Source organism: Micromonospora lacuserhaii, from assembly GCF_036902735.1.
In the GTDB taxonomy this organism is placed as follows: domain Bacteria; phylum Actinomycetota; class Actinomycetes; order Mycobacteriales; family Micromonosporaceae; genus Micromonospora.
Genome location: NZ_JBAKHO010000024.1, coordinates 1 through 57,007, shown reverse-complemented (window position 1 = coordinate 57,007; position 57,007 = coordinate 1). Strand labels below are relative to the sequence as shown.

46 protein-coding genes (1 of these 46 cut by a window edge) are annotated in these 57,007 nt (G+C 75.0%); 20 read left to right on the top strand and 26 right to left on the bottom strand.

The window, feature by feature from the left end; all coding sequences use genetic code 11:
• The 7 genes from V6U81_RS16805 to V6U81_RS16775 form a co-directional block, all read right to left on the bottom strand.
• Positions 1–232, bottom strand: partial view of a TauD/TfdA family dioxygenase gene (locus V6U81_RS16805; RefSeq protein WP_334490428.1) — the beginning only. It extends 722 nt beyond the left edge of the window; only the first 232 of its 954 coding nucleotides appear in the window; it begins with the start codon at positions 230–232; its stop codon lies beyond the left edge, outside the window.
• Between the two features lie 27 nt (positions 233–259).
• The gene (locus V6U81_RS16800; RefSeq protein WP_334490426.1) at positions 260–5,740 is read right to left on the bottom strand and encodes a type I polyketide synthase; all 5,481 of its coding nucleotides are present in this window, start codon (positions 5,738–5,740) and stop codon (positions 260–262) included.
• An 11-nt stretch (positions 5,741–5,751) separates the two neighbouring features.
• The gene (locus V6U81_RS16795) at positions 5,752–9,273 is read right to left on the bottom strand and encodes an amino acid adenylation domain-containing protein (protein WP_334490424.1); all 3,522 of its coding nucleotides are present in this window, start codon (positions 9,271–9,273) and stop codon (positions 5,752–5,754) included.
• Positions 9,270–11,576 (bottom strand): lantibiotic dehydratase, encoded by a 2,307-nt coding sequence (locus tag V6U81_RS16790; protein WP_334490421.1) that lies wholly within the window; start codon positions 11,574–11,576, stop codon positions 9,270–9,272. Before V6U81_RS16790 ends, V6U81_RS16795 begins: the two co-directional genes overlap by 4 nt.
• On the bottom strand, positions 11,573–14,719 hold the full coding sequence (locus V6U81_RS16785; protein WP_334490419.1) for a thioesterase domain-containing protein: 3,147 nt from the start codon (positions 14,717–14,719) through the stop codon (positions 11,573–11,575). The genes V6U81_RS16790 and V6U81_RS16785 overlap by 4 nt, the downstream gene beginning before the upstream one ends.
• Positions 14,716–18,189: an AMP-binding protein gene (locus V6U81_RS16780; RefSeq protein ID WP_334490416.1), complete on the bottom strand. Its 3,474-nt coding sequence runs from the start codon at positions 18,187–18,189 to the stop codon at positions 14,716–14,718. Before V6U81_RS16780 ends, V6U81_RS16785 begins: the two co-directional genes overlap by 4 nt.
• A 329-nt stretch (positions 18,190–18,518) precedes the next feature.
• Entirely contained in the window at positions 18,519–18,968 is a 450-nt protein-coding gene (locus V6U81_RS16775; protein ID WP_334490414.1) for a DUF2267 domain-containing protein, read from the bottom strand.
• A 161-nt stretch (positions 18,969–19,129) separates the two neighbouring features.
• Here V6U81_RS16775 and V6U81_RS16770 point away from each other — a divergent pair, with 161 nt between their 5' ends.
• Positions 19,130–19,510: a hypothetical protein gene (locus tag V6U81_RS16770; protein ID WP_334490412.1), complete on the top strand. Its 381-nt coding sequence runs from the start codon at positions 19,130–19,132 to the stop codon at positions 19,508–19,510.
• Between the two features lie 30 nt (positions 19,511–19,540).
• On the opposite strand, the gene V6U81_RS16765 is transcribed toward V6U81_RS16770, so the two are convergent.
• The 3 genes from V6U81_RS16765 to V6U81_RS16755 form a co-directional block, all read right to left on the bottom strand.
• The gene (locus tag V6U81_RS16765; RefSeq protein ID WP_334490410.1) at positions 19,541–20,947 is read right to left on the bottom strand and encodes an FAD-dependent oxidoreductase; all 1,407 of its coding nucleotides are present in this window, start codon (positions 20,945–20,947) and stop codon (positions 19,541–19,543) included.
• Positions 20,948–21,021: 74 nt separating this feature from the next.
• A complete protein-coding gene (locus V6U81_RS16760) occupies positions 21,022–21,519 on the bottom strand; it encodes a GNAT family N-acetyltransferase (RefSeq protein ID WP_334490408.1) in 498 nt (165 codons plus the stop codon).
• Complete coding sequence (locus tag V6U81_RS16755; RefSeq protein WP_334490405.1) at positions 21,519–21,845, bottom strand: ArsR/SmtB family transcription factor; 327 nt, start codon at positions 21,843–21,845, stop codon at positions 21,519–21,521. The genes V6U81_RS16760 and V6U81_RS16755 overlap by 1 nt, the downstream gene beginning before the upstream one ends.
• A 121-nt stretch (positions 21,846–21,966) precedes the next feature.
• Here V6U81_RS16755 and V6U81_RS16750 point away from each other — a divergent pair, with 121 nt between their 5' ends.
• From V6U81_RS16750 to V6U81_RS16730, 5 genes are all read left to right on the top strand, one after another.
• Complete coding sequence (locus V6U81_RS16750; protein WP_334490402.1) at positions 21,967–22,338, top strand: ArsR/SmtB family transcription factor; 372 nt, start codon at positions 21,967–21,969, stop codon at positions 22,336–22,338.
• 79 nt (positions 22,339–22,417) lie between these two features.
• Positions 22,418–23,152 carry an arsenate reductase/protein-tyrosine-phosphatase family protein gene (locus V6U81_RS16745; protein WP_334490400.1) on the top strand — a complete coding sequence of 245 codons (735 nt, stop codon included), beginning with the start codon at positions 22,418–22,420 and terminating at the stop codon, positions 23,150–23,152.
• The gene (locus V6U81_RS16740) at positions 23,149–23,892 is read left to right on the top strand and encodes an aquaporin (protein ID WP_334490398.1); all 744 of its coding nucleotides are present in this window, start codon (positions 23,149–23,151) and stop codon (positions 23,890–23,892) included. The genes V6U81_RS16745 and V6U81_RS16740 overlap by 4 nt, the downstream gene beginning before the upstream one ends.
• A 34-nt stretch (positions 23,893–23,926) precedes the next feature.
• A complete protein-coding gene (locus tag V6U81_RS16735; protein WP_334490396.1) occupies positions 23,927–24,331 on the top strand; it encodes an arsenate reductase ArsC in 405 nt (134 codons plus the stop codon).
• Positions 24,332–24,425: 94 nt separating this feature from the next.
• Positions 24,426–25,130, top strand: coding sequence for a CBS domain-containing protein (locus tag V6U81_RS16730; RefSeq protein WP_334490395.1), 705 nt, complete (start codon positions 24,426–24,428; stop codon positions 25,128–25,130).
• Between the two features lie 31 nt (positions 25,131–25,161).
• On the opposite strand, the gene V6U81_RS16725 is transcribed toward V6U81_RS16730, so the two are convergent.
• The 4 genes from V6U81_RS16725 to V6U81_RS16710 all read right to left on the bottom strand — a co-directional run bounded on the left by V6U81_RS16725 (position 25,162) and on the right by V6U81_RS16710 (position 28,908).
• Positions 25,162–25,608: a DUF3592 domain-containing protein gene (locus V6U81_RS16725; RefSeq protein WP_334490393.1), complete on the bottom strand. Its 447-nt coding sequence runs from the start codon at positions 25,606–25,608 to the stop codon at positions 25,162–25,164.
• 44 nt (positions 25,609–25,652) lie between these two features.
• Positions 25,653–26,942, bottom strand: a complete 1,290-nt coding sequence (locus V6U81_RS16720) for an MGH1-like glycoside hydrolase domain-containing protein (protein WP_334490461.1) — start codon at positions 26,940–26,942, stop codon at positions 25,653–25,655.
• 107 nt (positions 26,943–27,049) lie between these two features.
• Complete coding sequence (locus tag V6U81_RS16715; RefSeq protein WP_334490392.1) at positions 27,050–27,868, bottom strand: sugar phosphate isomerase/epimerase family protein; 819 nt, start codon at positions 27,866–27,868, stop codon at positions 27,050–27,052.
• 2 nt (positions 27,869–27,870) lie between these two features.
• The gene (locus tag V6U81_RS16710) at positions 27,871–28,908 is read right to left on the bottom strand and encodes a zinc-dependent alcohol dehydrogenase (RefSeq protein ID WP_334490391.1); all 1,038 of its coding nucleotides are present in this window, start codon (positions 28,906–28,908) and stop codon (positions 27,871–27,873) included.
• Positions 28,909–29,024: 116 nt separating this feature from the next.
• Between V6U81_RS16710 and V6U81_RS16705 the strand changes: the two genes are divergently transcribed.
• From V6U81_RS16705 to V6U81_RS16685, 5 genes are all read left to right on the top strand, one after another.
• Complete coding sequence (locus tag V6U81_RS16705) at positions 29,025–30,419, top strand: ABC transporter substrate-binding protein (protein ID WP_334490390.1); 1,395 nt, start codon at positions 29,025–29,027, stop codon at positions 30,417–30,419.
• Entirely contained in the window at positions 30,416–31,375 is a 960-nt protein-coding gene (locus V6U81_RS16700) for a carbohydrate ABC transporter permease (protein ID WP_334490389.1), read from the top strand. The genes V6U81_RS16705 and V6U81_RS16700 overlap by 4 nt, the downstream gene beginning before the upstream one ends.
• The gene (locus tag V6U81_RS16695; RefSeq protein ID WP_334490388.1) at positions 31,375–32,241 is read left to right on the top strand and encodes a carbohydrate ABC transporter permease; all 867 of its coding nucleotides are present in this window, start codon (positions 31,375–31,377) and stop codon (positions 32,239–32,241) included. The genes V6U81_RS16700 and V6U81_RS16695 overlap by 1 nt, the downstream gene beginning before the upstream one ends.
• 207 nt (positions 32,242–32,448) lie before the next feature.
• Entirely contained in the window at positions 32,449–33,063 is a 615-nt protein-coding gene (locus V6U81_RS16690) for a methyltransferase domain-containing protein (protein WP_334490387.1), read from the top strand.
• A 40-nt stretch (positions 33,064–33,103) separates the two neighbouring features.
• Positions 33,104–33,709, top strand: a complete 606-nt coding sequence (locus V6U81_RS16685; RefSeq protein WP_334490386.1) for a class I SAM-dependent methyltransferase — start codon at positions 33,104–33,106, stop codon at positions 33,707–33,709.
• An 81-nt stretch (positions 33,710–33,790) separates the two neighbouring features.
• Here V6U81_RS16685 and eccB read toward each other — a convergent pair whose 3' ends face one another.
• Positions 33,791–35,176, bottom strand: coding sequence for a type VII secretion protein EccB (gene eccB / locus V6U81_RS16680; protein ID WP_334490385.1), 1,386 nt, complete (start codon positions 35,174–35,176; stop codon positions 33,791–33,793).
• A gap of 133 nt (positions 35,177–35,309) precedes the next feature.
• On the opposite strand from eccB, the gene V6U81_RS16675 reads away from it, so the two are divergent.
• Positions 35,310–35,912, top strand: coding sequence for a class I SAM-dependent methyltransferase (locus V6U81_RS16675; protein ID WP_334490384.1), 603 nt, complete (start codon positions 35,310–35,312; stop codon positions 35,910–35,912).
• Between the two features lie 27 nt (positions 35,913–35,939).
• Here the strand turns inward: V6U81_RS16675 and V6U81_RS16670 are convergent, their stop codons facing one another.
• Entirely contained in the window at positions 35,940–36,968 is a 1,029-nt protein-coding gene (locus V6U81_RS16670) for a zinc-binding dehydrogenase (protein WP_334490383.1), read from the bottom strand.
• Between the two features lie 132 nt (positions 36,969–37,100).
• Here V6U81_RS16670 and V6U81_RS16665 point away from each other — a divergent pair, with 132 nt between their 5' ends.
• Together V6U81_RS16665 and V6U81_RS16660 are read left to right on the top strand one after the other, a co-directional pair.
• Entirely contained in the window at positions 37,101–37,814 is a 714-nt protein-coding gene (locus tag V6U81_RS16665) for a polyamine aminopropyltransferase (protein WP_334490382.1), read from the top strand.
• A gap of 122 nt (positions 37,815–37,936) precedes the next feature.
• Positions 37,937–38,119 carry a hypothetical protein gene (locus V6U81_RS16660; RefSeq protein WP_334490381.1) on the top strand — a complete coding sequence of 61 codons (183 nt, stop codon included), beginning with the start codon at positions 37,937–37,939 and terminating at the stop codon, positions 38,117–38,119.
• 25 nt (positions 38,120–38,144) lie between these two features.
• Here V6U81_RS16660 and V6U81_RS16655 read toward each other — a convergent pair whose 3' ends face one another.
• On the bottom strand, positions 38,145–39,032 hold the full coding sequence (locus V6U81_RS16655) for an LPXTG cell wall anchor domain-containing protein (protein WP_334490380.1): 888 nt from the start codon (positions 39,030–39,032) through the stop codon (positions 38,145–38,147).
• Between the two features lie 202 nt (positions 39,033–39,234).
• Between V6U81_RS16655 and V6U81_RS16650 the strand changes: the two genes are divergently transcribed.
• On the top strand, positions 39,235–40,917 hold the full coding sequence (locus V6U81_RS16650) for a long-chain-fatty-acid--CoA ligase (protein WP_334490379.1): 1,683 nt from the start codon (positions 39,235–39,237) through the stop codon (positions 40,915–40,917).
• 30 nt (positions 40,918–40,947) lie between these two features.
• Here the strand turns inward: V6U81_RS16650 and V6U81_RS16645 are convergent, their stop codons facing one another.
• Positions 40,948–42,792: an acyl-CoA dehydrogenase gene (locus V6U81_RS16645; protein WP_334490378.1), complete on the bottom strand. Its 1,845-nt coding sequence runs from the start codon at positions 42,790–42,792 to the stop codon at positions 40,948–40,950.
• 22 nt (positions 42,793–42,814) lie between these two features.
• Entirely contained in the window at positions 42,815–44,320 is a 1,506-nt protein-coding gene (locus V6U81_RS16640; protein ID WP_334490377.1) for an ATP-binding protein, read from the bottom strand.
• 211 nt (positions 44,321–44,531) lie between these two features.
• Between V6U81_RS16640 and V6U81_RS16635 the strand changes: the two genes are divergently transcribed.
• Complete coding sequence (locus V6U81_RS16635; RefSeq protein ID WP_334490376.1) at positions 44,532–45,530, top strand: Acg family FMN-binding oxidoreductase; 999 nt, start codon at positions 44,532–44,534, stop codon at positions 45,528–45,530.
• On the opposite strand, the gene V6U81_RS16630 is transcribed toward V6U81_RS16635, so the two are convergent.
• From V6U81_RS16630 to V6U81_RS16615, 4 genes are all read right to left on the bottom strand, one after another.
• Positions 45,531–46,295, bottom strand: a complete 765-nt coding sequence (locus tag V6U81_RS16630) for a hypothetical protein (RefSeq protein ID WP_334490375.1) — start codon at positions 46,293–46,295, stop codon at positions 45,531–45,533. It abuts the gene before it with no gap.
• 78 nt (positions 46,296–46,373) lie between these two features.
• On the bottom strand, positions 46,374–47,564 hold the full coding sequence (locus V6U81_RS16625; protein ID WP_334490374.1) for an alanine--tRNA ligase-related protein: 1,191 nt from the start codon (positions 47,562–47,564) through the stop codon (positions 46,374–46,376).
• Positions 47,565–47,804: 240 nt separating this feature from the next.
• Positions 47,805–48,953 carry a fatty acid desaturase family protein gene (locus V6U81_RS16620; RefSeq protein WP_334490373.1) on the bottom strand — a complete coding sequence of 383 codons (1,149 nt, stop codon included), beginning with the start codon at positions 48,951–48,953 and terminating at the stop codon, positions 47,805–47,807.
• A gap of 14 nt (positions 48,954–48,967) precedes the next feature.
• Positions 48,968–50,059 (bottom strand): ferredoxin reductase, encoded by a 1,092-nt coding sequence (locus V6U81_RS16615; protein WP_334490372.1) that lies wholly within the window; start codon positions 50,057–50,059, stop codon positions 48,968–48,970.
• Positions 50,060–50,142: 83 nt separating this feature from the next.
• On the opposite strand from V6U81_RS16615, the gene V6U81_RS16610 reads away from it, so the two are divergent.
• The 3 genes from V6U81_RS16610 to V6U81_RS16600 all read left to right on the top strand — a co-directional run bounded on the left by V6U81_RS16610 (position 50,143) and on the right by V6U81_RS16600 (position 53,046).
• Complete coding sequence (locus V6U81_RS16610; RefSeq protein ID WP_334490371.1) at positions 50,143–51,360, top strand: PucR family transcriptional regulator; 1,218 nt, start codon at positions 50,143–50,145, stop codon at positions 51,358–51,360.
• Positions 51,361–51,426: 66 nt separating this feature from the next.
• Complete coding sequence (locus V6U81_RS16605; RefSeq protein WP_334490370.1) at positions 51,427–52,218, top strand: hypothetical protein; 792 nt, start codon at positions 51,427–51,429, stop codon at positions 52,216–52,218.
• Between the two features lie 168 nt (positions 52,219–52,386).
• A complete protein-coding gene (locus tag V6U81_RS16600) occupies positions 52,387–53,046 on the top strand; it encodes an HNH endonuclease family protein (RefSeq protein ID WP_334490369.1) in 660 nt (219 codons plus the stop codon).
• A 111-nt stretch (positions 53,047–53,157) separates the two neighbouring features.
• Here the strand turns inward: V6U81_RS16600 and V6U81_RS16595 are convergent, their stop codons facing one another.
• The 3 genes from V6U81_RS16595 to V6U81_RS16585 form a co-directional block, all read right to left on the bottom strand.
• Entirely contained in the window at positions 53,158–53,910 is a 753-nt protein-coding gene (locus V6U81_RS16595; protein ID WP_334490368.1) for a dienelactone hydrolase family protein, read from the bottom strand.
• Between the two features lie 119 nt (positions 53,911–54,029).
• The gene (locus V6U81_RS16590; protein ID WP_334490367.1) at positions 54,030–55,070 is read right to left on the bottom strand and encodes a TRM11 family SAM-dependent methyltransferase; all 1,041 of its coding nucleotides are present in this window, start codon (positions 55,068–55,070) and stop codon (positions 54,030–54,032) included.
• Between the two features lie 52 nt (positions 55,071–55,122).
• Entirely contained in the window at positions 55,123–55,890 is a 768-nt protein-coding gene (locus tag V6U81_RS16585; RefSeq protein ID WP_334490366.1) for a Stf0 family sulfotransferase, read from the bottom strand.
• A 273-nt stretch (positions 55,891–56,163) separates the two neighbouring features.
• Here V6U81_RS16585 and V6U81_RS16580 point away from each other — a divergent pair.
• A partial coding sequence (locus tag V6U81_RS16580; protein WP_334490365.1) for a serine/threonine-protein kinase occupies positions 56,164–57,007 on the top strand: 844 nt, incomplete at its 3' end.

Sequence of the window (57,007 nt, the reverse complement as noted above, 5' to 3'; positions counted from 1 at the left end):
TGATGGCGTGCCGGGGCGAGGACCGTTCCGTGTAGGTCAGCGGCTCGCCGGAGAGCGCCCGGACCACCGCGTCGAAGCCGTCCACCCCGCCCACGTCGAAGCCGCGGAAGAGCAGCCCGCCGTGCTCGGCCAGGGTGGCGCGCAGGTCGGCCCGCCGCCGGTCGATCAGCTCGGTCAGCGGTGTGCCGTCGTTCTCGACGACCACCGGCAGGGTGGCGATCGTGTCGCTCATTGCTCTGTCACTCCTGTTTCTCGGCCGTCAGCCGCGGGGTAGCCGCGGGATGGCGGGGATGGTGGCCGGTGTCGCCGGTTCGTCGGCGGGGGCGGCGGCGCGTAGTTCCTCGATGCGGGCGGCGAGGCCGGCCACGGTGGGGGTCTCGAAGAGGCTGCGCATCGGCAGCCGCACCCCGGTCGCCTTGCGCATCGCGGCGATCAGCTGAACGGCGACCAGCGAGTTGCCGCCGAGGGCGAAGAAGTCGTCGTCCACCCCGACCTCGCCGACCCCGAGCCCGTCCCGCCAGACCCCGGCGATGGTGGCCTCCAGCTCGGTGCGCGGGGCGGCCGAGCCGCCGCCGGTCGCCGCCGGGGCGGTGGCCGTCGGCTCCTGGTCGCCGGCCAGGCTGTCGGTGGTCACCCGGGCGGCGCGGCGGCGGATGTCCGCCACGGTCCGGGTGGCGATCACGACCTGGGCGCCGAGGCCGGCGGTGAGGCTGCGCCGGAACGCCTCCGCGCCGTCCACCGGGCGGATGTCCTCGGTGGGCGCGCCGGACGCGGCCGCCTCCCCCGCCGGGGCGGCGGCGGTGGCCAGCCCGCCGGTCACCGCGCCCTGGTCGACCCGGCGCAGCACGAAGTCGCCGATCGCGACGAGTTCCCGGCCGTCGGCGTCCACCAGGGACAGGTCCGCGGCGACCACCTCGTCGGTGGTGCCGGGGCGGTGCCGCAGGTGGCTGAGGAACACCGCCGGCAGCGGCCCGCGCACCACGATCCGGCCGTATGACAGCGGCAGGTAGGTGCCGGAGCCCTGGCCCCGACCGAAGGCGGTGGCCACGTCCAGCAGCGCCGGGTGCAGCCCCCACCCGGGCAGTTCGCCGACCGCCTCGGCGGGGGCCTCGACCCGGGCCAGCTCCTCCCCCTCGCCGAGCCGGTGCTCGGCCAGCGACGCCCAGCGCGGCCCGAAGGTGAGCATGCTGGTGCGGCCCCGGCCGAAGGAGGCGTCGTCGTCGACCCGCCGGCCGGCGACCGTGGGGATCCCGGCCGGCGGCGCGGCCTCGGTGGTCCAGCCGGCCGCGCCCCGCACGTGGGTGCGCAGCTGGCCGGCGGCGAGGCTGCGGACGGCGAAGTCGACGCCGTCGTCGGTTCCGGTCAGCTCGACCCGGTACTGGGCGACCGTGCCGTCCGGCACCGAGAACGGCTCCAGGAAGACCACGTCGCGCAGCTCCACCGCGGCGTCGTCGGTCGGGGCGGGCAGCGCGGCGACCACCGCGGCGCGGACCGCCTCGAGGTGGGCGGTGCCCGGCACCACCGGCACCCCGCCGATGCGGTGCTCGTCGAGCAGCCAGTGGGTGCTGGCGGAGACCAGACCGTGCAGCACGGTCCCGTCCGGCCCGACCACCTTCGTGGTGAGCACCGGGTGCGCCACCGGGCTGGTGACGGTGTCCCGCCCCGCGGCCCGGAACCCGGCCGGGGAGTCGGTCTCCACCGCCATGCCCACCTCGGCCCAGCCGCCCCAGTTCTGCGACACGACGGGCGCCCGGAAGCCGGCTCCGGAGCGGGCGTACGCGTCGAGGAAGTTGTTGGCCGCGCAGTAGTCGACCTGCCCGAAGCCGCCGATCACTGCGGTGATCGAGGAGCAGAGCACCACGAAGTCCAGCGGCAGGTCGCCGAAGACCTGGGCCAGCGCCAGGGTGCCGGCGAGCTTCGGCGCGAGCACCCGCTCGGCTTCGGCGCGCTCCTTGACCTCCGCCATGCCACCGCCGGGCAGGCCGGCCGCGTGCACGATGCCGTCGATCCCCCCGTACGCGGCCTCGGCGGCGGCCCGCACCCGGCGCAGGTCGGCCGGGTCGGTGACGTCGGCGGCGAGCACCAGCACCTCGGCCCCGGCGGCCTCCATCCGGCGGATCGCGGCGATGGCCCGGCCGGCCCGGTCCGCGCCGCCGTGCACCGCGAGGTGCTCGTCCCACTCCTCGCGGGCGGGCAGCCCGGAGCGGGACAGCAGCACCAGCTTCGCCCGGTGTCGTCGGGCGAAGTCCTCGGCCAGGGTGATGCCGATGCCGCCGACGCCACCGGTGACCAGGTACCGGCCGCCGTCGCGCAGCGCGCCCGGTTCGCCCTCGGCGTCCACGGTGACCTGCTCGTACCCGATCAGCCAGCGGCGCGTGCCGCGCAGCGCCACCTCGGCGCGCTCCGGGTCGACCGGGCGGCGCAGCTCGGCGACGACGGGGGCCGCGCCGGTGGCGGCGGGATCGGCGTCGACCAGCCGGACGGTCAGGCCGGGCAGCTCGACCGGGAGCACCCGGGCCAGACCGGCGAGGGTGGCGTGCTCGGGGCGAACCAGGTCGGCGCCGGTGACGTCACCGATGCCGGAGGCGACCAGGTCCAGGGTGAGGGGCCGCTCGTCGGCGGTCAGCCCGGCCCCGGCGAGCGCCTGCACCAGGTGCAGGGCGTCGAGGAAGCCGCGCTCCTGGGCGGCCCAGCCGGCGGCGATGTCGGTGCCGGCCGGCGCGGAGTCGAGGGCGAAGGCGTGCACCAGCCGCTCCGGCAGACCGTCGGCGGTCACCGCCGCGACCAGCGCGTCGTGGTCCTCCCGGACGCCGGGGCGCAGCCGGTAGCCGCCGTCGACAGCCGCGAAGCCGTCGCCGGCGCGGACCACCACCGGCTCGTCGCCGGCCGCCCGCAGCGCCGCGACCAGCGCGTCGCCGCGCGGACCGTCGGCGAGGACCAGGCAGCGGCCCAGCGGCGCGGTCCGCGGCTCGGCGGCGGACTGCCGCCACACGGGCACGGCGAACCACTCCGGCAGCGGGCGCGGGCCGGTCTCCACCGGCGCGGTCGCCGCCTCCTCCACCGGGTCCGGGTCGACCCAGTAGCGGCGGCGCTCGAAGGGGTACGTGGGCAGCGGCACCCGCCGGGCCGCCGGGTCGGCGTCGAACCGGACGCCGACGCCGGCGCACCAGAGCGCGGCGGCGCTGGCGAGCAGGGTGGCCAGGTCGCCGGTGGGGTCGCCCGGGCCGGGCAGACTGCCCAGCGGGGTCAGCGCCCGCTGCGCCGGCGCGGCCTTGGCGACCTGCATCCGGGCCAGGTTCGCCAACTGCTTCCCCGGGCCGCACTCCAGCAGCGCCCAGGTGCCCTCGGCCAGCAGGGTGGCCACGCAGGCGCCGAAGCGCACCGGCTGGCGCAGGTGCGCCGCCCAGTACGCCGGGTCGGTGGCCTGCGCGTCGGTGATCCAGGTGCCGGTCACGTTGGACAGGAAGGGGATCGCCGGCGGGCGCAGCGGCACGGTGGCCATCAGCGCGGTGAACTCAGCGAGGATCGGCTCCATCATCGGCGAGTGGAAGGCGTGCGAGGTGCGCAGCGCCTTGCTCTTGTTCTTACCGCCGAGGCTCTCGGCGAACGCGGCGACCGCGGCGCTCTCGCCGGCCACCACGCAGGTGCCGGGGCCGTTGACGGTGGCGATGGAGAGCCCCTCGGGCAGCTTAGGGGCGACCACCGACTCGTCCAGGGCGACGGCCAGCATGGACCCGGCGGGCAGGGACTGCATCAGCCGGCCCCGGGCGGCGACCACCCGCAACGCGTCCGGCAGGTCCAGCACGCCGGCGACGGTGGCCGCCACGTACTCGCCGATCGAGTGGCCGATCATCGCGGCGGGGCGTACCCCGGACCGCTGCCAGAGCGTCGCGAGGGCGTACTCGACCACGAAGAGGGCCGGCTGGGTCCACCGGGTCTCGGTGAGCTTCTCCCCCGCCGCCGGGTCACGGCCCAGGATCAGGTCGCGGATGTCCAGGCCCAGGTCGGCGCGGAGCAGCTCGGCGCACTCGTCCACGGCGGCGGCGAAGACCGGCTCCTCGGCGTACAGCTCGGCGCCCATGCCCGCGTACTGGGAGCCCTGGCCGGAGAAGAGGAACCCGACCCGCGGGGCGGGGCCCTCGACGGCGCCGCCCTGCCGGCGGCGCGGGGTACGCAGCGCGGTCACCGCGTCGGTCAGCTCGGTGGCGACCACCGCGGCCCGGTGCGGGTACTCCTGGCGGCCCGACCGCAGGGTGTACGCCACGTCGGCGAGCAGCTCCGGGCCGCCGTCGGTGACGCCGGCCAGGTGGTCGGCGAGCCGCTGCACGGCGGTGTCCAGCGCGGTGGCGGTCTTCGCCGAGAGCTGGAGCAGGTGGGCCGGGCGGACCCGCCGCTCGGCCCGGTGCGCCACCGGCGCCTCCTCCAGCACCACGTGCGCGTTGGTGCCGCCGATGCCGAACGAGCTCACCCCGGCCCGGCGCGGCCCGCCGTCGGTGTCCCACTTGGTGAGGGTGTTCGCCACGTAGAACGGGGTGTCGGCGAAGTCGATCGCCGGGTTCGGCGTCTCGTAGTTGATGGTGGGCGGGATCAGGCCGTGCTCCATGGCCAGCACCGTCTTGATCACGCTGACGATGCCGGAGGGCTGGCTGAGGTGGCCGATGTTGGACTTCACCGAGCCGATCCCGCACCAGCCCCGGTCGTCGGTCTCCTCGGCGTAGACGGCGGAGAGGGCGGCCACCTCGATCGGGTCGCCCATCGCGGTGCCGGTGCCGTGCGCCTCGACGTAGCTGATGGTGCGCGGGTCGATGCCGGCCATCCCGACCGCCTGCGCGACCGCCTCCATCTGCCCGTCGACGCTGGGGGCGGTGAAGCCCACCTTGCCGGCGCCGTCGTTGTTGATGGCGTTGCCGAGCACCACCGCGCGGACGGTGTCGCCGTCGGCGATCGCGTCGGAGAGGCGCTTGAGCAGGGTGACGCCGACGCCGCTGCCCCAGACGGTGCCGTTCGCGTTGGCGTCGAACGGGCGGCACCGACCGTCGGGCGAGGTGAAGCCGTCCATGCCGAGGTAGCCGGCGTGCGGCAGCTCCACGTTGACCCCGCCGGCCAGGGCCATGTCGCACTCGCCGTTGCGCAGCGCCTCGCAGGCCAGGTGGAACGCGACCAGCGAGGTGGAGCAGGCGGTGTGCACGGTGAGGCTGGGCCCACGCAGGTCCAACCGGTACGACACGTTGGTCGCCACGTAGTTGGGCGAGTTGCTGGTGGCGATGGAGACCGCGCTGTGCGGGTTGCCGCCGACGCGCTTGTTGCGCAGCACGTTGCGGTTGAGGTACGAGGCGGCGCCGGTGCCGGCGTACACGCCGACCGCCCCCTCGTAGCGGGACGGGTCGTAGCCGGCGTCCTGCAGGGCGGTGTAGCAGGTCTCCAGGAACAGCCGGTGCTGCGGGTCGGTGACCTCGGCCTCGCGGGCGGTCATCCCGAACAGCCCGGCGTCGAACTCGTCGTAGCCGTCGATCAGCGGGGAGCGACTGACCCAGCCCGGGTCGTCCACCTCCTCCACCGGGACGCCGCGGGCGATCTGCTCCTCGCGGGTCAGCTCGGTGACCGACTCGACGCCGTCGACCAGGTTGCGCCAGAACTCATGGACGTCGGCCGCGCCGGGCAGCCGCGCGGCCAGCCCGACGATGGCGATCGGTTCGATGCCGTCGTCGGCGGGGAGGTCCGGAGCGAACGCGTTGTCCATCTGCGTGTCCTTCATTGCGCGGTGCCGCCGGGGCGGCGGGGTGGGTTGCGGCGGGTACGGCTGCGGCGGGCGGCCGCGCGCAGGGCGGCGCGGGCCAGCTCGGGTCGGTCGACGGCGCCGTCGAGGCTGGCGGCGAGCGACCGGATGGTGGGGTGGCGGAACAGGTCGAGCATGGTGATCGAGCGGCCGGTGGCGGCGGTGAGCCGGGCGTGCACGGCGGCCAGCGCCAGCGAGTGCCCGCCGATGTCGAAGAAGTTGTCGGCGACCCCGACCCGGTCGCGTTCCAGGACCTCCCGCCAGATGCCGGCGACGAGCTCCTCGGTCTCGGTGAGCGCGTGCGGGCCGGCCGGCACCGCGGTCGTCCGGGGCGCCTCGGCGGCGGCCACCGTCATCGCGCCGAGCGCCGCCACCCGGACGGTGGGGCGGGGCAGCTCGGCGGCGACGGTGTCGGCGGGGTTGTCCGGGTCGGCGGCGAGCGCGCCGACCAGCGCGGCCAGGTCGGTGAGGAGCGCGTCGACCCGGTCGGCGTCGAACAGGTCGGGGTTGTAGACCACGTCGACGCCGAACCGGCCGTCGCGCTCCACCACGTAGACGGTGATGTCGAAGGGCGAGCCGGGCTTGGGCACCGGCACCGGCCCACCGGTCAGCCCGGTCAGCGCCAGCCGGGGCGGAGCGAAGTTGAGCACGTTGAACAGCACCTGCACCAGCGGCGCCCGGGAGGTGTCCCGGCCGACGCCGAGCGCCTCGACGATCCGTTCCAGCGGGGCGCCGGGGTGGGCGGTGGCCTCGTGCAGCTCGGCGGCGCACCGGTCGACCAGCTCGGCGAAGCTGGCCCCGCCGGTGCGTACCCGCACCGGGACGGTGTCGATGAAGAAGCCCACCACGTCGTCGAAGGCGGCCAGCCGGCGATCGGCGACGATCGCGCCGACCACGTGGTCGGCGGCGCCGGTGAGCCGGCGCAGCACCTCGCCGAAGCCGGCCAGCAGCACCGCCGCGACGGTGCCGCCGCGCCGCGCGGCCAGGGCGCGGACCGCACGGTCGGCGGGCTCCGGGAGGAGTACCGCGGCCTCCGCGCCGGCGTAGGTCTGCACCGCCGGGCGCGGCCGGTCGCGGGGCAGTTCCAGCACGGTGGGCACGTCGCGCAGGTGCGCGGCCCACCAGGCGAGGTCGGCTGGGCCGCGCCGGCGGTCCCGCTCGGCCCGCCAGACCGCGTAGTCGGCGTACGTGGCGGCCAGCGGCGGCAGGGCCGGGTCCGCGCCGGCGACCGCCCGGGCGTACGCGGCGGCGAGGTCGTCGTAGAGGACCGCCTCGGACCAGCCGTCGAAGACCGCGTGGTGCACGGTGATGGCCAGCACGTGCGTGTCGGCGCCGAGCCGGTAGACGGTCACCTGCCAGGGCGGCCCGGTGGCCAGGTCGAAGGCGTGCGCGGCGCCGGCGGCGAGCATGGCGGCCAGGTCGGCCTCCGGGTCGGCGACGGCGGTCAGGTCCACCACCGGCACCGCCACGTCGGTGGGTTCCTCGCAGACCGCGTACGGCACGCCGGCGGTCTGCGGGATCCGCCAGCGCAGCACGTCGTGGCGTTCCGCGACGGCCCGCAGCGCCGCACCGAGCGCCGCGGTGTCCAGCGGGCCGCGCAGCCGGTGCGCGACGGCGATGTTGTACGGCGCGCTGGACGGGGCGAGCTGGTCGACGAACCAGAGCCGGCGCTGCGGCGGGGAGAGGGTGGGCGGGTTGCCGGTGGTCGGCCCGTCGGCGTCGGCCGGGGCGGCGGCGCGCAGCCGGGCGACCAGGCCGGCACGGGTCCGGCCCGCCAGCACGTCCCGGGTGTCGACGTGCCGGCCCAGCTCGGCGCGGAGCGCAGCGACCAGCCGCATGGCGACGATGGAGTTGCCGCCCGCGGCGAGGAAGTCGGTGTCCGGGCCGGGGGCGACACCGAGCAGCCGGGTCCAGATCCGTACCACCGCCCGCTCGACCGGGTCGGCGATGTCGGCCGCCCCGTCCGCCGGGTCGTCGGTGGCCAGCGCGGCGACCGCGAGGGCGCGCAGCGCCGGCCGGTCCAGCTTGCCGGTGACGGCGCTGACCGGCAGCCCGTCGCGGCGCAGCACTCGGGCCGGCAGCATCGCGGCGGTCAGCCGCGACCCGGCGTACGCCCGCAGCGCCGCGTCGTCCGGCGCGTCGGCCGGGGTGAGGAACGCGACCAGGGTGGTGCCGGCCGGCCCGGGCACCGCCTCGACCGCGGCACCGTCGACGCCGGGCGCGGCGGCCAGCACGGCCTCCACCTCGCCCAGCTCGATCCGCTGCCCGCGGACCTTGACCTGCCGGTCGGCCCGGCCCAGGTAGACGATCCGCCCGTCGGCGCGCTGCCGGACCAGGTCGCCGGTGCGGTAGAGCCGCTCGCCGGGCAGGCCGGAGAACGGGTCGGGGACGAACCGGTCGGCGGTGAGGCCGGGCCGGTTGAGGTACCCGTCGGCCAGGCCGGGCCCGCCGATCAGCAGCTCGCCGGTCTCCCCCGGCGGCACCGGGCGCAGGTCGGCGTCGACCACGTACGCCCGGTGGTTGGGCAGCGGGGAGCCGATCGGCACCGGGTCGGTCTCGTCCGCGGCCAGCGGCCCGCTGACGGCGAGCACGGTGGTCTCGGTCGGGCCGTACCCGTTGAGGAACCGCCGCCCGCGCGCCCACCGGACGGCCAGCTCGGCGGGGACGGCCTCGCCGCCGCAGAGGATCGTGCGCCAGTCCGGCACCTCGGCCGGATCCAGCATGGACAGCACGGTCGGGGTGATGAAGCCCCAGTTCACCTCGTGCGCGGCGATGAACCGGGCCAGCCGGGCCGGGTCGGACCGGTCGTCCGCGCCGAGCAGCTGCACGCTGCCGCCCAGCAGCAGCGGCACGAACAGGTCCATGGTGGCCGCGTCGAAGCCGAGGGAGGCGATGCCGAGGCTGCGCACCTCGGCGTCGGCGCCGCTGAGCGCCGCGCAGCCGGTGACGAACTCGACCACGTTGCGGTGGGTGGTCAGCACGCCCTTGGGCCGGCCGGTGGAGCCGGAGGTGTACAGCACGTACGCCGGGTCGCCGGGGCGGGCCGGGCAGGGCGCCAGCGGGGCCGGACCGGGCGCGGTCACCGCCTGGACGCCGGGCACGTCGGCGAAGCTCTCCGCCGCCGCGTCGCCGACCACCAGCGACACCCCGGCGTCGGCGGCGATCTCCCGCAGCCGCTCGCGCGGGCCGCCCGGCTCCAGCGGGACGTAGCAGCCGCCGGCGAGCAGCACGCCGAGGACGTCGACCACCAGGTCGGGGCGGCGCTGCCCGCAGACGCCCACCCGGGTCTGCCGGCCGACGCCACGGGCCCGCAGCGCGGCCGCCAGCCCGGCCGCCCGGCCGACCAGCTCCCGGTAGGTGAGCCGGTCGTCCCACTGGCGGACCGCCACCGCGTCCGGGCAACGTGCGGCCCGGTCGGTGATCAGATCGGCCAGTGTCGCGTCCGGCCAGGGCAGGTGCTCCCCGGCGACGGCGCTGATGGACAGGATGTCGGTCACCCGTTCACTCCCCGGTAGGTGGCTGGGTCGGTGATCTGGAAGCGCAGCTCGCCGACGTAGCCGCGGCCCGCGGCGTCGGTGATCCACGCGTCGGCCGGGCCGGGCAGCAGTTCGCTGACCACCAGGGCGACGTCCGGGCCGGTCTTCGCGGCGGCGTCGACCATGGCGCAGAGCGACTGGGCGTACAGCGGGCCGGTCAGGTCGACGTAGCAGGGCTTGACCTCGGTGCCGACCTTCACGAAGACCTGCTCGGGCAGGCCGAGCCGGTCCCGCCAGCGGCGGACCGCCAGGAACCGCTCCGCCTCGCCGACCACGCCCGCCAGCCCGGACGCGTCGACCGTGGTACGCCAGGTGCGCCGGGCCACGACCAGCCGGTCGATGGTGATCCGGGGCGTGTGCGGCGCCGGGTCGAGCAGCTTGAAGCTGTCCAGCAGCAGCACGCCGAGGATGCTGCCGAAGATCTCCACCAGCGGGCAGCGGAAGCCGTCCGGGAAGACCGCCACGAGTTCGCCGCCGTCGAGCTCGACCCGGACCGCGGTGGCCGGGACGAGCCGGTCGGCGTCGGCGCCGCGGGCGGTGTCGATGCCGAGCTGCCGGTCGTCGGGGCTGGTCAGCGCGTACGTGGTGCGGGTGGTGAGCCGGGGGAAGCTCGCCGGGTAGAGCACCCGGGTGCGGGTCGGCCCCAGGTCGGCGTCGAACCCGGCGCGCAGCGCCGCCGGGTCGGGGTGGAACGGGGTGAACACGACGCTGTCGAAGGGCGTGATGGCCGGGTGCAGCTCGCCGAGCACGAGCTGGAACTCGCCCCGGTCCACCGCGTCGAGGTCGGTCGCGCTGATCTGCACGTCCGGGCTGTGGATCCGGGCCGACGGCCAGCCGGGGGCCTCGGCGGGGAAGACCCGGGCCACCTGGGCGGCCAGCTCGGCGCTGTCCAGCCGCAGCTCCGGCTGCTCCGGCGGCAGGTCGGCGAGGCCGAACAGCTCGGCCCAGCGGGCGGCGAACCCGGCGCTGGCCGTGCTGACCGGCCCGTCCGGCGCGAGCAGCAGCCCCTGGGCCAGCGACCAGAGGTCGGCCAGCCGAACCGGCCCGTCGGCGCCCAGCTCGCGGTGCAGCTCGACGAGGAGCCGGTGGCAGTCGGCGCCGATCTCCGCGGTGAGCCAGCGGGCCGCCCGCAGCAGCACCGCCAGCGGGGCGGCCAGCGCCTCCAGCACCGCGCCCCCGACGGTGACTTCGAGGTCCCGGGCGGTCTCCTCGTAGGCGACCGTGCGGCCGGCGTACATCTCGCCGCCGCGCCGGGTCGCCGCCTGCCCGGTCAGTCCGGCGAAGGTCGCGTTCAGCGCGGCCAGGGCGGCGCCGAGCCGGTCCGGGTCGCCGGCCGCGGCGGCCACCGCGTCCCGGGCGCCCCGCAGCCGGTCGAAGCCGGCCGTCACCTCGGCCCGGACGGCCGGGTCGCCGATCGCCGCGATCCGCTGGGCCAGCACCTGCTCGGCCCGGGGGCTGTACGGCAATCCGGCGTCCCAGGCCAGCTGCCCCCGGGCGACGAGCCGGTCGAGCAGCAGGTAGCCGTCGTCGACGGTGCGCAGGGCCGCCCCGTCGTCGGTGAGCGCCTCCCGCACCACCGCCTCGGCCGGGGTCCGCCCGTCGCAGGCGGCCAGCAGCCGCGCCTCCAGGGCGGTGAGCTCGACCGGCGGGTGCAGCGGCCGGCAGAGCCGACGCCCCTCGACGCTCAGGTGCGGCGGCACGGCGGGCGCCCACCAGCGGCGCACCGCCAGGTCCTCGGCGAGCCGGTCGGCGTACGCCAGCAGCGCCCACGCCTCGAAGTAGACCTCGCGGCGGTGGACCAGCCCCGGCCCGGGGATCAGCCGGGTCGACCCGGCCGGGTCGACCGAGCCCCAGCAGACCGGCCCGAAGAAGCCGATCGTCTCGGCCTTGCCGCAGTACCGCTGCCAGTACCGCAGCAGCGTCGTCTCCCGGCTGCGCCGGCGCCAGTTGCGGGCCGCCGGGTGGCCGGTCACCAGGCCGTCGAGGGCGACCAGCATGCCGGGGTTCTGCCAGGTGACCGCCTCGCGCAGCAGGGGGTCGGCGGCGATCCGGGCCAGCCGGACGGAGGCGTCCAGCACGGCGTCCCGGAACGCCTTGTCGAACGGCTCGGCGCCACCCTCGCCGGCCAGCAGCGCGTCGGCGGCGGTGGCGGCCTCGGGGGCGGCGAAGGCGGCGAGCCCCTCGGCGGGGAAGCCCGCGGTCCGCAGCAGGACGTCCCGCCACACCGACCAGCCGGTGTCGCCCAACGGCAGCAGGTGGCTCATCGGTCGACCTCCGGCGCCGGGGCGTCCACGATGTGCAGTCGCAGCTCGCTGAAGTAGCGGCGGCCGGCGGCGTCCGGCACCCAGGCCTGGTCGGGTGTCGGTAGCATCTCGCTGACCACCAGGGAGGTGTCGTCGCCGCCGTCGGCGCGGGCGGCCCGGACCATCGCGCAGAACATGTTCGCGAAGGCGGGGCTGCCCAGGTCGACGAAGCAGGGCTTGGTCTCGGTGCCGAGCTTGACGTACACCTGCTCCGGCAGGCCGAGCCGGCGGCGCCACTGGCGTACCGCGCGGAACCGTTCCCGCTCACCGGTCACCGTGCCCAGGCCGCTCGCCCCCACCGTGGTCCGCCAGGTCTGCCGGGCCACCACCAGCCGGTCCAGGGTGATCCGGGGCGTGTACGGGGCCGCGGCGATCAGCTTGAACCCGTCGACCGCGTGCGCGCTGAGCAGCTCGGCGAAGATCTCGGTGAGGGTCCAGCGTTGGCCGTCGCGGCCGGCGGCGACCAGCCGGCCGTCCTCGTCGGTGACGGTGAGGTCGACGGTGGGCAGCACCCGGCCCGGCTCACCGCCGGGCGCCGGCTGGAACGCCAGGTGCCGGTCGGTCGGCCCGGTCAGCGTCTCGGAGGTACGGCTGGTCCGGCGCGGCCACTCGGCGGGGAAGAGCAGCCGGACGCGGTGCGCGCCGAGGTCCTCGGCGAGCGCGGCGCGCAGCCGCTCGACGTCGGGGTGCGAGGGGGTGAACACCGCGCAGTCGAAGGAGGACCAGGCGGCGTGCAGTTCGCCGAGGACCACGGTGTAGTCGCCGCGGCGCAGCGCGTCCGCGTCGGTGGCGCAGATCTGCAGGTCCGGGCTGTGCATGACCGCGTTGGACCAGTCGGGTCGGGTGGCCGGGAAGGCCCGGTCGACCCGGTCGGCGAGGTCGGCCACCGGCAGTCGCACCTCGGTGCTGCCGGCGGGCAGGTCGGCCAGCCCGAACAGCTCGGCCCAGCGGGCGGCGAACTCGGCGGCCACCTCGTCCACCGGCCGCTGCCCGCTGCCCCAGAACAGCCCCTGGACGAGGAACCACAGGTCGGACAGGGCCACCGGCCCGTCGCCCGCCTCGGCGCGCAGCTCGTCGTAGAGGTCCCGGAAGACCGCCGCGTACGCCTGCTCCAGGGCGGTGACCATCCACCGGGCGGCCCGCAGCAGCACGTCGAGCGGGGCGGCGAGCTCGGCGAGCAGCGGCGCGCCGAAGACGACGTCGAGGTCGCGGCTGGTGTCCTCGTAGCAGATGGTCCGGCCGGCGTACATCTGTCCCGCGCGGCGGCGGGCCGGCTGACCGGTCAGCTCGGTGAAGGCGGCGTCGAGGGCGTCGAGCCGGTCCCGCAGCCGGTCCGGGTCACCGGCGGCCGCGGCGACCTCGTCCCGGGCGGCGCGCAGCCGGTCGAACCCGGCCCGCGCGGCCTGTCGTACCGGCTCGTCGCCGATGCCGTCGAGCCGGGCGAGGAGCACGTCCTCGGCCTCCGGGCTGACCGGCAGGGCCGCGTCCCAGGTGATCAGCTCGCGCTCCACGAGCCGGTCCAGCAGCGCGTACCCGTCCTCGGGGCGGCGCAGCCCGACGGCCGGGTCGGCGACCAGCTCGTGGGCGGGGCGGCGGCCGTCGGCGGCGGCGAGCAGCGCGGCCTCCACCGGGGAGAGCGGCACCGGGGGGCGGCCCGGGCGCAGCACCGCCCGGTCGTGCACGCTGAGGTGGACGCCGAGCATCGGTGGCCACCAGCGGCGCACCGCGAGGTCGGCGCCGATCCGGTCGGCGTACGCCGACAGCGCCCAGGACTCGAACCACACCCAGCGGCGGCGGGTCAGCTGCGGCCCGGGGGCGATCCGGGCGACCTCGGCCTGCGCGGGGTCGAGGGTGACCCAGCAGCTCGGCCCGAAGAAGCCGACCGTCTCGTTCTTGCCGCCGTACCGCTGCCAGTACTTGAGCAGGGCGCGTTCCCGGTCCCGGCGGCGGACGTTGCGCGGCGCGTCCCCACCGCCGCGGGCCAGCCCGTCCAGCGCGACCAGGGCGCTGCGGTTCTGCCAGGTGATCGCCTCCCGCAGCAGCGGGTCGGCGGCGAGCTCGCTGAGCCGTTGGGCACCGGACCGGACGGCCTCGTCGAACTCCTTGTCGAACTGGCCGTCGTCGGCGCCGGTGGTGAGCAGGTCGTCGGCCGCGGCGGCGGCCCGCGGGGCGGCGAACAGGGTCAGCCCGTCGGCCGGGAACCCGGTGGTCCGCAGGATGGCGTCCCGCCACACCGACCAGCCGGTGTCGCCGAGCGGCACCCGGTGCGCGCCCGGGCCGCTCCCCTGCTCACCGACCGGCCGCCCGGCGGCCGGCGCCCCGCCGGTGGCGGACCCGATGGTGGCCGGCCCCCCCGCGGTGGCGGGCCCGGCGGCGGCGGCGTTGGTCAGGTCGGCGCGGATCGCGGCGAGCAGGTCGGGCAGCTGGTCGTGCAGGAAGAAGTGCCCGCCGTCGATCTCGCGCAGGGTGAACCCGGCGGCGGTGTGCTCCGCCCAGGCGGCGCTCTGCTCGCGGCTCACCGCCCGGTCCCGCCGGCCGCTGAACGCGACGATCGGCACCGGCAGCGGCTCCCCCGGGAGGTAGCGGTAGCCGTCCACCCGGCCGAAGTCGGCGCGTAGCAGGGGCAGCAGCAGCTCCACCAGCTCGGGGTGGGCCAGCAGCTCGGCGGGGAGGCCCCCGCCGTCGCCGAGCCGGCGCAGCAGCTCGTCGTCGTCCACGGTGGAGAGGCCGTCGAAGAGGCTCGCCGCGGTGACGTGCGGCGCCCGGGCCCCGCCGACGTACAGTCGCCGGGGCAGCTCACGGCCGGCGCGGCGCAGCTCGCGGGCCACCTCGAAGCCGAGCCGCCCGCCCATCGAGTGCCCGTAGACGGCGTACGGGCGGTCGGCCCGGTCGGCGATCGCGGTGGCGACGTCGGCGACGGTGAACGCCGGGTCCTCACTGATCCGGTTCTCCCGGCCGGGCAGCTGCACGGCCAGCACCTCGACGTCCGCGCCGATCCCCTCCTGCCAGCGCCGGAACGCGCTCGCGCCGGCGCCGGCGTAGGGCAGGCAGAACAGCTGCACCGGCGCCTGGGGTCGGCTTCCGGGCGAGACGAACCAGTTCACCGCGTGCCTTTCTGAGGAGGGTCGATCCAGTGCCGACGGCGCTGGAACGGGTAGCCGGGCAGTCCGGTGCGGCGGAAGCTGTTCTCCGGATACCGCGCGGCCCAGTCGACGTCCTGGCCGGAGACCCACGCGGTGGCCAGGTCGCGCAGCTCGCCGGGCAGGCCGGCGACCGGGGCGCCGGTGGCGAGCAGCTCGTCGAGGCCGGCGACCGCGGCGGCCGGGTCGGTGGCGACCACCGCGGCCCGGCAGTCGAAGGCCCGCCGGCCGAGGGCGAGGGTGGCGGCGACGTCGGGCAGCGCCGGGGCGGCGGCGGCCAGGTGTGCCCGCAGCCGGGTCACCGCCTCCCGCAGCGCCTGCGGGGTACGCGCCGAGACCGGCAGCAGCTGCGCGGCGGCCGGCGGGACGTCCGGCGGCTCGTCGGGCGGTGGCTGCTCGACCACCACGTGCGCGTTGGTGCCGCCGAGGCCGAAGGAGCTGACCCCGGCGACCCGGCGCGGGCCGGGTGGCCAGTCCCGGGCCTTGGTCGGGACGTAGAACGGGCCGCCGGCCAGGTCGATCTCGGGGTGCGGGCGGGTGAAGTGCAGGTTCGGCGGGATCAGCCCGTGCCGCACGGCGAGCACCGTCTTGATCAGACCGGCGATGCCGGCGCCCGCGTCGAGGTGGCCGATGTTGGTCTTGACCGAGCCGAGCGCGCAGGACTCGGCCGGCGCGGCCCCGCCGTACACCTCGTGCAGCGCGGCCACCTCGATGGCGTCGCCGAGCGGCGTACCGCTGCCGTGGGCCTCGATGAGGCGGACCTCGCCGGGCGCGACCTCGGCTGCGGCGAGCGCGTTGGCCACGGCGGCGGCCTGGCCGGCGGGCCCGGGCACGGCGAAGCCGGCCCGGTCCGGGCCGTCGTTGGTGACCGCCCAGCCGGGCAGAACCGCGTAGATCCGGTCGCCGTCGGCCCGGGCGTCGGCGAGCCGGCGCAGCGCGACCACGCCGACGCCGGAGCCGAAGCCGGAACCGGCGGCGGCCTCGTCGAAGGCGCGGCAGCGGCCGTCCGGTGAGGCCAGCCCGCCGGGGGTGTGCCGGTAGCGCGGCCAGGTCACGTTGACCCCGCCGGCGAGGGCGATGTCGCACTGGTAGTCGGCGAGGCTCTGCGCGGCGAGGCAGACCGCGACCAGCGAGCTGGAGCAGGCGCTCTGCACGGCCACCGCCGGCCCGGTCAACCCCAGCCGGTACGCGACCTGGCCGGGCAGGTGGTCGGTGAACTGCCGGCCGATCAGCCGGGTCTCCCAGTCGTCCGGGTCGACCTCGCCCACCACCGCCGGGTTGTCCATCAGGTGGAACAGAAAGTACCGGTTGGCGGAGGTGGCCGAGTAGACGCCGACCAGGCCGGGGAAGCGGGTCGGATCGTGCCCGGCGTCCTCCAGCGCCTCCCACGCCGCCTCCAGGAAGAGCCGGTGCTGCGGGTCCGTGCGGGCCGCCTCCGTGGCGGGCATGCCGAAGAGTTCGGCGTCGAACCGGTCCACCCCGTCGAGCCGGCCGGCGGCCCGCACGTGCCGGGGGTCGGCGCGCAGGGCGGGGCCGATGCCGAGGGCGGCCAGCTCCTCGTCGGTGTGGTCGTGGATGGAGTCCACCCCGGCGCAGAGGTTCCACCAGAAGGTCGCCACGTCCGGTGCGCCGGGGAAGCGGCCGGCCAGCCCGACCACCACGATCTCGTCGCCGGTGTACTCCCGACCGGCGACCGGCGGCGCGGCCGGGGCGGGCAGCGGCGGGGCGGGTTCCATGGTGGCCGGCGCGTCGAGCAGCCGGGCCTGCGCGGCCACGGTGGGGTGGGCGAAGAGCCGGGCCATCGGCAGGGTCACCCCGAACCGTTCGGCGAGGCGCTGCTGGACCTGGCCGAGCAGCAGGGACTGGCCACCGGCGTCGAAGAAGCTCTCCTGCCGACCGACGGCGCCGCGGCCGAGCACCGCGCACCAGATGTCGTGCACCGCCCGCTCGGTGTCGGTGGCCGGCTCCTGCCCGGGCGGCACCTGCCGGGTCGGGTCGGGCAGCGACCGCTCGTCGACCTTGCCGGTCACGGTGAGCGGGAAGGCGTCGAGCACGACCACCGCGCGGGGCAGGGCGTAGTCCGGCAGCCGCCGGGCGAGGGCGGCGCGCAGGGCCGCCGGGTCCGGGGTCCCGCCGGCGGGTGTGGCGTACGCCAGCAGTTCGCCGTCCCGGGCGATCGCGCGGACGGCGGCGACGCCGGGCTGCTCGGCGAGGACCGCCTCGATCTCGGTCAGCTCGACCCGGAACCCGCGCACCTTGACCTGGCGGTCGAGCCGGCCGAGGCAGACCAGGCTGCCGTCGGGCAGCCGCTCGCCCAGGTCGCCGGTGGCGTAGGTGGGGACCCCGTCGGGGTCGACGGCGAACCGGTCGCTGGGTTGGCCGAGGTAGCCGGGGGCCAGGTGCCGGCTGCGCACCACGATCTCCCCGGCGTCGGTCAGCCGCAGCGCGTACCCGGGCAGCGCGGCGCCGATGGGCAGCGGCCCGGTGGCCGTCGGGTCGGCCCCGGCCAGCGGCAGCACGTGCCGCGCCGCGAAGGTCATCTCGGTGGCGCCGTAGCCGTTGACCAGTACGCAGTCCGCCGCGAACCGGTCCCGACCGCGGGCCGCGTCGACCCCGGTGGCCTGCTCCCCGCCGAGCAGGACCACCCGGACCGCGTCGAGCCGGCGCTGGCCGAGGGTGTCGAGCAGGAACCGGTAGACGGTCGGGGTGGAGTGGTAGACGGTCACCCGGTGCCGGTCCAGCCGCGCCACCGCGTGGGCCAGCCCGTGCCGGCGCAGGTCGACCGGGACGACGGCCGCGCCGGTGAGCAGCGCCGGGTAGAGGTCGGGGATGGCCGCGTCGAAGCTGAACGAGGCGAGCAGGCTGAGTCGGTCGTCGGGGCCGATCGACAGGGTGCGGATCTGGTTGTCGACGACGTGGGCGAGGTTGCGGTGGGTCTGCGCGACGGCCTTGGGCGTCCCGGTGGAGCCGGAGGTGAACAGCACGTACGCCGGGGCGTCGGGGTCGACCGGCGCGGGGCGCAGCGGCGCGGCGGCGTCGTCGTCGAGGACGAGCACGCGCAGGTCCGCCGCGTCGGCGCGGAGTTGCTCGGCCAGCTCCCGGTGGGCCGGGGTGCAGGCCAGCAGGCGGACGCCGGCGGCGGCGAGCATGTGCCGCAGCCGTCCGGTCGGGAACTCCGGGTCCAGCGGCACGTACGCGCAGCCGGCCGCGAGCGTGCCGAGGATCGCGGCGATGGTGGACGCGCCGTGCCCGGTGAGCAGGGCGACCCGGTCGCCGATGCGGGCGCCGGCGGCGGTGAGGGCGGCGGCGTGCCCGCCGGCGGTCAGGGCCAGTGCGGCGTAGCGGACCTCGTGGGTCTCGCCGATGATCGCCGGTTGCTCGGGTCGAGCGGCGGCGACGTCCGCGAAGCGATGAACGATCGATGGTTGCGCCATGTCAGGAGGCAGGCTTCGCTCCTGAGTGGACACAGGCGCAGCCATCTGCAGTTGTGATCATGATCCCCCCCAGGACTTCACAATGGAGCCAGCATAGGGCTCGATGTCCCGGGTAACAGATCATTGATCGGAGTCGACCCGAAGGGGCGACGACCGGACGGAGATCGGGTGCCGAAATTCGGCCGATCATCCCTCTAGCGCGGCCAGGAGTTTCCGCCTAAGCAGGTACCGACGAGTAATTTTTCGGTGAAAGAGCTTGCAGGCCGGGGATTTTCCGCCTGATTGACTCCTCAACAGCAGGTCAGCGCGGTGCCGGAGGTTGTCATACGTCAACGATCGTACGGCGGGACCGGCCCGGAATCGACGCCCCGGATGAAACTTTTCGGCAACTGTGACACCAGATCCTGAAACTCCCCGACCGTGACCGCCTCGCGCAGCGTCGCGAACACCGCCCGCACGCCCACCTCCGCGGTCGCCGGCTCCACCCCGGCCCGCTCGGCCACCCGGTGCAGGAACTCCACCGGCCCGTACCCGGCCGCCCCGTCGGCCGCCGGCCCGCCGGGAACCTCCGCGCCGAGGCCCGCACCGGCCTCGGCCGGGGTCGGCCCGGCGAGGTAGCCGCCGAGGTCGTCCGGCAGCTGGGCGGCCAGGTGGTCGGCCTCCCCGGCGCTGACCCGCTCCGCCAGCGTCACCAGGGCGGCGCGGGAGATCGCGGCCGCCCGCTCCGGCGGCAGTTGGGCGCGACGGGCCACCGCGTTGACGAAGATCGGGAAGCGCATCCGGGTCCACCTCCCCGCCGGGCCCGGCGGGTCCGGGCCGGACGCGAATACCCGGAGCCGTCCCGGACAAACGACGGCGTCGGCGGCGGGCGGCGGGTTTCCCGGGGACGGCCGGCGGGGCATTCCGCCGTGGGCGGCATTCCATCCGAAAGGAGCGCGGGATGGGTTGGTGGCGCGGCGGGCGGGAGCCGAAGCGGGACGTGGCCGAACGACTGAGCAGGCCGGGGCTGTTCCGGGTCGTCGGCGAGACAGCGGCCCTCGCCGACCGGGAGACCGTCCGACGCTGGCTGCGCGAACTGGACCCGGACCTCGACCAGCAGGTGTTCGTCCACCGGCCGTGGGGCACCGTCGCGGCGGTCAGCGACCGTCGGCACGGGACCGGCGTCGTCATGGCGGACCGCGAGGACCGGTCCTGGGGCGCGTACGTCCCCGGCGCCGACCATCGCGAGCAGCTCACCCCGGAGCAGGTCGAGGCGGTGATGCTGGCGGCGCTCGAGTCGCCGGAGCGTCCAGCCGGCGTGGACTGGCGCCGGCTGGACTGACGGTGCGGCGACGGCGACCCCGCGCCGCGCTCAGCTGCCGCAGCAGCCGCCGGCCTGACCGCCGGCGGGAACGGCGTCGAGGCTCACCAGGTCCAGCGGCGTGGCCAGCAGGCCGCCGGAGATGCCGGTGGCGAGGCCGACGGCGGCGGGCGCCGAACCGCAGCAGCTCTCGCCGCCGACCGCGTCGTCCGGGTTGCTGCTGCACACCCCGGTCTCCGGGAGGTCGAGCCGGACGTCACGGGCGGCGGCCCAGTCCCCGGCGAGGGCGGCGACCACGGAGCGGACCTGCTCGTAACCGGTGGCCATCAGGAACGTCGGCGCGCGGCCGTAGCTCTTCATCCCGACGGCGTAGTACCCCACCTCGGGGTGGGACAGCTCGTCGACGCCGTGCGGGGGGACGGTGCCGCAGGAGTGCTCGTTGGGGTCGATCAGCGGGGCGAGGGCCCGGGTGGCGCCCATCACCGGGTCCAGGTCCAGGCGCAGCTCGGCGGCGATGGAGTGGTCCGGACGGAAGCCGGTGGCAGCGACGATCCGGTCCACCACGACCCGCTCCTCACCACCGTCGGCGTGCCGGACGACCACCGCGACGCGCCCGTCGGAGGGGCTGAGGGCGTGCACGGAGAAGCCGGTGAGCAGCCGGACGCGACCGGCGTCGACGTGCGTGCGCAGCCGGGCGCCGAGCGCACCGCGCGCCGGCAGGGCGTCGGCGTCGCCGCCGCCGTAGCTGCGCGCCGGCGAGGCGGACCGGATCGCCCAGGTCACCTCGGTACCGGGCTCCTCGGCGGCCAGCTCGGCCAGGGAGAGCAGGGTGTTGGCGGCGGAGTGGCCGGCACCCACCACCAGGGTGTGCCGGCCGGCGAACCGCTCCCGGTCCGTGCCGAGCACGTCGGGCAGCGCGTGCTCCAGGTACGCGGCGACGTCGGTCTCGCCCCGGGCGGGCAGACCCGAGGCGCCGAGCACGTTCGGGGCGCCCCAGGTGCCGGAGGCGTCGATCACCGCGCGGGCGAGCAGCTCGTCGCCGTCGGCGAGGCGGACCAGGAACGGGGTGTGCTCGCGGCCGGCGGTGCGCAGCCGGTCCAGGCCGAGGCGGCTGATCGCCGCCACCCGGGCGCCGTAGCGCAGGTGCGGCTTGAGCTGCGGCAGGTCGGCCAGGGGCTGGAGGTAGCCGGTGACCAGCTCGGCGCCGGTGGGCAGGGCTTCGAGGTCGGGGGCGACCCAGCCGGACTCGTCGAGCAGCCGCCGGGCGGCCGGGTCGATGTTGTAGCGCCACGGGGAGAACACCCGCACGTGTCCCCACTGCCGGACCGCCGCGCCGGCGCGGTCACCGGCCTCCAGGACGGTGAAGGCGAGGCCCCGCTCGTGCAGGTGCGCGGCGGCGGCCAGGCCGACCGGGCCGGCGCCGATCACCACGACGGGAAGGTTGTCCAGGGTGCTCATCACAAACTCCTCTGTGTTGATAAACATCTAATCAAGAGCGCGCACGGTGGCCAAGGGCACGGGACCGACGCCGGTCAGGTGATGGCGGGGCTGCGCCGTTCCAGCAGGACGACGTCGCGCCACCGGCCGTGGTGGCGACCGACCCGTTCGCGGACGCCGATCACCCGGAACCCGGCCCGCTGGTGCAGCGCCAGGCTGCCGGTGTTCTCCGGGAAGACACCGGACTGGATGGTCCAGATGCCGGCGGCCTCGGTCGAGGCGATCAGCGTGGCCAGCAGCAGCCGCGCCACGCCGCGCCCTCGGGCGGCGGGATCGACGTAGACGGAGTGCTCCACCACCCCGGCGTAGACCGCCCGGGCCGAGGTCGGGGAGACCGCGATCCAGCCGTGTACGGTGCCGTCGCGGTCGACGGCCACGAAGCGGTGCTCGGGCAACCGGCCCGCGTCGAAGTCGGCCCAGGTCGGCGCCGTGGTCTCGAAGCTGGCGTGGCCGCCGTCCAGGCCGGCCTGGTAGATCGCCAGGACCGGGCCGGCGTCGTCGGCCGTCATCAGGCGGACGGTGGTGTCGGCCATCAGCGGACCCCCTCCGGGCGCGGGGCGGGGCGGCCCATGACGACGTCGGCGGCGGACGGGAAGCACCCGACGCAGGCCTCGTTGATCCGGTAGTGGCGGGCGGTGCCGGCCGCCTCCGCCAGCACGAACCGCACCTCGCTGAGGATCTTGAGGTGCTGCGAGACGGTGGACTGGGCGAGCCCGATCGCACCGACGATCTCCCCCACGCTCATCGGTCGGGCCTGTCGGGCCAGGTACGCCACGATCTGCACCCGCGTCGGGTCCGCCAGCGCGCGGAACCACGACGCGTACGTCTGCGCCGTCTCCCGTGCGAGCAACTCGTCCACGCCCACCCCTCGATCGTTTATCGCCGATAGACGATGAAGTCTAACAGCCTTCGACGCCCTGTCTCGACATCCGTCGAAGCAGAGAGTTGCACGTTGATTAGATAGATGTCAACCTAGGGCCATGTCGAAGCAAGACGCGCCCCGCACCCTGGTGGACCTCACCGCCGACGCACCCTGCTGCGCCCCGCTGACCCAGCATCAGGTCCCGGCGGAGACCGCAGCGGTGCTCGCCCCGGCCTTCAAGGCGCTCGGCGACCCGGTGCGGCTGCGGCTGATGTCGATGATCGCCTCCGCCGAGGGCGGCGAGGTGTGCGTCTGCGACCTGACCCCGGCCTTCGACCTCACCGGGCCGACCATCTCGCACCACCTGAAGGCCCTGCGGGAGGCCGGCCTGGTGGACGCCGAGCGGCGCGGCACCTGGGTCTGGTACCGCGCCCGGCCCGCCATCCTGCGTCAGCTCGCCGCGTTGCTCGCGGTCGAGCCCGCCGGCTGATCCACCCGCCGAGTTGACGGACCGGCTTTTCCACCCGCCGAGTTGACGGACCGGCTTTTACTCAGTGATAGTTGACTCAATGAACGCTGAGGTTGATTCCCTGACGAGCCGGGCCCGGGTGCACGCCGCCCTCGGCGACCCGGCGCGCCTCGCGATCGTCGACGCGCTCACCCTCGGCGACGCCTCCCCCGGGGAGATCGCCCGCAGCCTCGACATGCCGACCAACCTGGTCGCCCACCACGTCAAGGTGCTCGCCGACGCCGGCCTCGTCGTCCGCGGCCGCTCCGAGGGCGACCGCCGCCGCACCTACCTGCGGCTGCGACCGGCGACCCTGGCCGCGCTGGCCCCGCCGCCGCTCGCCGGAGTCGACCGGGTGGTCTTCGTCTGCACCCACAACTCCGCCCGCTCCCAGCTCGCCGCCGCCCTGTGGCGGTACCGCACCCGCGCCACCGCCGCCTCCGCCGGCACGAAGCCCGCGGCCCGCGTGCACCCTCGCGCCGTCGCGGTCGCCCACCGGCACGGGTTGGACCTCGATCCCAGCGGCACCGCGCACGTGGCCGACGTGGTCCGCGACCAGGACCTCGTGGTCGCCGTCTGCGACAACGCCCACGAGGAGCTGACCGGTCCGGTGCGGCCCCGGCTGCACTGGTCGGTGCCGGACCCGGTCCGGGTCGACACCGACGAGGCGTTCGAGGCGGCGTACGCCGACCTGGCCGACCGGATCGACCGGCTCGCCCCCGCCGTCACCCCGCTGAACAACAGCCCGGGCGCCCCGCCCCGGCACGTCACACCACAGGAGAGAACAGACCGATGACCATCGCCCTCCGGCGGCGCCTGCTGGCCGAGTTCACCGGCACCGCCCTGCTGGTCACCGCCGTCGTCGGCTCCGGCATCATGGCCACTACCCTCTCCCCCGGCGACGTCGGGCTCCAACTGCTGGAGAACTCGATCGCCACCGCGTTCGCCCTCGGCGCGCTGATCCTGATCTTCGGACCGGTCTCCGGCGCCCACTTCAACCCCGTGGTCTCCGCCGCCGACTGGTTCCTCGGTCGCCGCGCCGGCACCGGCCTCGCCGCCCGCGATCTCGCCGGCTACACCGCCGCCCAGATCCTCGGGGCGATCGCCGGGTCGATCCTGGCGAACCTGATGTTCGACCTCGGCGCGGTCACCCTCTCCGGCAAGGACCGCACCGGCGGCCACCTCTGGCTGGGCGAGGTGGTCGCCACGGCCGGGCTGATCCTGCTCATCTTCGCGCTCGCCCGCTCCGGGCGGGCCCCGGTCGCCCCCGCCGCGGTCGGCGCGTACATCGGGGCCGCGTACTGGTTCACCTCGTCCACCTCGTTCGCCAACCCGGCGGTGACCATCGGCCGGGCGTTCAGCGACACCTTCGCCGGCATCGCGCCCGCCTCCGTCCCCGGCTTCGTGGTCGCCCAGCTGGTCGGACTGGCCGTCGGCGTCGGCCTGCTGGCCGCGCACTACCCCGACGCCGGCGACGTCGCCGACCAGGTCGTCGTCCCGGCCGAGCCCGACCTGGCCCGCGACGACCGGTCCTGACCACCCTGCGATCCCGTACCCCGAGAGGCATCCCATGAGCGACAAGCCCAGCGTCCTGTTCGTCTGCGTGCACAACGCCGGCCGCTCCCAGATGGCCGCCGGCTGGCTGCGCCACCTCGCCGGCGACGCCGTCGAGGTCCGCTCCGCCGGCTCCGCCCCCGCCGACACCGTCAACCCCGCCGCCGTCGAGGCCATGCGCGAGGTCGGCATCGACATCACCGACCAGACCCCCAAGCTCCTCGAGTACGCCACGGCCGAGTCCTCCGACGTCATCGTCACCATGGGCTGCGGCGACGCCTGCCCGGTCTTCCCCGGCAAGCGCTACGAGGACTGGAAGCTCGACGACCCGGCCGGCAAGGGCGTCGAGGCCGTCCGCCCCATCCGCGACGAGATCCGCACCCGGGTCGAGCAGCTGCTCGCCGAGCTCCGCCCGGCCTGACCCGGGACTTCCGGCCCGGCCGGTACGGTCCCTGCGCCCCTGCTCCGCACCCGCCCCGCCGCCTAGCGTCGGAGGCGGGAACGAGGAGGTCGCCATGCGGACGTGGCAGGTGCAGGACGTGATGACGACGGACGTCGCGACGGTACGGGAGGGCACCGCGTACCGGGAGATCGTGGACGTGCTGACCGGCCGGCACGTCACCGCGGTGCCGGTGGTGGACGGGGCCCGGCGGGTGCTCGGGGTGGTCTCCGAGGCGGACCTGCTGCACAAGGTGGAGCTGCTGGGCCAGCCGCACGAGCGGCGGATCTTTCCCAGCCGCCGGCACCGGGAGGCCCGGATCAAGGCCGGCGCCACCCTGGCCGCCGACCTGATGACCGCCCCCGCGGTGACCGTCTCCCCCGACGTCTCCCTGGTGGAGGCCGCCCGGATCATGGATAAGCGGCAGGTCAAGCGGCTGCCGGTGACCGACGACCTGGGCCGGCTGGTGGGCATCGTGACGCGGGGCGACCTGCTGAAGGTGCACCTGCGCCCGGACGCCGACATCCGCCGGGACGTGGTCGGTGACGTGCTGCACCGGGTGCTGGGCGTCCCCGACGGCGTCGTCGACGTGACCGTGCACGGCGGCGTGGTGACCCTCACCGGCCAGCTCGACCGCTGGTCGACCGTGCACCTGGCCCTGCGGCTGACCATGCAGGTCAGCGGCGTGGTCGAGGTGGTCGACGCGCTCGGCTACGCGATCGACGATGCCCCGCTGGCCGCGCTGCGCGCCGGCGGCGCCACTCCGGCCGGGATCGGCTGACCCGCGGATCCGCCCCGCGACGCGCGGCCCGTCACCGGGCCGCGCGTTCCCGCCGGTCGGCGCGGACGATGCCCCAGGTGGCGAGCGGCACCCCGATCAGCCCGAAGATGGTGGTACCGAGCAACATGTACGCCGAGCGGCGGTTCTCCGGGGCACGCGCGTCCCGTACGTCGTCGGTGGGCCGGCGCGGGTCGTACACGATGGTCACCGCGTCGCCGACGACGGCGCGCGGCCCGGGCGCCGCATCGCCCTGACCGATCCTGGCACGCACCCGGCGCCCGTCGTCGGTGGTGAACTCGACCGTCGCAGCGCTGCGGTTCATCTCCACCACCCGCGCCGGGGCCTCGCGGCCCCGGTCGCGCAGCGCGTTGTCGTTGCTCCACACCCGCCAGGTGGCGATCGCGAAACCGACGACGACGACCACGCCCATCGCCGCGTAGAGGGGGGCGGGCGGACGCCGCCGGCGAAAGAAGCCCATGCACCTCTCTTCCCGGTCGGCGTGGCCCGGCAAACCCCGACGGTTCAGCCCTCGGCGAGCGCGTCGAGCAGCAGCGCCGCCGTCCAGCTGAACGCCGGAGACCCCAGCCCCGCGCCGGTGTCCGGGTGGAAGTACTCGTGGCAGCCCCCGGTGGCGACCAGCTCCAGCATGGACTCCCGCAGCCCGGCCGCCAGGTCGGGCCGGCCGTGGGTGCGCAGTCCCCGCCAGAGCAACCAGCTGGTGTTCAGCCAGCTCGGCCCGCGCCAGTAGCGCAGCGGCTCGAAGTCCGGCGCGGTCCGGTCGTGGCTGGGCAGCGGACGCGCCATCCGGGGGGCCACCCCGAACCGCGCCGAGGCGGCCTCGGCCACCACCGCCGCGGCCTGCCGGGCCGGCAGGTCGGGCAGGATCAGCGGCATCAGCCCGAGCACCGTCCGGGCCGGGATCAGCCGGTCGGTGCGCAGGTCGCGCGGGTGGAAGGTGCCGGTGACCGGGTCGTACAGCCGGTCGGTCACCGCCTGGGTGATCCGGGCGGCCCGGTCCCGGTGCGGTCCCGGGTCCGCGCCGACCACCGTGGCGATCCGGGCCAGGGCGTGCTCGGCCGCGCCCAGCGCCGCGTTGACCAGCGGGCACTCCACCAGGAAGGGGTGCCCTCCGGCGAGGTCGTCGTCGCGGTACGCCCGGCCCCGGTAGGCGGCGACCATCGCGACGTACCGCGCGTAGTCCAGGTCCGTGGGGCGGTGGGCGGCGTCGGCGTGCGCGGTGTCGTGCCGCCGGTACGCCCGCATCACCTCGGCGTCGGCGGGCACCGCGGCCATCGGGGCGTCCCAGGCCGGGCTGTTGTCCAGCCCGGACTCCCACGGGTGCACGATGGCGGCCAGCCCGCCGCCGCCGACGTCCCGCCGTCCGGTCAGGTAGCGCTGGGCGGCGACCAGTCGGGGATAGAGCGCACGCAGGTGGCGTACCGACGCCTCGGAGGGGGCGCGGCGGTGCACCAGCCAGGCGGCCAGGGCGTGCACCGGCGGCTGGACGATGCCGGAGGTCGCGGCGGCCGGGGCGCCGGCCGCGACCGCGGAGTCCCAGAACTCCGGCCCGGGGAAGTACGACCCGACCCGCAGCGCCGGGTTGAACACGATGTGCGGCACCCGACCGTCGGCCCACTGGGCGGCGAAGAGGGTCCGCAGCTCCCGCCAGGCGCGGTCGGGCCGGACGTGGGCCAGTCCGATCGCGATGAACGCCGAGTCCCAGCTCCACTGGTGCGGGTAGAGGGTGCGGGACGGGACGGTGTGGTCGTGCTCCCAGTTGCCGTCCAGAGTGGAGAGGGCGAGCCGGCGCAACGCGGTGGCCCGCTCTCCACGGGTCGGGCCGCTGGGGCCGGCGCCGGGCGCGCCGTCCGCCGTGGCGGGGTCGGTCGCGCTGCTCCGGCCGGCGGGTGTGCCGGCGCTCACGCGGCGGCCTGCCGCGGCTGGGCGTGCCGCAGCACGGTGGCCGCCTGTTGGAGGGCCCGGACCGGGTCGCCGCGCAGCCGGCACTCCAGGGCCAGCCAGCCGGGGTAGCGGATCTCGGCCAGGGTGCGCAGCAGCGCCGGCCAGTCCAGGTGCCCGGCCCCCGGCTGGTACCGGTTGGAGTCGCTGACCTGCACGTGCCCGAGGTACGGCGCGGCGTACCGCAGCGCCGCGTGCACGTCGTCCTCCTCGATGTTCATGTGGAAGGTGTCGGCGACCACCCGTACCGAGGGCAGGCCCACGGCAGCGCAGAGCGCCACCGCCTCGTCGAGCCGGTTGACCATGTGGTCCTCGTACCGGTTGAGCGGTTCGAGGTAGAGGGTGACCCCCTCGGTGCGGGCGTGCTCGCCGAGGACGCCGAGGGCGTCGACGAGCACCTGCCGGTCGCCGGCCGGCGACCGGGGCGGTTCGAAGGGCGGCAGCCGGCGGGAGAACATGCCCCAGGCGGCCGGGGTCATCGCGCCGATCCCGCCGAGCTCGGCGATCACCGACAGCTGGGAGCGCAGGTTGGCCACCGCGTCCCGGGAGCGGGCCGGGTCGAAGTCGCCGATGAAGTGGTCCATCTCGACGCAGACCGTCGGCATGACCACCCCCTCGGCGCGGGCCCGGCGCAGCTCGGGCAGGCGGCGGGCGAGGGCGAGTTCGCCCCGGCCGCGCAGCTCGATGCCGTCGTAGCCGAGGGCGGTGGCGAGGGCGAACTTCTGGGACAGGGTGGCGCCCGGGAGCAGCTGCTCCTGGCAGGCGAGCGGAACGGCCATGGTCAGAACCTCAGTACGACTTGGAGGACGTCATCGGCACCGCGGTCGAGCAGCGCCAGCGCGTCGGCCACCGCGCGGGCGTCCACGACGTGGCTCACCAGCGGCAGCGGGTCGACGCTGCCCTCGGCCACCAGGTCCATGAAGGTGTGGGCGATGCGGGCACCGGTCCACCGGCCGGCCAGGCCGGGTGCCGGGGCGGGGCCGGAGACCTGGGCCGCCACCAGTTGGATCCGGTTGTGGTGGAACTCCTCACCGAGGCCGAGGCCGTCGGCCTGGCCCTGGTAGAAGCCGGCGGCCACGACGCGGCCGGCGTGGGTGGTGGCCCGGATCGCCTCGTGCAGGGCCGGGTACGCCCCGGACAGCTCCAGGCAGATGTCCGCGCCGCGGCCCTCGGTGAGCCCGTGCAGCACGGCAGCGGCCGACTCGACGCCGGCGTCGACGGTGCGCCGGGCGCCGAACCGGGCGGCCATCGCCAGCCGGGCCGGCACCCGGTCCACCGCGACCACCCGGGCCCCGGAGAGCGCCGCGAGCCGGGTGGCGAGCAGCCCGATCACGCCCTGCCCGAAGACGCCGACCCAGTCGCCGAGGTGCAGGTCTCCGGAGAGGACGGCGGTGAGCGCGATGGCGCCGGGCCGGGCGAAGACGGCGGCGAGCGGGTCGAGCCCGGGGGCGAGGGGGCTGACCGCGGCGGCCGGTACGACGGCCTCCGCGCGGTGCCCCCAGATGCCCCAGACGAGCTGGCCGGGATGTCGGTCGGTGACGTCCGGGGCGGCCTCGACGACCTCGCCGACCTCCTCGTAGCCGAACCCGACCAGCGGGTACGGCACCGGGGCCTGGCGGGGGACGAACATCCGGCTGACGTCGTCCCAGTCCTTGCTCAGCCGGGGATTGCTGCCCCGGAACAGGGTCAGCTCGGTACCGGCGGAGATGCCGGAGAAGCAGGTGCGGACCCGCACCTGCCCCGGCCCGAGCGGATCGGAGGCGCAGGGCTCGAGGCTGACGCGCCGCGGGCCGGCCAGAGAGACAACCCAATTGCTCATGGCGTCACTCCCGGAAAGTACCGGGTTCAATCTTAACAAAAAATCGTCATATGTCTTGTTATTGATCAATCGCGGGCGTTGAATCCATTGTGTACCCTTCGAGAGGAGTGCCACCGATGCCATCACCCTCGATGCGGATCGTCGCCTCCACCCTGATCATGACATTTGCCGGGGTGGGAATGCTGGCCTGCAGCGACAACGAGTCGGAAAGTGACAGTTCGCAGATCACGGTCTGGAGCCTGGAGGACGTCGCCGACCGGGTGACCGCCACCAAGGCGATCATCGCGGACTACACCGCCAAGACCGGCGTCAAGGTCAATCTGGTCACCGTCAACGAGGACCAGTTCCCGTCCCTCATCGCCTCCAGCGCCGCCGCCGGCGAACTGCCCGACGTGGTCGGCTCGGTCTCCCTGGCCGGCATCCAGACCCTCGCCGGCAACGAACTGCTCCACCCCGACGCCAACTCCGAGATCGTCGACTCGCTGGGGCGGGACACCTTCTCCCCCCGCGCCCTGGAGCTGACCTCCGACGACGACAAGCAGCTCTCCGTACCCAGCGACGGCTGGGGGCAGCTGCTGGTCTACCGCAAGGACCTGTTCGACACCGCCGGGCTGCCCGCCCCCGACACGTACGAGAAGATCACCGCCGCGGCCACGAAGCTGAACACCCGCGGCGTCGCCGGCATCACCGCGGCCACCGCCCCCGGCGACGTCTTCACCCAGCAGACCTTCGAGCACCTGGCGCTGGCCAACAACTGCCAGCTCACCGACGACTCCGGGGCGGTCAAGCTCGACTCGCCGGAGTGCGTCGAGGCGTTCCGGTTCTACGGCGATCTGATGCGCAACCACTCGGTCCGGGGCGCCCAGGACGTCGACACCACCCGGGCCGCCTACTTCGCCGGCAAGGCCGCCATGGTGATCTGGTCCCCGTTCATCCTCGACGAGCTGGCCGGGCTGCGTAACGACGCCAAGCCGACCTGCCCGCAGTGCGCGAAGGACCCGACCTTCCTCGCCAAGAACAGCGGCTTCGTCACCGCGATCAAGGGACCCAACGGCGCCGAGCCGGCCCAGTACGGCGAGATCAGCTCGTGGGCGGTGCTCGACGGCGCCGCCACCGGCCCGGCGAAGTCCTTCGTGGAGTACATGCTCTCCGACGGCTACCCGCGCTGGTTCGGCATGTCCCCGGAGGGCCGCTTCCCGGTCCGCAAGGGCACCGCGGAGGACAAGGAGAAGTTCCTCACCGCCTGGAACACCAGCCAGGCCGGGGTGGACGCGAAGAAGCCGCTCTCCGAGGTCTACGGCGCCGACGTGCTGGCCACCCTGCGCCGCAGCCCGGACACCTTCCAGCGCTGGGGCCTGCCGCAGGGCCAGGGCAAGCTGGTCGGGGCGATCCTCGGTGAGCTGCCCGTGCCGAAGGCCCTCGCCGACGTGGTCGGCGGCAAGTCCGACGCCGGCGCGGCCGCCGCCCGGGCGAAGAAGGACGTGGAGGCGATCAAGGCAGGCGTCAATTGACCACCGCCCCGCCGGAGACCGGCCGCTCCCCCGCACGGGAGCGGCCGCGCCCCGGCCGCCGACGCCCGCTCACCCTGCGCCGACGCGAGTCCCGGGCCGGCCTCGCCCTGGTCGCCCCGACCCTGCTCGTGGTCATCGCGGTGATCGGCATCCCGATCGTCTGGACGGTGGTGCTGGCCTTCCAACGGGTACGCCTGGCCACCCTGCGCAAGACCGGCCTCTTCGGCGAGCTGACGCTGAGCAACTTCGACCGGGTGCTGCACACCCCCGGGTTCGCCGACACCCTCTGGACCACGCTGGTCTACAGCGTCGGCGGCACCTTCGGCTCGATCCTGCTCGGCCTGGTCGCGGCGCTGGTGGTCCGCCGCCCGTTCCGGGGTCGCACCCTGGTCCGCGCGTCGATGCTGCTGCCGTACGTGGCGCCGGTGGTCGCCGTCGCCTTCGTCTGGCAGGTGATGCTCGACCCGCAGCTCGGCATCGTCAACGACTGGGGGCGGCGGTTCCTCGGCTGGGACTCGCCGATCCCGTTCCTGTCCCAGGACTCGACGGCGCTCTGGACGGTGATCGCGTTCGAGGCGTGGCGCTACTTCCCGTTCGCGTTCCTGTTCCTGCTCGCCCGGCTCCAAGCCGTGCCGGGTGAGCTGGAGGAGGCCGCCCGGGTCGACGGCGCCACCCCGACCCAGCGGTTCCGGCACATCCTGCTGCCGCAGCTGCTGCCGGTGATCGCGCTGCTCTCCGTGCTGCGGTTCATCATGACCTTCAACAAGTTCGACGACGTCTACCTGCTCACCGGCGGCTCCGCCGGTACCGAGGTGGTCAGCGTCCGGGTCTACCAGTTCCTCACCGCCCGGACCGACATCGGCGCGGCGGCGGCGCAGGCGGTCGTGCTGGCCGTCGTGCTGATCGTGTTCGTCGCGATCTACCTACGCTTCTTCACCGCCCGGAAGGAGGCGTGATGGACCGCGACCAGTTCGAGACCGTCTCGCTGCGCTGGCTGCGCCGGCTGGTGATCGCCGCGTTCCTGCTGATCACCCTGCTGCCGTTCTGGTACATGCTGGTGCTCTCGGTGCGCCCGATCGAGCGGCTGCTGCTCGACCCCGGCGTGATCTGGGTGCCGTTCGGCGAGCTCACCGTGGCCACGTACACCGAGGTGCTCAAGGCCGCCGAGGACGGCGGCCAGGGTTTCCTCACCTTCATCCGCAACAGCGGCATCGTCGCGGTCGCCGCGACGCTGCTCACCCTGGTGGTCGCCATCCCCGGGGCGTACGCGGTGTCCCGGCTGCGCTTCTTCGGCCGCCGCCAGGTCAACTTCCTGTTCCTGGCGGTCTACCTGTTCCCGTCCATCGTCATCGCCATTCCGCTCTTCGTGGTCTTCACCCGGGCCGGGCTGCGCGGGTCGCTCTTCGGGCTGGTGCTGGTCTACATCTCGCAGACCCTGCCGGTCTCGGTCTACATGCTCAAGAACTACTTCGAGACCATCCCGATCAGCCTGGAGGAGTCCGCCGCCATCGACGGCGCCGGCCGGCTCGGCATCATCCGGCGGGTCAGCCTCCCCCTCGCCGCCCCGTCGATCATGGCGGTCGCCCTCTACGACTTCATGATCGCCTGGAACGAGTTCCTCTTCGCGCTGCTCTTCCTGGTGGACAAGCCGAACCGGTGGACGGTCTCGCTCGGCCTGTCCCTGCTCTCCGACGGGGTCGAGGTACCCAAGACGGTGCTGATGGCCGGCTCGGTGATCCTCACCCTGCCGATCGTGATCCTCTTCTTCGCCAGCGAGCGGCTGCTCACCGAGGGCCTCACCGCGGGCGCGGAGAAGGGCTGACAGCGGCGCCGGCGGAGGGTGGCGAACCGTCGTCACCCTCCGCCAGCGGCCGGACACATCCGATGAGAACCCCGTCCGGCTGCTGACGGACGCCCGTGTGATCCGTACCATCGGTGCCGGCCGTACGGGAGGGCCGGCGCCGCGTACGACGCCGGCGGCCGACCGGCGTCGGCCGTCCGCACAGTGGCAGGCAGGGGAGCCGGGCGAATGGATCGAGCAGGGCGGGAAGCCCCGACGGGCACCGAGGGCGAGGACTACACCGAGCGCCTCCAGCGTCTCGGTGGCGCGCGCTGGAAGCAGGCGCTCGACGTGCAGGCGCCGTACCGGTGGAACCTGCGCCGGCTCGAACTGGGCCGCACCCTCGACGTCGGCTGCGGGCTCGGCCGCAACCTGGGCAACCTCGGCGAGGGTGCGGTCGGCGTCGACCACAACCCCACCTCGATCGCGCACGCCCGGTCCCTCGGGTATGAGGCGTACACGGTCGAGGAGTTCTTCCAGACCCCGCACGCCCGGCCGGGCGCCTTCGACGCGCTGCTCGCCGCGCACCTGCTGGAGCACCTGCCCGGCCCGCAGGCGCTCGAGGTGATCTCCTCGTACCTGCCGTTCGTCCGCTCCGGCGGCACCGTCGTACTCATCACCCCGCAGGAGCGCGGGTACGCCAGCGACGCGAGCCACGTCCGGTTCGTCGGCTTCGACGAGGCGGCCCAGGCGGTGCGTGACCTCGGGCTGACCGTGGCGAAGCAGTACTCCTTCCCGTTCCCCCGGGCGGCCGGCAAGGTCTTCACGTACAACGAGTTCGTCACCGTCGCCCGGGTGCCCTGACCGCCGGGTCGCCCGCCGGGTCGCCGGTTACCGTGGCGACATGACCAACCCGACCCGCTGGGCGACCGAGACCGGTCCCGGGCATTCGCAGTGGTACATCGACCGCTTCCGCAAGCTCGCCGCCGAAGGCGTGGACCTCGCCGGCGAGGCCCGGCTGGTCGACGCGGTGGTGCCGCCCGGGTCCCGGATCCTCGACGCGGGCTGCGGCACCGGCCGGGTCGGCGCCGCGCTCGCCGCCCGGGGCCACCGGGTGGTCGGGGTGGACGCCGACCCCGCGCTGATCGAGGCGGCCCGCGCCGATCACCCCGGCCCGCGCTGGCTCGTCGGCGACCTCGCCGAGCTGGACCTGGCCGCGGCCGGCGAGCCGGAGCCCTTCGACGCCGCCGTGGTCGCCGGCAACGTGATGGCCTTCGTCGCCCCCGGCACCGAACGCGACGTGCTGGCCCGGATCGGGGCGCACGTGAAGCCCGACGGTGTGGTGCTGGTCGGCTTCGGCCTGGACCGGGGCTACCGGCTGGACCACTTCGACGCCGACGTCGCCGGGGCGGGGTTGCGCCGGGAGCAGCGCTTCGCCACCTGGGACCTGCGGCCCTGGCACGACGACGCGGACTTCGCGGTCAGCCTGCTCCGCCGGCCCGCCGACTGACCGCCGACCCTGGCACCCCGGCCGACGGACACGTCCCGCCGACCCGGCCGTGGCCGGTTCCGGACGGCCCGCCCCGACGGCTCAGGCCGGGGCGGCGACCGCCCGGGCCGCGGCCGGGTCCAGGGTGCTGCCGGCGGGCACCAGGGCGACCAGCCCGGCGGGCAGCCGGACCGGCTTCACCCCCCGGAAGCCGAGCATGCCGAGCACCTCGGGGTCGGCCAGCACGTACCGCCGGCCCAGGTCGGTGACGACGGAGACGGCGCCACCGGTCGCACCCGGCGCGGCCACCGACTCGACCACCGCGCCACCGCCGGGCTCGACCAGTACGTGGTCGGCGAGCACCCCACGGCCCTGCCCGCCGGTCCGGGCGGCCGCGGTCAGATCCGGCACCGCGACCCCGAGCCGGACGTCGCGGACCTCCCCGTCGCCGCCGACCCGGCCGCAGAGCGCGCTCCCGTCGACCCCGGTCAGCCGGGGCGGCGAGGAGGGCGGCGCGGTCGGACCGGTGGGCACGAGATCGGGCAGTTTCGGCAGCTCGGCGAAGCGGCCGAGGGTGACCGGCTCCGGCTCCCCCTGGCCGGTGCGGGCCATCAGCAACGCCGCCTGGAGCTCGGTGATCCCGGCCAGCCCGTTCCGCGCCGCGACGGCGTACTGCCGGCCGCCGCCGGAGTTGCGGACCAGGTAGACGTCGCCGACCGCGGCGCCGGAGACGCGGTCGGACCGCTCGCCAAGGTCCGTCAGGGCGGGCGGCGCCAGGTCCGCGCCCGCCGGCAGGGCGTTGAGCAGCGCCGGCGCCACCGGTACGGCCCGTTCCCGGGTGGCGGCCAGCGCCGCCAGCACCCGGTTGGTGTCCCGCAGCAGGTAGCGCCGCTGGTGCCAGACCAGGTGCAGGCTGCCGTCCGGAGGCCGGACCAGCAGGCCCTCCTCGCCGAGGGCCCGCCCGCCGGTGGCCCCCCGGCCGATCAGCAGCGCCGACCGGGGGGCGGCCCGGTCGACCCCGGCCGGAGTGAGGGAGCAGACCGTCCACGGGGCCGTCGAGAGCCGCCCCGGCGCGGGCAGCGAATCCGGCGCGTCGGCGATGCCGAGCGGGCGGCCGCGCGGCACGCCCTCGATGGACCGGCGGGACACCAGCACCGTGCTGGCCCGCTCCGCCCCGATGATCAGCAGCGCGGAGGCGTAGTTGAGCACCGGGTGCAGCCGGCCGTCGCGGTAGACGAAGCGGGCGCCGGACTCCTTCTCGACGATCACCGCGCCGGTGTCCCGCCACTTGGTACCGCCGCCGGCGAAGAGGCCGTACAGGGCGAACCCGCCGAGCCCGATCACCGCCACCAGGACGCTGGCCAGGCCCGCGCCGGCCAGCCGGCGGAACGGCGACTGCGCCGGGTCCGTCTCCCGCATCACCAGCGCGGCGACCGCCCGCTGCACGGTGAACTGGTACGAGTGGAGCTGATCCTGCCGCGACGGCATGGCGTCCCTTCCGGCGATTCGTCGGCCACAGGATATGCGTTCCGTCGATGTCCCGGAGACCCTGCGTCGTCACCGTCCCGGTGGCATCCGGGTTCCCCGCGGTCCGGTCCCACCCGTCGCGTATAACCGGACGATGGACAGCAACGAGTGGGACGCCCGGTACGCCGCCTCGACGGAGCTGGTCTGGACGGCCGTGCCGAACCGCTTCGTCGTCGAGACGGTCGCCGACCTGCCTCCGGGCGACGCGCTGGACCTCGCCGCCGGGGAGGGCCGCAACGCGGTCTGGCTGGCCGAGCGGGGCTGGCGGGTCACCGCCGTCGACTTCTCCCCGGTGGCCGTGGCCCGGGGCCGGGAGCTGGCCGCCGGCCGGGGCGTACCGGTGCGCTGGCGGGTCGCCGACGTCACCGCCGACGTCCCCGAGCCCGACCGGTACGACCTGGTGCTGATCGCCTACCTGCACCTGCCGCCGGCCGCGCGGGCGACGGCGCTGGCCGGGGCGCGGGCGGCGCTGCGCCCGGGCGGCACGCTCGTCGTGGTCGGGCACGACCGGGCCAACCTGGTCCACGGCGTCGGCGGTCCCCGCGACCCGGAGATCCTGCTGACCCCGGAGGCGGTGACCGCCGGGCTGGACGGTCTGCGGATCGCCCGGGCGGAGACGGTCCGCCGGCCGGTCGCCGTGGACGGGTCGACCGTGGACGCGCTGGACACGCTGGTGGTGGCGGCCCGGCCGGCGTGACGGTCGACCGGGCCGCGGACACCGCGGTCAGGGACGCAGGATGAGCCGGATCGGGTTGCCCTCCTTGGACTGCACCCGGCGGACCGCCTCCTCGGCGTCGGCGAGCGGCAGCACGTCGCTGACCGAGGCGGACAGGTCGAGCCGGCCGGCGCCGGCCAGCCGGACCAGCTGCTCGACGTGCTCGGCCTCCGATCCGTAGTGCCCGAGCACCGCCTGCTGCAGGTAGTTGAACGGGCTGTCCGAGGCGATGGTGACCGGCTTGTTGGCGATGCCGGCGAGCACCAGCCGGCCACGCCGGCCCAGCAGGGTCTGGGCCTGCTCGCGGACCGGGGTTACCCCGGCGAAGTCGAACGCGACGTCGAGGCCGCGACCGCCGGTCAGCTCCTTGACCGCGGCCCGGAAGCCGGGGTCGGCGGGGTCCAGGGCGGCGTCCGCGCCGAGGGTGAGGGCCCGCTCCCGGGCGGCGGGCAGCGGGTCCACGGCGATCACCGGCGCGGCGCCGACCAGCCGGAGCAGCTGTACGGCGTGCGCGCCGAGCCCGCCGACACCCCAGACGCCCACCGCCTCCCCCGGCCGGGTACGACCGGTGTCGGTGACCGCCGCCCACGGGGTGGAGACCGCGTCGGGGATGATGCAGGCCTGCTCGAAGGAGAGGTCGTCCGGGATGGGGACCAGGGTGTCCTGCCGTGCCAGGGCGTACTCGGCCCAGCCGCCGTCGTAGTCGACGCCCCGGGTGAAGACGGTGCCGCGCCGGTCCCGCTCCCCCGCCTGGAGCAGCACCCGCTGCCCCGGCGTCCAGCCCTCGGCCCCGTCGCCGAGCACGTCGACGACGCCGGCCACCTCGTGGCCGAGGGTCACCACGTCCTCGGGCAGGTACAGCGGGGTGAGCGTGCCGTCGATCAGGTGCACGTCGGAGAGGCAGACCCCGGCGGCGGCCACCTTGATCCGTACCTGCCCGCGTCCCGGTTCGGGCACCGGGACGGTCTCCATTCGCAGTGCCCGCTCCGTCAGGTGCAACCGTCCGGCCAGCATCTCCGCCACCACGTGCTCCTCCACCGTCGACGTCCGTGATCCACTCGGTTACCCCCGCCGGGGACGGCGATGCGCGCCGTCCGGCGGAGATACCCGCGCCCGGCGGGCGCACCGGTAGCATCCCCGGACGACGGCGACAGCAGGAAGGCGGGCCGGATGGGCACGCGATTCGAGGAACTGGCCTGGCGAGAGACCCCGATCGGGGCGATCAGCCTGCGCCGCCGCCGCGACCCGGCGCTCGACGTCGACGTGTACGAGGTCAAACTCGACGACGAGTACCTGATGTCGAGCCTCTTCCCGGTCGCGGAGATCGAGCTGGCCCGGCTGGGCCTGGCGCCGCTGACCGGCGACACGCTCGACGTGGCGGTTGGTGGGCTCGGCCTCGGCTACACCGCGCGCACCGCGCTGGAGGACCCGCGGGTCCGGTCTGTGGTGGTGGTCGAGGCGATCGAGGACGTCATCGACTGGCACCGCCGGCAGCTGCTCCCGTTCGCCGCCGGGCTGGCGGTGGACCCGCGTACCCGATTCGTCCGCGCCGACTTCTTCGCCTCCGTCGCCGGCGGCGCGGGCCTCGACCCGGACGCCCCGGATCGCCGCTTCCACGCGGTGCTGCTGGACGTCGACCACTCCCCCCGCAACGTCCTGCACCCGAGCCACGCCGCCTTCTACACCCCGGACGGCCTGCGCCGGCTCGCCGCGCTGCTGCACCCGGACGGGGTCTTCGCGCTCTGGTCGGACGACCCGCCGGACGAGGCTTTCGGCGCCGTGCTCGCCGAGGTGTTCGCGACCTGGCAGGCCCACGTCGTCCCGTTCGCCAACCCGCTGACCGGCGGCGAGTCGGCCAACACGGTCTACGTCGCCCGGCGCTGAACCCGGCGCCGCTGCCCGTGGTGGGTGGCCCGAGGACCCGGGCGGCGAACGGCCGGCCGCCGGCATGGCCGGTCGCGCAGCGGGAAGGCAGGGCCGCGAACTCAGACGTCGGAGGAGGGAACATGCGGGCCGTGCTCTGGGTCGTCGGCATCGTCGGCGGTGCGCTCATCCTGCTCGGGCTGCTGCTGGAGGCGGTCCGCTGGCTGGTGGTCATCGGGCTGATCGCGCTGGCCGTGGTCATCGTGCTGGCGTTCGTCCGCGGCCGGCAGGTGGTACGCGAACACCCCTCCGCCGGCCGGCGGTAGCCGACCGGCGGAGAAGGCGCAGGAACTAGGCGACGAAGCGGGTCCGGCGTCGCCGGGCGACGAGGTAGCCGGCAGCGCCGAGGAGCAGCAGCGCCGCGCCGACGCCCGCCACGGTCGCGGTCTGCGCGCCGGTCACCGGCAGCCCACCGCCCGCGCCGCCGTCACCGGGGGTGACCGGGGCCGCGGTGGGAGCGGTCGCGGGCGCCCCGGTCGGCGTCGCGGAAGCGGTGGACGACGGCGTGGGCGACGCGGTGGCCGTCGCGGTGGGCGTCGGCTGACCGGTCGGCGGGGTGGTCAGACCGACGTAGGCGAAGTTGATCGAGTTCTTCGACTCCGTGAGCGGCAGCGAGCGCGCCTCGAGGGTCAGGGTGCCTTCGGTACCGCGCTGCGCCGTGGTGCCCTGGCCCGCCGAACCGTCCGCGTACGCCTGCACGCCGCCGTGCGCGTCGACCCATTCCTTGCTCAACCAGCGGAAGACCACGGCCGGCAGCCGGTCGGGCTGCGCGTTCGGCGCGGTCGCGACCACCGGCGCGGTGATGGCCAGCGTGGCGTCGACGGCGAGCTGGTCGGGGAACTCGCACCAGGCGCTGTCGGCGTTGCTGTCCACGGCGTACCAGCAGTTCTCGTACCGGCCCGCGGGATCGAGGTCGTTGAAGACCCGGACCTGGGCGACGAGGCCCGTGACGGGCGCGTCCCCGACGTTTGTCACGCCGAGCACGACCGGCGCCACCTCACCCGGGCCGACCCGGTAGGTCATGTTCCGCCCCGTCGCCGGGTCCCGCTCGGTGACGGCGGCGAGCTTCGCCGGGTCGCCCGGAGCGGGCGCGGCCACCGCCGCGCCGGGCAGCGCGACGGCGCTGGTCGCGACGATGGCGGCGGCCACCGCGAGGCGGACGTTCGAGCGCATGGTCATGTGGTGGTTCCCCCGTGGTCGTGGCTGATCGAGAAACATTAGTCGATCATCGAGGGCGGCACTGTCCCGTACGGTGGCGGTCAGGGCCGGACGATCGCGCCGGGCCGGCACCTACGGGACCGTAGGTTACTGGCCCGTAGTTTAAGCTGGAACGGGCGATGCCGGAGCCCGGCCCGCCGCCCTGACCAGCGATGGGAGACCGATGGACCTGACCGCCGAACGGCCCTGGTTGCGCAGCTACGCGCCCGACGTGCCGGCCACCATCGCGCCCTCGGACGAGTCGCTGGTCGACCTGCTCACCGCCGCGGCCCGCCGGTTCGGCCCCCGGGTCGCGCTGGACTTCTTCGGCGCCACCACCACGTACGCCGAGCTGGACGCCCAGGTGGCGCGGGCGGCGGAGGCGCTGCGCCGGCTCGGCGTCGGCGCCGGCGACCGGGTGGCCCTGGTGTTGCCGAACTGCCCCCAGCACGTGGTCGCCTTCTACGCCGTGCTGCGCCTGGGCGCGGTGGTGGTCGAGCACAATCCGCTCTACACCGCGCAGGAGCTGGCCCACCAGCTCACCGACCACGGCGCCCGGGTGGCGGTGGTCTGGGACAAGGTCGCGCCGCAGGTGACGGGCGCCGGCGCGGTGGAGACGGTGGTCGCGGTGGACCTGAGCGCGGCGCTGCCCCGGCTTCAGCGCTGGGCACTGCGCCTGCCGCTGGCGAAGGCGCGCACCGCCCGGGCCGCGATGACCGCCCCGGCGCCGGGCGCGCTGCGCTGGGCCGACCTGCTGGCCGGGGCGAGCCCGCTGGCCGCCGACCACCCGGCGCCGGCCGCCGACGACACCGCGCTGTTGCAGTACACCGGCGGCACCACCGGCACCCCGAAGGGCGCCATCCTCACCCACCGCAACCTGCGGGCCAACGCCGCGCAGGGCCGCGCGTGGGTGCCCGGCCTGCGCGACGGCGAGGAGACGGTGTACGCCGTGCTGCCGCTGTTCCACGCGTACGGGCTCACGCTCTGCCTGACCTTCTCGGTGAGCATCGGCGCCACGCTGGTGCTCTTCCCCCGCTTCGACGTGGACCAGACCCTCGCCGCGGTACGCCGCCGCCCGCCGACCTTCCTGCCCGCCGTCCCGCCGATCTACGAGCGGCTCGCCGCCGCGGCCCGGGAGCGCGGCGTCGACCTCTCCTCCGCCCGGTACGCGATCTCCGGGGCGATGGCCCTGCCCCCGTCCACGGTGGAGCTGTGGGAGTCGGTCACCGGCGGCCTGCTCGTCGAGGGCTACGGGATGACCGAGACCTCGCCGGTGGCGCTCGGCAACCCGGTCTCCCCGGCCCGCCGCCCCGGCACGGTGGGGGTGCCGTTCCCCTCCACCGAGGTACGCATCGTCGACCCGGAGGACCCGGCCCGGGACCGCGCCCCCGGCGAGGCCGGCGAGCTGCTGATCCGCGGCCCGCAGGTCTTCGCGGGCTACTGGAACCGGCCGGAGGAGACCGCCGCGGTCCTGCTGCCCGGCGGCTGGCTGCGCACCGGCGACATCGTGGTGATGGACGCGGACGGCTTCGTCAGCGTGGTCGACCGGATCAAGGAACTGATCATCACGGGCGGCTTCAACGTCTACCCCTCCGAGGTGGAGGACGCGCTGCGCCGGGTCGAGGGCGTCCTGGACGCCGCCGCGGTGGGCCTGCCCGGCGGGCACGGCGGCGAGGAGGTGGTCGCCGTGGTGGTGCTGCACGCCGACTGCGCCACCGACCCGGAGGGCATCCGGGCGGCCTGCCGCGCGCATCTCACCGCGTACAAGGTGCCGCGCCGGGTGGTGGTCGTCGAGGACCTGCCGCGCTCGCAGATCGGCAAGGTGCTGCGCCGCGAGGTCCGCGACCAGCTGCTCGCCGAGGACTGAGTGGGCGGGCCCATGCGGGCCCGCCGACGCTCAGAACCATTCGTCGCGCATGTCCAGCGTGGTCCGGTCCAGGCTGTCCAGCAGGTCGAACTGCACCGCGGTTCGGGGCAGTTCGTGGCGGAAGAAGTACCGCGCCGCCTGCCGCTTGCCGGCGTAGAAGGCGGTGTCCACGCCGTGCCGGGGCGCGGCCTCCTCGCCGCCCGCCGCCGGACCGGTCGCGGCGCCCGCCGCCAGTAGCTGCTCCAGCCACATCCAGGCGATCACCACGTGGCCCACGGCCTCCAGGTAGGCGCTGGCGTTGGCCAGGGCCACCGCCGGGTCGCCGGCGCTCCACACCCGGCGGGTGGTGGCGGCGATCCGGTCCACCGCGGCGCTCAGCTGCCCGGCCAGCTCGGCGGCCTCCCCGTCGGCCTTCCAGGCCCGGCCGATCGTGACGCGGATCGTCTCCAGCAGCAACGACAGCCCGGCCCCGCCCCGCATGGTGGCCTTACGGCCTAGCAGGTCCAGCGCCTGGATGCCGTGGGTGCCCTCGTGGATCGGGTTGAGCCGGTTGTCCCGCCAGTGCTGCTCCACGTCGTAGTCGCGGGTGTAGCCGTAGCCGCCGTGCACCTGGATGGCCAGGTCGTTGGCGGCCAGGCACCACTGCGACGGCCAGCTCTTCGCGATCGGGGTGAGCATGTCGAGCAGCAGGTGCGCCCGCTCCCGGTCCGCCTCGGCCGGTGCGGTCTTCTGCTCGTCGAGCAGCCGACCGCAGTAGAGCACCAGGGCCAGCGCGCCCTCGGCGTAGCTCTTCTGGGCCAGCAGCATCCGCCGCACGTCGGGGTGGTCGACGATCGGCACCTGCGGCGCGGTCGGGTCCTTGTCCGTGGCGGGCCGGCCCTGCGGGCGCTGCCGGGCGTACGCCAGGGACTTCAGGTAGCCGGTGTAGCCGAGGGCGGTGGCGCCGGCCCCGACGCCGATACGCGCCTCGTTCATCATGTGGAACATCTGGGCCAGCCCCTGGTGGGGCTCCCCCACCAGGTGGCCGACCGCGCCGGCGCGCCCGTCCGGACGGTGCACCCCCTCGCCGAAGTTGAGCAGGGTGTTGGTGGTTCCCCGGTAGCCCATCTTGTGGTTGAGCCCGACCAGCACCACGTCGTTGCGGGCGCCGAGCGTGCCGTCGTCGCCGACCAGCACCTTCGGGACGATGAACAGGGAGATGCCCTTGACCCCGGGCGGGCCGCCCGGGATCCGGGCCAGCACCAGGTGGACGATGTTCTCCGCCAGCTCGTGCTCCCCGCCGGAGATCCACATCTTGGTGCCGAAGAGCCGGTACGTCCCGTCGTCCTGCGGCTCGGCCCGGGTGGTGATGTCGGCCAGCGAGCTGCCGGCCTGCGGCTCGGACAGGCACATCGTGCCGAAGAACCGGCCCTCGACCATCGGCCGGACGTACGTGTCGATCTGCGCGGCGCTGCCGTGGGCGAGCAGCAGGTTGGCGTTGCCCAGGGTCAGGAACGGGTACGCCGACGTGCCCACGTTCGCGGCCTGGAGGAAGGCGAAGGCGGCGGCGGAGACGACGTGTGGCAGCTGCATCCCGCCGACCGACTCGTCCATGCTCGCGGCGAGCAGCCCGGTTCGACCGAAGACGTCCAGGGCGGCCTTGACCTGCGGGATCATGTGCACCCGGCCGCCGTCGAAGGTGGGTTCGCTGGTGTCGGCCGCCCGGTTGTGCGGGGCGAAGTGCTCGGTGGCCACCCGCTCGGCGAGGTCGAGCACGTCGTCGAAGGTCTCCCGGGAGTGCTCGGCGTAGCGCGGACGCTCGGTGAGCCGGGGCACGTCGAGCCACTCGTAGAGCAGGAACGACAGGTCACGCCGGGACAACAGGGTGGACGACACGGCTCTCCTTCCGTCGGGGAGGTCAGCCGCGGTGCAGGCCGGCGACCGCCTCCCGCAGGTCATCCTGGCTGATCGGGCCGGTCGGCGCACCCTCGGTCGCCTCGCGCATCGCCTTGGCGAGTTGCACCCGGCGCAGCACCTCCCGGATGTCCGCGCCGGTGAGACCCGGGGTGAGGGCGGCCAGCGCCCGCGGGTCGACGTCGGCGGCGAACATCCGGAAGCCGGGCCGCTCGTGCCGGTCGATCAGCTCGCGGATCATCTTGGCGATGATCTCGGCCCGGCCGCCCTCGTCCGGCAGCGGGATGGCGAGCTTGACGTCGAAGCGGCCGGAGCGGGTCAGCGAGGCGTCGACCCGGTGCGGGAAGTTGGTGGTCGCCACCACGATGACGTCCGGGTTCTCCTCGATGAGGGTGTTCATCTCCTGCTTGAAGATGCCGGCGACCGCGTTGACCGCCTGGCTCGCGGCGTCCCCACCGGCGCCGGCGTAGCTGATGATGCTGTCGAACTCGTCGAAGAGCATCACGGTGGGCTGCCGGTAGCCGCGCGCCTCCCGGAAGATCTGCTTGATGTTCCGCTCCGACCCGCCGAGGTACTTGTCCAGGATCTCCGGCGTGCGGATCTCCCGGAAGTCCGCGCCGATCTCGTTGGCCAGGGCCCGGGCCAGCATGGTCTTGCCGGTGCCCGGCGGGCCGTACATGAGGATGCCCTGCGGACGGCGGGCGCCCCAGCGGGCCATCACCTGTGGGTGCTGGAACGACACGGCGATCTCGCGGAACCGGGCGACCACCTCGTCCAGGCCGCCGACCTGGTCGAGGGTCACCGCCGCGCTGCCCGCCGGGGCCGCGGCCACCTCGGGCCGCCGGCCCACGGTGTACGACCGGCCGCGCAGCACCGCCGGCTGCGCGGTGTCACCGGCCAGCTCACGGACCGCCTGGAGCACCAGCGCGACCATCGCGTGCAGGTGCGCCGGGGTGACCTGGTCGCTGGGCACGGCGCCGCGCACGGTCACCGTCCGGCCGCCCGACTCCGCGTCGTGCGCGATCTCCGGGTGGAGGCCCAGCTCCTCCGCGCGGCGCAGCACGGCCGTACCGGCCTCGTCGCGGGCCGGCTCGGCGAGCACGGTGGGGGTCGGCGGGCGCAGCCCCAGCCGGCGGGACGCCTCGGCGGCCATCCGTTCGGCGCCGGCCACCACCCGTCCGGCGAGGGGGTCGCCGGCCGCGAAGCGGTGGGCCAGCAGCAGGCCGGCCGGGCCGGCCAGCCCGAGCGCGAGCAGGCCCACCGCCGCCGGGTTCCCACCGGCCCGCAGGTACGCCTCGAAGTGGTGGGTCCGCCGACCGTCGCGGGTGGCGGCGCGCAGGGTGAAGCGCAGCTGGCGGACCGGCGCGGGGAAGGCCGCGTCGGTGAGCAGCGGGACCGGGAGGGTATCGGCGTCGGCCAGCAGACCGGCGGCGTCGACCACGGTGACCCGGGCGCCGAGCAGGTCCAGGGTCTCGGTGTCCGGCCGCAGTGGATACCCGTGTGCCGTCATGCGCCGCCCCTCACCTCGGTGGTGCCCGCGCCAAGTCTGACACTCCCGGGGCCGCGCTGCCACGGATCGGCCGACGGCCGGGGCACCCGCCCGAGCCGGGCGCTGATCTGACCAGGGGCCCACCGGTCCCGCCGGAGAGGGTCCTCCGGCCCTGTCCGGCGCCCCGGGCCGGGCGGACGCTGGAGGCACCGCAGCCAGGAGGTGTTCGACGATGACCGGACCGACCATCCGCACCGACCAGGTGGCGACCGTCCGCGAGCTGGAGGCCGCCGCCCGGCTGTCCCTGTACGCCCCGTCGGTGTTCAACACCCAGCCGTGGCGCTGGCGGATCACCGGAGAGCTGCTGGAGCTGCGCGCCGACCCGACCCGGCAACTGGCCAGCACCGACCCCGACGGCCGGCTGCTGGCGCTGAGCTGCGGCGCGGTGCTGCACCACGCCCGGGTCGCGCTGGCCGGTGCCGGCTGGGCGGTCGACGTGGCGCGGCTGCCCGACCCGGCCGAGCCGACGCTGCTGGCCCGGCTGCGCGCCACCGGGCCCGGTGTCCTGGACCTGGCCGCCGCCCGGCTCACCGACGCGATCCCCCGGCGACGCACCGACCGCCGCGCCTACGGCGACCGACCGGTGCCGGCGGAGCTGCTGGCCCGGCTGCGGGAGGCCGTCGAGGCCGAGGGCGGGCACCTGCACGTGGTACGCCCCGACCAGATGCCGATGCTCGCCGTCTCCACCGCCCGGGCCGCGGACGCCGAGCTGGCCGACCCGGCGTACCGGGAGGAACTGCACCGGTGGACGCACCGGCCGGAGACGAGCGGGGACGGGGTCCCCGCCAGCACGGCGGTCCGCCCGGCGCCACGGCGGGTGCCGGTGCGCGACTACGCCCCCGGCGGGGCGGGCGGGCTGGCCGCCGGCGCGGACTTCGACCGGGGGGCCGCGTACGTCATCCTCTTCGGCGACCGGGACGACCCGGCGGGCTGGTTGCGCGGCGGCGAGGCGCTGTCGGCGCTGCTGCTCACCGCGACCGCCGAGGGGCTGGCCACCGCGCCGATCAGCGACACCATCGAGCTGGCCTGGCCGCGCCGGATGATGCGGGAGCTGCTCTGCGGGGTCGGCGAGCCGTACCTGGTGGTACGGGTGGGCTGGGGCCCGCCGGCCGGTGTGCCGGCGGCGCCGCGGCGTTCGGCCGGCGAGGTGATCGAGGTGGACGCCGACTGATCAGCCGTTGATCAGCTCGTAGACGCGCGCCGGCGCCGGCCCGATCTTCCCCTGGAAGGGCGCGGCGAGGTCGGGCTTGTAGCCGAGCCCGGAGTAGCTGATCTCCGCCGGTTGTTCCGGCTCGCCACCGGCCGCCGGCAGGGTGAAGTGCAGGCCGACCAGGCGCCGCTGGGCGTCCACGGTGGCCTCGAAGGGCACCGCGCCGAGCTGCTCCGGGGTGAATGCGCTGAGGCGCTCGCGGTCCAGCAACCGGCTGGCGCCCGGATCGTCCGCCTTGGTCAGGTCCAGGGTGCCCCGATAGCCCCGGTCGCCGTTCGGCTCGGCGTCCCGGATGCCGGCGAAGAGCTCGCGGGCCCGCGCGGGGTCGGTGAAGCGGGTGACGGCGGGCCGTCGTCCCGGGTGGACCTTCGCCAGGTCCAGCCGGGTCCACCGGTCGTCGGTCAGCGGGTCGCTGCGGACCAGGTGCTGGCCGGACTTGCTCAGCACCTCGAAGGTCAGGTGGTCCTTGCCGACGTCCTCACCGACGATCCGGGTGCGCAGCCAGCCGTCCTGGCCGTCGACCGCGCCGGCGCCGATGACGGTGGGAGTGCGGAACTGGAAGCTGTACGGACCGCGGTCCAGCGCGTCGGCGGCGGCCCGCAACTCCTCGGCGGACGAGGGCCGCGGCGAAGCATCGGCCTGGTCGCCGGCGACGTCCCGGACGACGCCACAGCCGGTCAGGGTGAGCAGCAGGGCGAGCGCGCTCGCCACGGCACGGGTCGTCACCGGACACCTCCCCGAGAGAGTGGACCGCCGCCGGCCGTCCGGCGGCGGTCCACAGCGGATACCCAGCGCACGTCCAGGTCAATCCACGATCGGTGACCGGTCCGACGCGCCGAGCAGCCCGTCGACCAGGTCGCGGGGCAGCCCGTGGGTGTCGTGCAGCCAGCGGTAGTCTCGGTCGGTCAACGGCCCCCGGGAGCGGCGGCGGTCGACCACCGGTCGCCCCCGGCGGAGCAGGTCACGGAACCGGCGCTCCTCGTCGGCGAGCACCGTGCGGACCAGCTCGACGTCGACGCTCTGCCGGAACCGCCGGCCGGTGTCCCGGTACGGCCCGTCGGGCAGCTCGGACAGGGTCCGCGCCGGGTCGTCGCGCCACAGCTCGGTCAGCGCCCGCCGGACCAGCCGGCGCAGCACGTACCCCCGGCCGGTGTGCGACGGCCGGACCCCGTCACCGATCACCACGACCGCGGAGCGCAGGTGGTCGACGACCCGACGCTGCGCCACCACGTCGAGCGGCCACCGCTCGGAGACGGTGTCCACCCAGGGGCGCAGGCCGTCGCCGGAGAAGACCGACCGGTCCCCGCGCAGCACCATGGCCAGCCGTTCCAGGCCCATCCCGGTGTCGATGTTCGGCTGCGGCAGCGGCTCCAGCCGACCGTCCTCGTGCCGGTGCCAGCCCATCCGTACGTGGTTCCACACCTCGGTCCAGCGGTCGTCGGTGCCCGGCGTCCCGACCGGCGGCCCGTCGCCGGTCCACACGAAGATCTCCGTGTCCGGCCCGCACGGCCCGGTCGGCCCGTTGGACCACCAGTTCTCCTCGCGGGTCGGCTCGACCGGCACGCCCAGCGCCGTCCAGGTACGCCACGCGTCCTCGTCGGGTCCGAGCTGGTCGTCGCCGGCGAAGACCGTCGCGTACAGCCGGCCGGGGTCGATTCCGAACCCCGCGCAGAGCAGGTCGTGCCCCCAGCGGAGGCTCTGCCCGATGTCGTAGTCCCCCAGCGACCAGGTACCGAGCATGTCGAACACGGTCAGGTGGGTGGGGTCGCCGACCTCGTCGAGGTCGGTGGTGCGCAGGCAGCGCTGCACGTTGACCAGCCGCCGGCCGGACGGGTGCGGACGGCCCTCGAGGTAGGGGGTGAGCGGGTGCATCCCGGAGGTGGTGAAGAGCACCGGGTCGCCCGGCGGTGGGACGAGGGAACTCTCCGGCGCGGGGTGGTGGCCCCGCTCGCGGTAGTGCGTGACGAAGGTGTGGACCAGCTGCTCGGGTGTCATGGCGGGGCCTTCCGGGTGGGTGCGACCGGGAAGGGTCCGCCGTGCGACGTCAGGAGACACGAGAGCCGGCGGACCGTTTCCGGTCGCCGGCGGGAGTGTGGGAGATCAGGCGGCGGCGGCCGGCGAGCGGGAAGCTCGCGCGGCGGCGGTGGTCGGACGCCCGATGTGCATGCCCCGACCCTAGCTCCACGACGGCGACGCCGCCCAGCCCATTTCCGGGCCGGGCGGCGTCGTCGCGGGTCAGGCCCCGGTGGGGGCGAGGGTACGGGTGGTCAGCTCGTCGGTCGGCGCGGGTCGCGCGGAGTCCCGGTTCGGCAGGGAGAGCCGGATGACCTTCCACCAGGCGGAGGCGACCTGCTTGGGCAGGGGGCCGGTGGTGTACTTCAGCCCGTACCGGTCGAACAGCGCCCGGACCTGCGGGGCGATCTCCTGGTAGCGGTCGCTGGGCAGGTCGGGGAAGAGGTGGTGCTCGATCTGGAACGACAGGTTGCCGGTCATGATGTGCATCAGCCGGCTGCCGCTGATGTTGGCCGAGCCGAGCATCTGCCGCAGGTACCACTCGCCCCGGGTCTCGCCCTCGATGGAGCTCTTCTCGAAGGTCTCCACGCCGTTCGGGAAGTGCCCGCACATGATCACCGAGTGGCTCCACAGGTTGCGGACCAGGTTCGCGGTGAAGGTGGCGGCCAGGGTGCTGAGGAAGGACGGGCCGGAGAGCAGTGGGTGCACGATGTAGTCCTTGAGCACCTGGCGGCGGATCTTGCGGCCGACGGCCCGGGCGCGGGCCCGGAACTCCGGCGCCTTGTGCCGGCCCTTCTGCAGGTTCTTGCCCAGCTCCAGGTCGTACGCGGCGATGCCGTACTCGAAGAAGCAGGCGTTGAGGAGGTTCCACAGCGGCTGGCCGAGGTGCATCGGGTGCCACTTCTGGTCCTCGTCGACGCGCATGATGCCGTACCCGAGGTCGTTGTCCTTGCCGAGCACGTTGGTGTACGTGTGGTGCAGCTGGTTGTGCGAGTGCTTCCACTGGTCGGCCGGCGAGACGTGGTCCCACTCCCAGGTGGTGGAGTGGATCTTCGGGTCGCGCATGAAGTCGTACTGGCCGTGCAGGATGTTGTGGCCGATCTCCATGTTCTCCAGGATCTTGGCCACCGACAGGCCGGCGGTGCCGACCACCCAGGCGGGCGGGAATAGCGAGAAGAGCAGCACGGCCCGGCTGCTGATCTCCAGCGTCCGCTGGGTCTTGATCACCTTGCGGATGTACTTCGCGTCGCGCTCGCCCCGGTCGGCGATGACCCGGTCCCGGATCGCGTCGAGCTCCTTGCCGATGATCTCGATGTCCGCGGCGCTCAGATGGGCGATCGGGTTGTCGGACTTCCTCTGGATCACAGTCACGTCCGGCCTCCTGTCTACAGGTCGATGTCGCAGGTACCGGCCGCCGCCGACACGCAGGTCTGGATGAGCACGCCGTCGCCCGGGACGGCAGTGGTGATCTCGCCGGTGCGCAGATCCCGGACCGCCCCCTGGCGCAGCGGGAGGACACAGCCGTAGCAGATGCCCATCCGGCAACCGGAGGGCATCAGCGCCCCGGCGGCCTCCCCCGCGTCCAGGATGGGGGTGGCGCCGTCGGCGCGCACGCTGAGCCCGGACCGGGCGAAGGTGACGGTGCCGCCCGCGCCGGGTGAGATCACCGTCGGCCGGAACCGCTCGGGGTGCAGCCGGTCGGCGGCGTCGGCCGACCGCCAGTGCTCCTCGACGGCGTCCAACATGCCGATCGGGCCGCAGGCCCAGGTCTGGCGCTCCAGGTGGTCGGGGACCAGCCCGGCGAGCTCGTCCACGCCGAGCACGCCGGCCGTGTCGGTGTGCCGCTCGACCAGCCGGATCGCGCCCTGCTCGGCCAGCTCGCGCAACTCGGCGCCGAAGACCATGTCGGCCGGGGTGGGGGCGGAGTGCACCACCACTACGTCGGAGCGGGCGTGCGCGCCGGCCCGCAGCATCCCCATGACCGGGGTGACGCCGCTGCCGGCGGTGAGGAACAGGATCCGCTCCGGGGCCGGGTCGGGCAGCACGAAGTCGCCCTGCGCCTGGTCGAGCTGGACGAGGGTGCCCGGCCGGGTCCGGCGGACCAGGTGGTTGCTGACCTTGCCGTCCGGGATCGCCTTGACGGTGACGCTGATCAGGCCGTCGCGCCGGCCGGGCGGCGAGGTCATCGAGTACGCCCGCCACTGCCGGACCCCGTCGACGTCGACGCCGAGCCGGACGTACTGCCCGGGTCGGTGGCCACGCCAGTCGCGCCCGGGACGGATGGTGAGGGTGGCCGCGTCGCGGGTCTCCGGGGTGACGGCGACGATCCGGCCACGCAGCGCGGCACCGGAGCGCAGCGGGGCGACCAGGTCGAGGTAGTCCTCGGGCAGCAGCGGGGTGGTGACCGTCTCGGCGAACCGGAGTAGCCGGTCACGAACGGACACCTTCGCCGGGGGCCGCCGGACAGTGGTGGTCATATAACCAGGGTGGCCGCCCATTCGCATAACATCTTGGCCAGCGAAGGTGAATTGTCCATAGGTTTTTGTTCGGGGAGAACAACATGACCGACAGCCCCGGGGCCGCCAGCCACCGCGCGGCCCACCTGAAGCTGGACGAGCGGGTGGCCGACCAGCTGCGCGGCCGGCTGCCCGTGGTCGCCGAGCGCACGGTGACCGCGATCACCGGGGAGGTGCCCGACTACTCCGGCACCCTTACGGGCCAGATGCGTGACAAGATCGAAAACGCGGTACGCATCGCGCTCGGCACGTTTCTCCAGCTCATCGAGCGGGCGGAGGCCGCCGACCCGAGCACGCCGCTGAGCCGGGCGCTGGAGGCAGCGTACGCCCTGGGCAGCGGGGAGGCCCGTTCCGGCCGGAGCATGGACGCGCTGCTGGCCGCGTACCGGGTGGGTGCCCGGGTCGCCTGGCGGGAGGTGTCGGCCACCACCGTGCAGAACGGGCTCTCCGCGGCGACCGTGGCCGAGTTCGCCGAACTGATGTTCGCCTACATCGACGAGCTGTCGGCGGCCAGCGTGGCCGGGCACACCGACGAGCTGGCCAGCGCGGGCCGGACCCGCCGCCGCTACCTGGAACGGCTCACCCAGCAGTTGCTCGCCGGCGAGCCCGAGGACGTGCTGCGCCGCAGCGCCGAGCGGGCCGAGTGGCCGCCGCCGCAGACCCTGACCGTCGCGGTGCTGCCCCGCAGCAACCTGCGCGGCGTGCTCGCCGCGCTCAGTCCGCACACTCTGGAGAGCGGCGAGGAGCTGCCTGGCGTCGAGCTCACCGAGGAGCTCGCCGTGCTGCTCGTCCCGGACATGCACGGCGGTCGGCGCCGACAGCTCGCCGGGGCGCTGCACGGGCACCGGGCCGTTCTCGGCCCGGCCCGCCCGTGGACCCGGGTCGCCCAGTCGTACCAGCGGGTGGCCCGCACGCTGGGGCTCGGCCTGCCCCGGCCGGAGGCCGCGCCGCTGGACACCGAGCAGCACCTGGCCCGGCTGGTGCTCAACACCGACCCGGAAGCCCTCGCGGACCTGCGCGACCAGGTGTTGCAACCGCTGTCGGAGCTGCCCCCGGCAACCGCACACCGGCTCGCCGAGACACTGCGCTCCTGGCTGCTGCACCAGGGCCGACGCGACGACGTCGCCACCGACCTCTTCGTACACCCGCAGACGGTCCGCTACCGGATGGGCCGACTGCGGGAGCTGTACGGCGACCGGCTCAACGACCCCGCGACGGTGCTCGACCTGACCGTCGCGCTGGCCTTCCTCCCGTCGCGGTGAGGTCCCCTATCCTTCGGTGACCGCGGGGCCCGACCGCCCGGCGATGGCGACGACGGGGGGCACCGGATGGCCGTGGGCTTCATGGTGAGCGTGCGGCTCGGCGACGGAAACGTCGATCCGGCGGGACTGCTCGCGGAGGTCGCTCCCCTGCTCGACCGGCACCGCATTGACGTGGACCGGAAGGGCACACTGCTCCTCTTCGCAGCCGACGAGCCGGAGACGCTGGCCGTGTTGGCGGAACCGCTCGCCGCCTGGTGGCAGGGGCTCGCGCCGACCGGGGCCGTCCTGCGGTTCGTCGGGCCGGACGGGGTGAACGAGATCTCGTACTGCCGTCCCGACGTGGCGGTCGGTCTGGTCCGGAACACGATCGTGACGGGGTCCGGCCGGCTGTACGGTCCGGGCGAGGCGCCCGGACCGCTGCGCCGGGCGGCGGCCGGGCTGGTCCGCCGGGTCCGGACGGGCTTCACCGCGAGCGAGGTCCGCACGGTCCAGGAGAAGGGCCTGTGCTGCGTGGCGGTGGCCGGCCGGGAGCTCGACGACGCCCCGCGCAGCCTGGAGTTCCAGGCCTTCGACCCGAGCGACGAGGACTACGACCCGGACGACGACGAGGGCCTCTGTCTGGTCACCGAGCGGCACGCGCCGAGCGCGGGCGGCCTCGTCGGTGTGCGGCTGACCGGTCGGGCGCTGCGGCTGCGGGTCACCCCGGCGGCCGCCGCCGAGCTGGGGCTGCCGTCGACCCGGCTGGTGATCCGGCTCCGCCTTTCCGCCGCGGACCACGACGACCTGCGCGCCGGCCTGCGCCGGGTGTGCGCCCTCGGCCGGGCCGCGGCGTCCGGCGCTCGACTCGACCTGGGCTGACCGCGCGGCGGGCAGGTCGCCACCGGCACCCGGCTCCGGCCGTTCCGACATTCGGTGTCGCTGCGTCCCCTGTCGTTCACAAATCTGGTCTTGTTAAAGGATCTTAAGTCTGTCCATATGGGAGCGGGCAATTCCCACCCCCTCCTCATCCCATCTGGACGGAGCACGATGACCCGTACCCTGCGCGCCATGGCGGTCACCCTCGCCGCGATCCTGGCCGCCACCCTCGGCCTCACCCCCACCGCCCGCGCCGCCGGCTACTCCGCCTCCCTCACCACCGCGGTCGCCGGCCTGCCGGTCGCCACCGAGGTCCGCACCGGCTACAGCCGGGACCTCTTCCCGCACTGGGTCGACGCCGACGGCGACGGCTGCAACACCCGCAACGAGGTGCTCCTCGCCGAGGCCGTCTCCGCCCCCAGCGTCAGCGGCACCTGCACGCTCTCCGGCGGGCGCTGGTACTCGTACTACGACAACGCCTACTGGACCCTCACCGGCGACCTGGACATCGACCACATGGTGCCGCTGGCCGAGGCGTGGGACTCCGGCGCGCGCAACTGGACCACCAGCCGCCGGCAGGCGTACGCCAACGACCTGGGCGACAACCGTCCGCTGGCCGCCGTGACCGACAACGTCAACCAGTCCAAGGGCGACCAGGACCCGGGCACCTGGATGCCGCCGTACGCCTCGGCCCGGTGCCGCTACGTCAACGAGTGGGTGGCCACCAAGATCCGCTGGCGGCTCACCGTCGACAGCGTCGAGAAGAGCGCCCTGAGCAGCTGGGCGAACTCCTGCCCGAACAGCACCATCTCGGTCACCTACGCGTACTGACCGGGCGGCGCGGCCGGCCCCTCACGCGGGCCGGCCGTGCCAGGTCCGGGGCAGGGACGACACACGGCACGGCCGGCGCGCCGTGCCCGATCTCGCATTCGCCCGCCGGGGTCAGCGGCGGAAGGTCCGGTCGAGCAGGTCGAACAGGGCGGCGAAGTGCCGCTCGGTGGCCTGCTCGTCATAGGCGGCGGTGTCGGCCATGGTGAAGCCGTGGGTGGCGCCGGCGTACACCTCGGAGCGGTAGCGGACGCCGGCCGCGTCCAGCGTCTTCTCCAGCGTGGCGATCTGGTCGGCGGTCATCGACCGGTCCTGGTCGGCATGGCCGAAGTACAGCTCGCCGGTGACCGCGCCGACGCCCAGGTGCGGGCTGTCCGGCGCGTCGGTGACGATCCGCCCGCCGTGGAAGCTGGCCGCCGCCGCGATCCGGTGCGGGTACGCCTCGATCGCCCGCAGCGCGTTGGTGCCGCCCATGCAGTAGCCGGTGATCGCCACCGGCCCCGGCGCCACGTCGTCCCGCCCCGCCAGGAAGTCCAGGTACGCGCCGGTGTCCGCCGCCACCACCTCGGGGGTCAGCGAGCCGAGCATCGGCATCAGGCTCTCGAAGAGCGCACCCCGCTGCTCGGGGTCGGCCATCCGGGAGAGATCGAACAACGGCGCGCGGCCCGCCCGGTGGAACAGGTTCGGCGCCAGCACGAGGTAGCCCCGGGCGGCGATCCGCTCCGCCATCTCGACCAGCCTGGGCCGCAGGCCGAACGCGTCCATGTAGAACAGCACCGCCGGGAACGGCCCCTCCCCGGCCGGCACGGTCAGGTCCGCGTCCGCGACGCCGTCGCCGGTCGGGACGTCCACCCTCGTGGTCTGCACCGGGTCCTCCTCGCAGGTTGCCGCCGTCTCGGCGGGAACGCTACCCGGCGCGACCCGCATCCGGCCCGGCCGGCCGCCGCCACCGGATCCGGGCGCGCTCACGCAACGCCCGCCCGAGGTCAGTCGGGCTTGCGGGCGACCAGGATGTCGCGGTCGATCGCCTGGTCCACCCGGTGCCGCAGCCCCAGGTACGGCGCCGAGTCCAGGACGGTCAGCCCGGCGTCGGCCAGCCGGCGGGCGGCGTCCTCCCGCTTGGCGACGTACGTGTTCCAGGAGATGCCGAGCGCACCGCCGGGTCGTAGCAGTTCGGCCCAGACCGGCGCGGCAGCGGTCAGCAGCGCCAGCGGATCGCGGGCCAGGCCCGTCTCCGCCGTCCGGCTGCCGTGCTGCACGCCGTACGGGGCGTCGGCCACGACGAGGTCGAAGCTGCCGGGCCGGAAGAACTCGCCGGAGCGGGTGGTGTCGGCGCTGACCACGTCCAGCAGCTGCACGTCGCCGGCCTTGTGCGCCTCCCTGGTCGGCGCCATCTCGACCCGCAGCCGCTTGCCGACCACCTTGCGTTCCCGGCGCACCGGGCCGGACTCCAGCACCCGGTGCTTGATCCGCTTGCGCTTGAGCCAGGTGGTGATGAACGCCTGGTACGCCTCGAAGTCCTTCTGGTCCCGGTCCACCCCGGCGGCGTCGAAGCCGTACATCAGCGCCTGGTTGAGGGTGGTGCCGCGACCGCAGAGCGGGTCGAGGACCCGGAAGCGCCGGTCCAGCAGCTCGCCGGCCCGGGCCGAGCCGAGCAGCGTCACGTTGAGCAGCAGCTTGGTGAACTGCTCGTTGGTCTTGCCGGCGTACTTCTGGATGGTGATCAGGTCGTCGTCGTAGCGGTCCAGCCGGCGCAGCTCCACCGGGCGCATCAGCTCGCCGGTGAACTCGAAGAGCGCGTACGCCGAGGAGAGGTTGCCCAGCAGCGCCGCGTCCCGGGCGTCCAGCTCGTCCGCCTCGAACGTCACGTAGCGCGCCCCGGCGACGGTGGCGGTCCCGACGTCCCCGATCCGCCCGCCGAGCACCAAGTCCCCGAAGATCGTCAGTTCGGCCCGGGTCAGGTCGACGGCCGACTGGGCGTACACCCGGTTGCTGGCGGGCAGGATCAACAGTCCGTAACGGCTCATGATCCGGCTACTGTCTCACAGCGGAACCGGCCGATCCCGGTGGACCGGCCGGTCAGCCCGGGTGGGCGTCGGCGGCCCGGGACCGGTAGCGCTCCGCCCACTCCCGGTTGACGTCGTCGGCCTGGCGCCGGTGCCGCGCGGTGACGACCCGCCCGGCGGGCAGCTCGAGGCCGAGGAAGTCCAGGACGCCCCGGGTGACGCCGGCCGGGTCGGCGGCGAGGTCCTCGTAGCGGACCGGGTGGGGCCGCACGTCGTGCGCGGCGAACCACCGCCGCCAGCCCGCATCGTGGGCGCTGGCCAGTCGGGCGTACGCCTCGATCGCCGCCGGGTCGAAGCGGGGCGCCTGGCCGGTGGCGCCGCCGCCGCCGATCTCGCCGTTGCCACCGACGAACCACTGGCCGGTCTGCTCGGCGCGCGCCCAGGACACCGCCTGGGCGAGCACGTCGTCGCGGCGCAGGTGAACGAAGCGGGTGCGGCCGAAGGCCCGTTCCCAGAGCCGGAGGTCGTCGCCGGCGAGGTCCGGATGGACCGGGGCCAGCTTTTCGAGCACCTCGTCGAGCGTCCCCCACATCAGCTTCGCTCCGAAGACCCCGTTGGCGGTCCGGCCGGCGGCCAGCGCGGCCCGGACGTAGTCGGCGTAGTCGAAGCCGCCGTCCGGTCGCCGGGGGATCCCCCACCGGTCCGCCCAGAGCGGCTCGTCGGGCGCCCGGAAGTACGCCTGTGGGTGGCCGGCCACCCCGGTGGAGTCGAGCAGCCCGAGCAGCAGCGAGCTGCCGGTGCGGGGCGTGGCACAGACAACGTACGTATCGACGGTGGTCACCCCTGGCAGGATAGGCGTCCGGACCGCGCCGCGGCGTGGTCCGTCTTCCCCATCGCCTCGCCCACCCGGTACGTCGATGCGACGACGGCCGCGGTGAAGCCGACGTCGTTGAGCGCCTGGCGGGAGGCGCCGGGCGTCCACAAGGGGTGGTCGCCGGGCGACCGCGCGTGCTGCGCGGATCCACCTGGCGCGACCGTTTCCCCAGCACGCGGGTGGGGTACCCCGGAGCGACGCGGGAGGCCATAGGATCTAGGGGCCGAGGGGGGTGGCAGCGTGCGGGTACTGGGAGGGCGGTACCGGCTCGTCGAGCCGGTCGGCCAGGGCGGCATGGCCGTCGTCTGGCGCGCCGAGGACGAGCTGCTGCACCGGACCGTCGCGGTGAAGCTGCTGGCTCCGGAGCTGGCCAGCGATCGCCGTTCCCGGGAGCTGATCCGCGCCGAGGCGTACGCCGCCGCCCGGCTCAACCACCCGCACATCGCCAACGTCTACGACTACGGCGAGACCCGGGTGGGCGGCTACCGGCGCACCCCGTACCTGGTGATGGAGTTCGTCCAGGGCGAGACGCTCGCCGCCCGGCTGCACGCCGACGGGGCGCTGGACTGGCCGCAGGCGGTCCGGGTCTGCGCCGACGTGGCGGCCGCGCTCGCCGCCGCGCACGCCGAGGGCCTGGTGCACCGGGACGTCAAGCCCGCCAACGTGCTGCTCTCCCCGCGCGGCGTGAAGCTGGTGGATCTCGGCATCGCCCTGGCGGTGGGCCAGCGGTCCATCGGCGAGCAGGGCGAGGTGCTCGGCACCCCCCGCTACATGGCCCCGGAGCAGGTGAACGGCGACGCCGCCGCGCCCGCCAGCGACGTGTACGGCCTGGGGCTCCTGCTGCACGAGTGCCTCACCGGCCGGCCGCTGCGCCAGGGCGCCACGCTCACCGAGCTGTTCGCCCGGGATCACCTGGCCGACATCCTCTCCGACATCGACGTGCCGGGCCTGCCGGAGGCGGTCGACCAGCTGCGGCTGCAGTGCCTGTCGCCGGAGCCGGCCGACCGGCCGGGCAGCGCCGAGGCCGCCGCGCTGCTGGCCGCGGTGGCCGCGGGTCGGCTGCCGGCGGCGGTCGCACCGGTCG

Excerpts from the sequence above, each read along its gene's own strand:
- V6U81_RS16660 (WP_334490381.1), top strand. The coding sequence starts at position 37,937 with ATGCGGGCCGTGCTCTGGGTCGTCGGCATCGTCGGCGGTGCGCTCATC.
- V6U81_RS16600 (WP_334490369.1), top strand. The coding sequence starts at position 52,387 with ATGACCCGTACCCTGCGCGCCATGGCGGTCACCCTCGCCGCGATCCTG.
- V6U81_RS16735 (WP_334490396.1), top strand. The coding sequence starts at position 23,927 with ATGAGCGACAAGCCCAGCGTCCTGTTCGTCTGCGTGCACAACGCCGGC.
- V6U81_RS16715 (WP_334490392.1), bottom strand. The coding sequence starts at position 27,868 with ATGGCCGTTCCGCTCGCCTGCCAGGAGCAGCTGCTCCCGGGCGCCACC.
- V6U81_RS16605 (WP_334490370.1), top strand. The coding sequence starts at position 51,427 with ATGGCCGTGGGCTTCATGGTGAGCGTGCGGCTCGGCGACGGAAACGTC.
- V6U81_RS16695 (WP_334490388.1), top strand. The coding sequence starts at position 31,375 with ATGGACCGCGACCAGTTCGAGACCGTCTCGCTGCGCTGGCTGCGCCGG.
- V6U81_RS16705 (WP_334490390.1), top strand. The coding sequence starts at position 29,025 with ATGCCATCACCCTCGATGCGGATCGTCGCCTCCACCCTGATCATGACA.
- V6U81_RS16775 (WP_334490414.1), bottom strand. The coding sequence starts at position 18,968 with ATGCGCTTCCCGATCTTCGTCAACGCGGTGGCCCGTCGCGCCCAACTG.
- V6U81_RS16615 (WP_334490372.1), bottom strand. The coding sequence starts at position 50,059 with ATGACCACCACTGTCCGGCGGCCCCCGGCGAAGGTGTCCGTTCGTGAC.
- V6U81_RS16760 (WP_334490408.1), bottom strand. The coding sequence starts at position 21,519 with ATGGCCGACACCACCGTCCGCCTGATGACGGCCGACGACGCCGGCCCG.
- V6U81_RS16610 (WP_334490371.1), top strand. The coding sequence starts at position 50,143 with ATGACCGACAGCCCCGGGGCCGCCAGCCACCGCGCGGCCCACCTGAAG.
- V6U81_RS16685 (WP_334490386.1), top strand. The coding sequence starts at position 33,104 with ATGACCAACCCGACCCGCTGGGCGACCGAGACCGGTCCCGGGCATTCG.
- V6U81_RS16745 (WP_334490400.1), top strand. The coding sequence starts at position 22,418 with ATGAACGCTGAGGTTGATTCCCTGACGAGCCGGGCCCGGGTGCACGCC.
- V6U81_RS16655 (WP_334490380.1), bottom strand. The coding sequence starts at position 39,032 with ATGACCATGCGCTCGAACGTCCGCCTCGCGGTGGCCGCCGCCATCGTC.
- V6U81_RS16740 (WP_334490398.1), top strand. The coding sequence starts at position 23,149 with ATGACCATCGCCCTCCGGCGGCGCCTGCTGGCCGAGTTCACCGGCACC.
- V6U81_RS16640 (WP_334490377.1), bottom strand. The coding sequence starts at position 44,320 with ATGACGGCACACGGGTATCCACTGCGGCCGGACACCGAGACCCTGGAC.
- V6U81_RS16710 (WP_334490391.1), bottom strand. The coding sequence starts at position 28,908 with ATGAGCAATTGGGTTGTCTCTCTGGCCGGCCCGCGGCGCGTCAGCCTC.
- V6U81_RS16800 (WP_334490426.1), bottom strand. The coding sequence starts at position 5,740 with ATGGACAACGCGTTCGCTCCGGACCTCCCCGCCGACGACGGCATCGAA.
- V6U81_RS16650 (WP_334490379.1), top strand. The coding sequence starts at position 39,235 with ATGGACCTGACCGCCGAACGGCCCTGGTTGCGCAGCTACGCGCCCGAC.
- V6U81_RS16790 (WP_334490421.1), bottom strand. The coding sequence starts at position 11,576 with ATGAGCCACCTGCTGCCGTTGGGCGACACCGGCTGGTCGGTGTGGCGG.
- V6U81_RS16750 (WP_334490402.1), top strand. The coding sequence starts at position 21,967 with ATGTCGAAGCAAGACGCGCCCCGCACCCTGGTGGACCTCACCGCCGAC.
- V6U81_RS16590 (WP_334490367.1), bottom strand. The coding sequence starts at position 55,070 with ATGAGCCGTTACGGACTGTTGATCCTGCCCGCCAGCAACCGGGTGTAC.
- V6U81_RS16690 (WP_334490387.1), top strand. The coding sequence starts at position 32,449 with ATGGATCGAGCAGGGCGGGAAGCCCCGACGGGCACCGAGGGCGAGGAC.
- V6U81_RS16725 (WP_334490393.1), bottom strand. The coding sequence starts at position 25,608 with ATGGGCTTCTTTCGCCGGCGGCGTCCGCCCGCCCCCCTCTACGCGGCG.
- V6U81_RS16635 (WP_334490376.1), top strand. The coding sequence starts at position 44,532 with ATGACCGGACCGACCATCCGCACCGACCAGGTGGCGACCGTCCGCGAG.
- V6U81_RS16625 (WP_334490374.1), bottom strand. The coding sequence starts at position 47,564 with ATGACACCCGAGCAGCTGGTCCACACCTTCGTCACGCACTACCGCGAG.
- V6U81_RS16765 (WP_334490410.1), bottom strand. The coding sequence starts at position 20,947 with ATGAGCACCCTGGACAACCTTCCCGTCGTGGTGATCGGCGCCGGCCCG.
- eccB (WP_334490385.1), bottom strand. The coding sequence starts at position 35,176 with ATGCCGTCGCGGCAGGATCAGCTCCACTCGTACCAGTTCACCGTGCAG.
- V6U81_RS16675 (WP_334490384.1), top strand. The coding sequence starts at position 35,310 with ATGGACAGCAACGAGTGGGACGCCCGGTACGCCGCCTCGACGGAGCTG.
- V6U81_RS16665 (WP_334490382.1), top strand. The coding sequence starts at position 37,101 with ATGGGCACGCGATTCGAGGAACTGGCCTGGCGAGAGACCCCGATCGGG.
- V6U81_RS16780 (WP_334490416.1), bottom strand. The coding sequence starts at position 18,189 with ATGGCGCAACCATCGATCGTTCATCGCTTCGCGGACGTCGCCGCCGCT.
- V6U81_RS16770 (WP_334490412.1), top strand. The coding sequence starts at position 19,130 with ATGGGTTGGTGGCGCGGCGGGCGGGAGCCGAAGCGGGACGTGGCCGAA.
- V6U81_RS16730 (WP_334490395.1), top strand. The coding sequence starts at position 24,426 with ATGCGGACGTGGCAGGTGCAGGACGTGATGACGACGGACGTCGCGACG.